Annotated in this window: 49 protein-coding genes (1 of these 49 running past the window's edge); 25 read left to right on the forward strand and 24 right to left on the reverse strand. The window is 68.8% G+C overall.

All coding sequences use genetic code 11. From position 1 onward, the window contains the following. From NXI30_22810 to NXI30_22820, 3 genes are all read right to left on the reverse strand, one after another. A partial coding sequence (locus NXI30_22810) for a TonB-dependent receptor plug domain-containing protein (GenBank protein MCR9097062.1) occupies window positions 1-1,063 on the reverse strand: 1,063 nt, incomplete at its 3' end. A gap of 249 nt (window positions 1,064-1,312) precedes the next feature. Then, window positions 1,313-2,098 (reverse strand): SDR family oxidoreductase, encoded by a 786-nt coding sequence (locus NXI30_22815; GenBank protein ID MCR9097063.1) that lies wholly within the window; start codon window positions 2,096-2,098, stop codon window positions 1,313-1,315. 40 nt (window positions 2,099-2,138) lie between these two features. Further along, a complete protein-coding gene (locus tag NXI30_22820) occupies window positions 2,139-3,326 on the reverse strand; it encodes an acyl-CoA dehydrogenase family protein (protein MCR9097064.1) in 1,188 nt (395 codons plus the stop codon). A gap of 266 nt (window positions 3,327-3,592) precedes the next feature. Between NXI30_22820 and NXI30_22825 the strand changes: the two genes are divergently transcribed. After that, on the forward strand, window positions 3,593-4,585 hold the full coding sequence (locus NXI30_22825) for a GNAT family N-acetyltransferase (protein MCR9097065.1): 993 nt from the start codon (window positions 3,593-3,595) through the stop codon (window positions 4,583-4,585). 6 nt (window positions 4,586-4,591) lie between these two features. Here the strand turns inward: NXI30_22825 and NXI30_22830 are convergent, their stop codons facing one another. Continuing rightward, window positions 4,592-5,236, reverse strand: coding sequence for a TetR/AcrR family transcriptional regulator (locus NXI30_22830; GenBank protein ID MCR9097066.1), 645 nt, complete (start codon window positions 5,234-5,236; stop codon window positions 4,592-4,594). Window positions 5,237-5,579: 343 nt separating this feature from the next. On the opposite strand from NXI30_22830, the gene NXI30_22835 reads away from it, so the two are divergent. From NXI30_22835 to NXI30_22845, 3 genes are read left to right on the forward strand one after another with little or no spacing between them, the layout of a single operon-like run. Beyond that, a complete protein-coding gene (locus tag NXI30_22835; protein MCR9097067.1) occupies window positions 5,580-6,755 on the forward strand; it encodes a cytochrome P450 in 1,176 nt (391 codons plus the stop codon). An 8-nt stretch (window positions 6,756-6,763) separates the two neighbouring features. Next, window positions 6,764-8,404 carry an acyl--CoA ligase gene (locus NXI30_22840; protein ID MCR9097068.1) on the forward strand — a complete coding sequence of 547 codons (1,641 nt, stop codon included), beginning with the start codon at window positions 6,764-6,766 and terminating at the stop codon, window positions 8,402-8,404. Further along, window positions 8,401-9,645, forward strand: coding sequence for an MFS transporter (locus NXI30_22845; protein ID MCR9097069.1), 1,245 nt, complete (start codon window positions 8,401-8,403; stop codon window positions 9,643-9,645). Before NXI30_22840 ends, NXI30_22845 begins: the two co-directional genes overlap by 4 nt. 22 nt (window positions 9,646-9,667) lie before the next feature. On the opposite strand, the gene NXI30_22850 is transcribed toward NXI30_22845, so the two are convergent. Continuing rightward, complete coding sequence (locus NXI30_22850) at window positions 9,668-10,873, reverse strand: FAD-dependent oxidoreductase (GenBank protein ID MCR9097070.1); 1,206 nt, start codon at window positions 10,871-10,873, stop codon at window positions 9,668-9,670. Window positions 10,874-11,061: 188 nt separating this feature from the next. Between NXI30_22850 and NXI30_22855 the strand changes: the two genes are divergently transcribed. Then, window positions 11,062-11,934, forward strand: coding sequence for a TIGR03619 family F420-dependent LLM class oxidoreductase (locus NXI30_22855; protein ID MCR9097071.1), 873 nt, complete (start codon window positions 11,062-11,064; stop codon window positions 11,932-11,934). 8 nt (window positions 11,935-11,942) lie between these two features. On the opposite strand, the gene NXI30_22860 is transcribed toward NXI30_22855, so the two are convergent. Next, complete coding sequence (locus tag NXI30_22860) at window positions 11,943-12,467, reverse strand: nuclear transport factor 2 family protein (protein ID MCR9097072.1); 525 nt, start codon at window positions 12,465-12,467, stop codon at window positions 11,943-11,945. 151 nt (window positions 12,468-12,618) lie between these two features. On the opposite strand from NXI30_22860, the gene NXI30_22865 reads away from it, so the two are divergent. Next, window positions 12,619-13,812 carry a CoA transferase gene (locus tag NXI30_22865; GenBank protein ID MCR9097073.1) on the forward strand — a complete coding sequence of 398 codons (1,194 nt, stop codon included), beginning with the start codon at window positions 12,619-12,621 and terminating at the stop codon, window positions 13,810-13,812. A 31-nt stretch (window positions 13,813-13,843) separates the two neighbouring features. On the opposite strand, the gene NXI30_22870 is transcribed toward NXI30_22865, so the two are convergent. From NXI30_22870 to NXI30_22895, 6 genes are all read right to left on the reverse strand, one after another. Next, entirely contained in the window at window positions 13,844-14,971 is a 1,128-nt protein-coding gene (locus tag NXI30_22870; GenBank protein ID MCR9097074.1) for an acyl-CoA/acyl-ACP dehydrogenase, read from the reverse strand. Between the two features lie 39 nt (window positions 14,972-15,010). Further along, window positions 15,011-15,487 (reverse strand): MaoC/PaaZ C-terminal domain-containing protein, encoded by a 477-nt coding sequence (locus NXI30_22875; GenBank protein MCR9097075.1) that lies wholly within the window; start codon window positions 15,485-15,487, stop codon window positions 15,011-15,013. A 148-nt stretch (window positions 15,488-15,635) separates the two neighbouring features. Further along, window positions 15,636-16,157, reverse strand: a complete 522-nt coding sequence (locus tag NXI30_22880) for a MaoC family dehydratase N-terminal domain-containing protein (GenBank protein MCR9097076.1) — start codon at window positions 16,155-16,157, stop codon at window positions 15,636-15,638. Window positions 16,158-16,230: 73 nt separating this feature from the next. Beyond that, window positions 16,231-17,403, reverse strand: a complete 1,173-nt coding sequence (locus NXI30_22885; GenBank protein MCR9097077.1) for a CoA transferase — start codon at window positions 17,401-17,403, stop codon at window positions 16,231-16,233. A 17-nt stretch (window positions 17,404-17,420) separates the two neighbouring features. Next, complete coding sequence (locus tag NXI30_22890) at window positions 17,421-18,599, reverse strand: acyl-CoA dehydrogenase family protein (GenBank protein MCR9097078.1); 1,179 nt, start codon at window positions 18,597-18,599, stop codon at window positions 17,421-17,423. 218 nt (window positions 18,600-18,817) lie between these two features. After that, entirely contained in the window at window positions 18,818-19,609 is a 792-nt protein-coding gene (locus NXI30_22895; protein MCR9097079.1) for an SDR family NAD(P)-dependent oxidoreductase, read from the reverse strand. 122 nt (window positions 19,610-19,731) lie between these two features. Between NXI30_22895 and NXI30_22900 the strand changes: the two genes are divergently transcribed. Further along, window positions 19,732-21,288, forward strand: coding sequence for a propionyl-CoA carboxylase (locus tag NXI30_22900; GenBank protein MCR9097080.1), 1,557 nt, complete (start codon window positions 19,732-19,734; stop codon window positions 21,286-21,288). 44 nt (window positions 21,289-21,332) lie between these two features. Here the strand turns inward: NXI30_22900 and NXI30_22905 are convergent, their stop codons facing one another. Both NXI30_22905 and NXI30_22910 read right to left on the reverse strand, forming a co-directional pair. Further along, complete coding sequence (locus tag NXI30_22905; protein ID MCR9097081.1) at window positions 21,333-22,145, reverse strand: enoyl-CoA hydratase; 813 nt, start codon at window positions 22,143-22,145, stop codon at window positions 21,333-21,335. Between the two features lie 2 nt (window positions 22,146-22,147). Next, entirely contained in the window at window positions 22,148-22,930 is a 783-nt protein-coding gene (locus NXI30_22910) for an enoyl-CoA hydratase/isomerase family protein (protein ID MCR9097082.1), read from the reverse strand. A 141-nt stretch (window positions 22,931-23,071) separates the two neighbouring features. Between NXI30_22910 and NXI30_22915 the strand changes: the two genes are divergently transcribed. After that, entirely contained in the window at window positions 23,072-23,959 is an 888-nt protein-coding gene (locus NXI30_22915; GenBank protein ID MCR9097083.1) for an SDR family oxidoreductase, read from the forward strand. 34 nt (window positions 23,960-23,993) lie between these two features. After that, entirely contained in the window at window positions 23,994-24,803 is an 810-nt protein-coding gene (locus NXI30_22920) for an enoyl-CoA hydratase/isomerase family protein (protein ID MCR9097084.1), read from the forward strand. Window positions 24,804-24,836: 33 nt separating this feature from the next. Here the strand turns inward: NXI30_22920 and NXI30_22925 are convergent, their stop codons facing one another. Next, window positions 24,837-25,193, reverse strand: coding sequence for a DUF2834 domain-containing protein (locus NXI30_22925; GenBank protein MCR9097085.1), 357 nt, complete (start codon window positions 25,191-25,193; stop codon window positions 24,837-24,839). Window positions 25,194-25,458: 265 nt separating this feature from the next. Between NXI30_22925 and NXI30_22930 the strand changes: the two genes are divergently transcribed. The 3 genes from NXI30_22930 to NXI30_22940 all read left to right on the forward strand — a co-directional run bounded on the left by NXI30_22930 (window position 25,459) and on the right by NXI30_22940 (window position 28,500). Next, a complete protein-coding gene (locus NXI30_22930; GenBank protein ID MCR9097086.1) occupies window positions 25,459-26,466 on the forward strand; it encodes an ATP-binding protein in 1,008 nt (335 codons plus the stop codon). Next, entirely contained in the window at window positions 26,463-27,812 is a 1,350-nt protein-coding gene (locus tag NXI30_22935) for a sigma-54 dependent transcriptional regulator (protein ID MCR9097087.1), read from the forward strand. The genes NXI30_22930 and NXI30_22935 overlap by 4 nt, the downstream gene beginning before the upstream one ends. A 61-nt stretch (window positions 27,813-27,873) precedes the next feature. After that, on the forward strand, window positions 27,874-28,500 hold the full coding sequence (locus tag NXI30_22940) for a cysteine hydrolase (GenBank protein ID MCR9097088.1): 627 nt from the start codon (window positions 27,874-27,876) through the stop codon (window positions 28,498-28,500). A 13-nt stretch (window positions 28,501-28,513) separates the two neighbouring features. Here NXI30_22940 and NXI30_22945 read toward each other — a convergent pair whose 3' ends face one another. Continuing rightward, window positions 28,514-29,392 (reverse strand): TauD/TfdA family dioxygenase, encoded by an 879-nt coding sequence (locus tag NXI30_22945; protein MCR9097089.1) that lies wholly within the window; start codon window positions 29,390-29,392, stop codon window positions 28,514-28,516. Window positions 29,393-29,512: 120 nt separating this feature from the next. Between NXI30_22945 and NXI30_22950 the strand changes: the two genes are divergently transcribed. The 3 genes from NXI30_22950 to NXI30_22960 are packed head-to-tail and all read left to right on the forward strand — an operon-like array spanning window position 29,513 to window position 34,260. Further along, complete coding sequence (locus NXI30_22950; GenBank protein MCR9097090.1) at window positions 29,513-32,236, forward strand: CehA/McbA family metallohydrolase; 2,724 nt, start codon at window positions 29,513-29,515, stop codon at window positions 32,234-32,236. 45 nt (window positions 32,237-32,281) lie between these two features. Continuing rightward, window positions 32,282-32,971, forward strand: a complete 690-nt coding sequence (locus NXI30_22955; GenBank protein MCR9097091.1) for a glutathione S-transferase family protein — start codon at window positions 32,282-32,284, stop codon at window positions 32,969-32,971. Continuing rightward, window positions 32,968-34,260, forward strand: a complete 1,293-nt coding sequence (locus NXI30_22960; GenBank protein ID MCR9097092.1) for a hypothetical protein — start codon at window positions 32,968-32,970, stop codon at window positions 34,258-34,260. Before NXI30_22955 ends, NXI30_22960 begins: the two co-directional genes overlap by 4 nt. 16 nt (window positions 34,261-34,276) lie before the next feature. Here NXI30_22960 and NXI30_22965 read toward each other — a convergent pair whose 3' ends face one another. The 4 genes from NXI30_22965 to NXI30_22980 form a co-directional block, all read right to left on the reverse strand. Beyond that, complete coding sequence (locus NXI30_22965) at window positions 34,277-35,338, reverse strand: methyltransferase domain-containing protein (protein MCR9097093.1); 1,062 nt, start codon at window positions 35,336-35,338, stop codon at window positions 34,277-34,279. A gap of 162 nt (window positions 35,339-35,500) precedes the next feature. Continuing rightward, window positions 35,501-36,739 carry an acetyl-CoA acetyltransferase gene (locus NXI30_22970; GenBank protein MCR9097094.1) on the reverse strand — a complete coding sequence of 413 codons (1,239 nt, stop codon included), beginning with the start codon at window positions 36,737-36,739 and terminating at the stop codon, window positions 35,501-35,503. 89 nt (window positions 36,740-36,828) lie between these two features. Beyond that, window positions 36,829-38,175 (reverse strand): 3-hydroxyacyl-CoA dehydrogenase family protein, encoded by a 1,347-nt coding sequence (locus NXI30_22975; GenBank protein ID MCR9097095.1) that lies wholly within the window; start codon window positions 38,173-38,175, stop codon window positions 36,829-36,831. Window positions 38,176-38,621: 446 nt separating this feature from the next. Continuing rightward, window positions 38,622-42,107, reverse strand: coding sequence for an indolepyruvate ferredoxin oxidoreductase family protein (locus tag NXI30_22980; protein MCR9097096.1), 3,486 nt, complete (start codon window positions 42,105-42,107; stop codon window positions 38,622-38,624). A 212-nt stretch (window positions 42,108-42,319) separates the two neighbouring features. Here NXI30_22980 and NXI30_22985 point away from each other — a divergent pair, with 212 nt between their 5' ends. The 6 genes from NXI30_22985 (at window position 42,320) to NXI30_23010 (ending at window position 49,938) form a co-directional block, all read left to right on the forward strand. Then, window positions 42,320-43,189 (forward strand): LLM class F420-dependent oxidoreductase, encoded by an 870-nt coding sequence (locus NXI30_22985; GenBank protein MCR9097097.1) that lies wholly within the window; start codon window positions 42,320-42,322, stop codon window positions 43,187-43,189. Window positions 43,190-43,331: 142 nt separating this feature from the next. Next, window positions 43,332-44,534, forward strand: coding sequence for an acyl-CoA dehydrogenase family protein (locus tag NXI30_22990; protein MCR9097098.1), 1,203 nt, complete (start codon window positions 43,332-43,334; stop codon window positions 44,532-44,534). A 53-nt stretch (window positions 44,535-44,587) separates the two neighbouring features. Continuing rightward, window positions 44,588-45,571 (forward strand): acyl-CoA/acyl-ACP dehydrogenase, encoded by a 984-nt coding sequence (locus tag NXI30_22995; GenBank protein ID MCR9097099.1) that lies wholly within the window; start codon window positions 44,588-44,590, stop codon window positions 45,569-45,571. A gap of 54 nt (window positions 45,572-45,625) precedes the next feature. After that, window positions 45,626-47,035 carry a zinc ribbon domain-containing protein gene (locus tag NXI30_23000; protein ID MCR9097100.1) on the forward strand — a complete coding sequence of 470 codons (1,410 nt, stop codon included), beginning with the start codon at window positions 45,626-45,628 and terminating at the stop codon, window positions 47,033-47,035. A gap of 65 nt (window positions 47,036-47,100) precedes the next feature. Further along, entirely contained in the window at window positions 47,101-48,267 is a 1,167-nt protein-coding gene (locus tag NXI30_23005) for an acetyl-CoA acetyltransferase (GenBank protein MCR9097101.1), read from the forward strand. 72 nt (window positions 48,268-48,339) lie between these two features. Continuing rightward, a complete protein-coding gene (locus tag NXI30_23010; GenBank protein ID MCR9097102.1) occupies window positions 48,340-49,938 on the forward strand; it encodes a FadD3 family acyl-CoA ligase in 1,599 nt (532 codons plus the stop codon). Window positions 49,939-49,968: 30 nt separating this feature from the next. Here the strand turns inward: NXI30_23010 and NXI30_23015 are convergent, their stop codons facing one another. Continuing rightward, on the reverse strand, window positions 49,969-51,975 hold the full coding sequence (locus NXI30_23015; protein MCR9097103.1) for a pyrroloquinoline quinone-dependent dehydrogenase: 2,007 nt from the start codon (window positions 51,973-51,975) through the stop codon (window positions 49,969-49,971). A gap of 138 nt (window positions 51,976-52,113) precedes the next feature. Between NXI30_23015 and NXI30_23020 the strand changes: the two genes are divergently transcribed. The 3 genes from NXI30_23020 (at window position 52,114) to NXI30_23030 (ending at window position 54,065) form a co-directional block, all read left to right on the forward strand. Then, window positions 52,114-52,779, forward strand: a complete 666-nt coding sequence (locus tag NXI30_23020) for a nitroreductase family protein (protein MCR9097104.1) — start codon at window positions 52,114-52,116, stop codon at window positions 52,777-52,779. Window positions 52,780-52,854: 75 nt separating this feature from the next. Then, a complete protein-coding gene (locus NXI30_23025; GenBank protein ID MCR9097105.1) occupies window positions 52,855-53,613 on the forward strand; it encodes an enoyl-CoA hydratase/isomerase family protein in 759 nt (252 codons plus the stop codon). Beyond that, window positions 53,610-54,065, forward strand: coding sequence for a PaaI family thioesterase (locus tag NXI30_23030; GenBank protein MCR9097106.1), 456 nt, complete (start codon window positions 53,610-53,612; stop codon window positions 54,063-54,065). The genes NXI30_23025 and NXI30_23030 overlap by 4 nt, the downstream gene beginning before the upstream one ends. A gap of 24 nt (window positions 54,066-54,089) precedes the next feature. Here NXI30_23030 and NXI30_23035 read toward each other — a convergent pair whose 3' ends face one another. Further along, complete coding sequence (locus NXI30_23035; protein MCR9097107.1) at window positions 54,090-54,725, reverse strand: CoA pyrophosphatase; 636 nt, start codon at window positions 54,723-54,725, stop codon at window positions 54,090-54,092. Window positions 54,726-54,738: 13 nt separating this feature from the next. Further along, window positions 54,739-56,262, reverse strand: coding sequence for an AMP-binding protein (locus NXI30_23040; protein ID MCR9097108.1), 1,524 nt, complete (start codon window positions 56,260-56,262; stop codon window positions 54,739-54,741). Window positions 56,263-56,411: 149 nt separating this feature from the next. On the opposite strand from NXI30_23040, the gene NXI30_23045 reads away from it, so the two are divergent. Further along, window positions 56,412-57,437, forward strand: coding sequence for an LPP20 family lipoprotein (locus tag NXI30_23045; GenBank protein MCR9097109.1), 1,026 nt, complete (start codon window positions 56,412-56,414; stop codon window positions 57,435-57,437). 13 nt (window positions 57,438-57,450) lie between these two features. Here the strand turns inward: NXI30_23045 and NXI30_23050 are convergent, their stop codons facing one another. Further along, a protein-coding gene (locus NXI30_23050) for a hypothetical protein (protein MCR9097110.1) crosses the window boundary here: on the reverse strand, window positions 57,451-57,671 show its 3' end. The gene runs 856 nt beyond the window's last position; 221 of the gene's 1,077 nt are visible here — the last part of the coding sequence; its start codon lies off the right edge, out of view — the gene reads right to left on this strand; it ends in the stop codon at window positions 57,451-57,453.

The following is a 57,671-nucleotide window of genomic DNA, read 5'->3' on the forward strand; positions in this document are numbered from 1 at the left end:
ACCGGTAGTCGATGCCGGAGACCAGGGACAGGCCGTCGCACCAATCCACCAGGTCGCGGTTGTACTGGGTCGAAGCCTGGAAGGTGTAGCTTCGCTCGTCGAGAGACGCTCGACGGTCGACGAGCTCGCCGAAGGTCATGAACTCGAAGCTGCTCTTCTCGTCGATCTGTCGATCGTAGGTGAGCTGGGCGACCCCGCCGCGGTTGCGCTGCTTCACGTCGTTGAAGGAGACCACGGAGAAGAAGACGTCGCGGACGCCGATTCCACGCTGCGAATCGATGTCCCAGAAGTCGAAATGCGTCTCGAGGGTCGCGTTCTCGTCCACCTGGGTGTCGGACCGGATGCCGACGCGCAGGTTGGTCCACTCGTCGTCGCCGTTGTAGTTCTGGTCGAAGTCGTAGTCCTCGGTCTTCTCGCCCTTCACGGTCACGCGGTAGGTCGTGTCGTCGCCGATCGACCCGCCGTGTCGAGCCATTCCGCCGTATTCCTGGGTCCCGCCCCAGAGCGCCAGCAGTTGCCCCTGGGTGTCCTTCGTGTGGCGGGTCATGATGTTGATCACGCCGTTGACTGCGTTGGCGCCCCAGATCGCGCCGCCGGGACCACGGATCACCTCGATCCGCTCGACGTCCTGCATGGCGAGGTTCTGTTCGGACCACACGGCGCCACCGAAGAGCGGCGTGTAGACCGGGCGGCCGTCGACGAGCACGAGCAGCTTGTTCGAGAATTCCTGGCGGAAGCCGCGAATCGAGATCGCCCAGCGCGACGCGTCGATGCGCGCGACCTGGACACCCGGGACGACACGGAGCGCCTCGGGGATGCTCGTGAAGCCACCGCGGCGGATGTCCTCCGCCGTGATCACCGTGATGGCTGCGGCCGTGTCGTTCTTGCTCTCGGCCTTCTTCGAGACCGAGGTCACCTCGATGTTCATGAGTTCTTCGAGACTCATGTCGAGGAGGTCGCCCTCCGCCATCGCGGACGAGGCCACGAGCGTCAGCCCGAGCGCCCACGCCCCCACGCGCGTACGCGATCCCGTCGAAGCCCATCGACCCTTCGATCGTCCCATGATCCCCTCCTGCGCGACGGGTGCCCGGGGTCGGGCGGCCGTCTCGCTAAGGGAATTCATCGGAGGTCGATCAGGGCGACTTGAGGACCCGAGCGGGCACGAGCACCGGCGCTCACCCGGCCCCCGGCATCAGGGGAGTCCCCCCTCAAGATGAAGGGAACGGCGTGGGTAAATGGCTACGACACGCCGGACGATGCACCACGAGAAGAAGATCACGAGACGCCGCGAGAGCGGATGTCGAAGCGGGTCTCAGGCGCGCTGGCTGGAAACCGAGACGACTTCGCCGGTCATGTAGGAGGCGTAGTCGCTCGCCAGGAAGACCATCACGTTCGACACCTCCCAGGGCGCCGCCCCGCGGCCGAAGGCTTCCTTCGCCTCGAGCTCGTCGAGCAGCTCCTGCGGCGTCGTCTTGACCAGGAAGGGATGGATCGCGATCGAGGGCGCGACGGCATTGATCCGGATCCCGTACTCGGCGGCCTCGATCGCGGAGCAGCGGGTCACGGCCATCACGCCGGCCTTCGCCGCCGCGTAGTGGGCCTGTCCCTTCTGCGCACGCCAGCCCAGGACCGACGCGTTGTTCACGATCGCTCCGCTCCTTCGCTCCATCATGTGGGGGAGCACGGCGCGCGTCATGCGGAAGACGCTGTTGAGCGTGATGTCGAGGACGGAGTCCCACTGGTCGTCGGTCATGTCGACGATGTCGACCTCGCCGCCGAGACCGGCGTTGTTGATCACGACGTCGATGTGGCCCATGTCCTCGATCGCAGCCGCCACGAGCGCGCGGACGTCCGCGTCGTCCCGAACGTTGCAGAGCCGGTGGCCGCAGGGCTTGCCGGAGATCTCCGCCAGCTTCTCGGCCGCGTCGGCGGTCCGCTTCTCGTGGATGTCGCTGATGAAGAGGCGCGCGCCCTCCTCCGCGCAGCGCTGGGCCGTGGCGAATCCGATCCCTGCGCCCGCGGCGGCGGTCATCAGGACCGTCTTGCCGGCGAGCAGGTCGTGGGGCGGGACGTAGTCGGGGGGCGGCAGCTTGGCCATCGGTCGGGCGAGCCTCTCGTCGGACGGCGCGAGCCCGGACCTAACGCGGTTCGCGCGGCAGGCCCAGCGTTCGCTCGGAGATGATGTTGCGCTGGATCTGGTTCGAACCGGCGTAGATGGTGTCGGATCGCGCAAAGAGGAAGAGACGCTGGAGGGCGTTCAAGGCGTAGGGCGCGGCGCCTTCGGCCAGCTCGGCGTCCGGCCCCATCACGTCCATCGCGAGCTTGCCGAGATCCCGGTGCCACGAGGCCCAGAAGATCTTGGTGATCGCCGAGGACGGCGGCGGCTCGGCGCCTTCGTCGACGCCGGCGAGGGTCCTGAGCGCGTGGTAGCGCTGGATGCGCAGGCCGCTCCAGGCATGGGCGATTCGCTGGCGGATCAGCGGATCCTTCGCCTTGCCGTTCTGCTTGGCCAGCTCGATGACGGCGTCGAGCTCGTTCTGGAAGTTCATCTGCTGGCCGAGGGTCGAGGCGCCCCGCTCGAAGCCGAGGGTCCCCATCGCGACGGCCCAACCACCGTTGACTTCGCCGACGATGTTCTCCTTCGCGGTCCGCGCGTCGGAGAAGAAGGTCTCGCTGAACTCGGCATCGCCGGTCATCTGGACGATCGGCCGGATCTCGACGCCGGGCTGATCCATCGGGACCAGGAGGTAGGAGATGCCGCGATGCTTCGGCTGTGCGTCGGGATCCGTCCGGCAGACGACGAAGGACCAGTCGCTCCATTCGGCGCCGGAGGTCCAGACCTTCTGCCCGTTCACGACCCAGTCGTCGCCGTCGAGCTCCGCGCGGGTCTGGACGCTCGCCAGGTCCGAGCCGGCGCCGGGCTCGGAGTAGCCCTGGCACCAGATCTCGCTGCCGTCGAGGATGCCCGGAAGAAAGCGCTGCTTCTGGTCGTCGGTTCCGAAGTGGATCACCGTGGGGGCCAGCAGCCCTTCGCCGATGTGTCCCATCCGGCCGGGGCCGCCCGCGCGGGCGTACTCTTCGTAGAAGATCATCTGCTGGGTCAGCGACAGCTCGCGTCCGCCGACCGACTTGGGCCAGCCGATCCCGATCCAGCCGTGCTCGCCGAGCAGCCGCTCCCAGGCCTTCCGCTCTTCGACCAGGGAATGCTCGTCCCCGGGACCGCCTCGTCCTCGGACGACCTCGAACTCGCCGCGCAGGTTCTCGTCGAGCCAGCGGGCGATCGTGCCCCGGAAGGTTTCGTCTTCTTCGGTGAATCGAGCGTCCATGCGGGGTCGTCCTCGGGGTCTCGGGCGCGGCTCTCGGACGCGGCACCCACCAATACAGGGGCGGCGACCGCGCCGGATGGGCTCTCCGGCCGCCCCGGACATTACGATACGCTGCGGCTCGTATCAACTGGACGAGCCGGATGCCACCGGATGATGCAGGACCGGCCGGAGGCCCGCCCCCGGCGTCTTCGCGCTCGCCGATCGGCTTTCACGCGGAGCGTACCCGCGGCACGATACGCTCCGCCCGCCCCTTCTCGGAGTCCCACGTGCAACCGACGGCCCTCGAGACGCCGCGCTTCCGGCTCCGCCGCTGGCGCACCGCGGACCGTGCTCCCTTCGCGGCGATGAACGCCGACGCCGAGGTGATGCAGTTCTTCCCTCGTCGTCTCTCCGGGACCGAGAGCGACGCGCTGATCGACCGGATCGAGGGGACCTTCGACCGCGACGGCTTCGGGCTGTGGGCCGTGGAGGACCGATCCTCGACCGACTTCCTCGGCTTCGTCGGCCTGAACCCGATCCCGCCCGACGTCCCGCCCGCACCCGGGGTCGAGATCGGGTGGCGTCTGCGGCGCGAGTCCTGGGAGCGAGGCGTCGCAACCGAGACTGGCCGCGTCGTGCTGCGTGACGCGTTCGAGCGGTGCCGGCTCGCCGAGGTCGTGTCGTTCACATCGGCGACGAATCGGCGCTCGCAGGGCGTCATGCGCGCCCTCGGACTCCTGCGACGGGCGAGCCGGGACTTCGACCACCCCCGGGTCGAGAAGACCGACCTGCGCGTCCATGTGCTCCACGCACTCGGCGCCACGACCTGGCGCTGTCAGCAGATCCCGGGCCTTCGCCCCGCGCGGCGCGCCGACCGTCCCTTTCTGGCGGACCTCCGGCGCGCCGCCTATCACGACTTGATGGTCGCCTCGTTCGGCCACTTCGACGAGCGGACCTACGCCAGGCACGACGCGGCCCAGTGGAACCTGGGCGGACTGTGCATCGTGACCGACGGGGCGCACGACATCGGCGTCCTCCAGGTCGGCGAGACCAGCGGTTCGCTCGAGATCCACGAGATCCAGCTCCTTCCGGAGGCGCAGAACGCGGGCCGCGGCACCGCGCTGGTCCGGGCGATCGCTGCGATCGCGCACACTCGGGGGCAGGACGTCACCCTCTCCACACCGCTCCGCAACGACCGCGCACTGCGGCTCTACGAGCGACTCGGCTTCCAGCGCGTCGCGAGCGACACGACGCACCATCACCTGCGCTGGCCGTGTTAGGCCGGATCAGCCCTTCGCGAGGATGCCGCCGAGCGCCAGATCGACGATCGGGCCGACCATCTTCGGGGACGGCGTGCCGCCGCGGAAGAAGAGCGTGACGGAGATGGGGCCGACGACGAGGTCGGCGGCGAGGTCGATGTCGACCTCCTCGGAGATCTCGCCGCGTTCGCGGGCGCGCTCGAAGATCCGCACGAAGGGTTCGCGACGAGCCCGGGCGACCGGCTCGAGCAACTTCGAGAGCTCGGGGTTGTGTGCGCGTTCTCCCGCCAGACTCGGGAAGACGGCGCCCAGTGAACTCGAGTTGAAGTTCAGGAGGTAGGTCTTCAGGGTCTCCTTGAGATCCGTCTCGAGACTCCCCGAATCCACCTCCTCGAAGCCCGGCAGCTGCCCGAACGCCTCGACGACGAGCGGGAGCTTCGACGGCCAGCGCCGGTAGATGGTGGCCTTGCCGACGCCGGCGCGCTGGGCGACGCCTTCGACGGTCAGCGCCGAGAAGCCGACCTCGACCAGCAGCTCGAGGGTCGCGTCGAGGATCGCCTGATGGGCTTCCTCGCTTCGCGGGCGCCCGGTGCTCCCCGCGGCACCTCCGCGGCCGGTCTTCGTCGCTCGCTCGGCTTTCGCAGCGCTCGGGGCGCTCCCGGCCTGGGCCATCGCCCCGCCTCCCATCCACTGCCTGCTCTGCACGGGGCGAAACGCCCCGCCCGACCCCCGACCGGGCCACGGCCGGAGAACGGGGTCACCCGCCCGGAAATCCTGCGCTCGAGGCGCCCTGGCCTCGACAGCGACCCCATTACGATACAATACGTTCCGTTACTGAACACCCGTCCCGAACGCGCCTGGAGCGTCCCTGGGCTGCCCCGCGTGCGCCCGGCGGGGCGCAGACGACGCGCCCCCGGGCGATCATTCCATTTCCTCCTCGATTCCTGGAATCGGGCGGGACCGACGAGATCACACGGCTCGCCCTGCGCCCGGCCCCCGAACGGAGACTCCGACCATGGTCCACTACAACCCCTTCTCCGAAGAGGTCATGAAGGCCGACCCGCTGCCCATCTACAAGCAGCTGCGTGACGAGGCACCCGCCTACTACCTGGAAGAGTTCGACACCTGGGCCCTGTCCCGATTCGAGGACATCTGGAAGGCGTCCGGGGACATGAAGAACCTGACCGCCGCCAAGGGAACGACGTCGGCCCACCTGCTGACCAAGGTCCAGGAGGTCACGCCCATGATCAACAACATGGACCACCCGGACCACACGCGGCTCCGCGCTTCGTTCCGCAAGCCCTTCGCGGCGCCGGAGGTCGCGAAGCTCGAGCCGATGATCCGGAAGATCGCGAAGGAGAAGCTGGCCGAGGCGAAGGACGCGGGGACCCTCGACGTGATCCAGGACATGACCGCCCACGTCGCGGTGACCGTCGCCTGCACGATCAGCGGCCTGCCGCCCGAGGACGGCCCCTACCTGAACGACCTCGTCCAGCGCTTCTTCAAGCGCGAAGAGGGGCAGATGGGCGCCACCGAGGCCGGCCTCCAGGCGATGGGCGAGATGTTCGAGTACTTCAAGAAGCAGATCGCGGTTCGCCGGAACGAAGGCCCCAAGGAGGACGTCCTCCAGACCTTGCTCGAGTTCGAGCAGGACGGGCACAAGCTCGACGACGACTCCCTCGCCTCCCACGTGGCGATGCTCATCATCGGCGGCAGCGAGACCTTCCCGAAGACCTTCGCCTCCCTCGTCCGTCGGCTCTGGGAGCACCCGGACCAGCGTCAGATGTGCATCGACGACCCCTCGCTGATCCCCGACGCCTACAACGAGGGGCTCCGCTATGACATGCCGACGCAGTTCCTGATGCGTCAGGTGAAGCGACCGGTGACCTTCGCGGGGCAGGAGATGACGCCGGGCCAGGGCCTGATGTTCCTCTACCACTCGGGCAACCACGACGAGCGCGAGTTCCCCGATCCCGACAAGTTCGACGTCCTGCGCCGTCCGCCTCGGATCCTGTCCTTCGGCTACGGTCCGCACTCCTGCCTGGGCGTCAACGTGGCGCGGCTCGAGGGGCGCGTCTGCACCGAAGAGCTCCTGCGCCTCCACCCGAACTACGAGGTCGACCTTCCGAATGCCGAGCGCCTCGTGACCGAGTTCGTGCAGGGCTACTGGAAGCTGCCGATCACCTACTGACGGACGGAATGCAACCCTCGGACTTCCCCGCGTCGCTCGCCGCGCGGGTGCGCGAGCTGGCCGGCACGCGCCCCGACGATCCCGCCTATTGGATCGAGGACCGGATCCTCACCTGGCGCGGCTACGACGAGGCTTCCGACCGGCTCGCCCGGGTCTTTCTCGCCCTCGGCCTGCCCCCCGGCGAGTGCGTCGCGGTCTGGCTACCCGATGGCACGGGCTTCCACGTCGCTTTCCAGGCAACGGAGCGCGCGGGGCTGACGTGTCTCGGCCTCGGCGCCCGCTGTGGGGAGCGGGAGCTGGTCCATCTGCTCGGTCTCTCCGGTGCCAGGACCCTCGTCAGCGCGCCGACGATGGGCGGCATCGACGCGACGGAGATGGTGCGCACGCTGCGCGCGAAGGGCGTCGATCTCGAGACGCATCTCCTGATCGAGGGAGACGCCTTCGTCGACGATCCGATCCGGATCGAGGGCGCGGACGCGCCGCTCGCGGACGCCGGCGCGCTCGAGGGCCGCGCGCTCGCCCGCGACGTCGACTGCCTCTACAACACGACGTCGGGGACGACCGGTCTTCCCAAGATCGTGCTGCACGATCAGTTGCGCTGGTTCCATTTCCACCGCTTCGCCGACGACATGGGGAAGTTCCGGGACGACGAGGTCTTCCTGAGCGCCCTGCCCGCGCCCTTCGGTTTCGGGCTCTGGACCCAGCACTTCTCACCGACGCTGCTGGGCGCACCCACGGTCCTGCTGCGAAAATTCGACGCCGCCGCCGCGATCGAGGCGATGCGACGTCACCGCGTGACCGTGCTCGCCGCCGTCTCCACGCAGTTCATCCTGATGCTCGAGTCCGGAGGCTTCGACGGTGACGATCGCCTGGCGCTGCGGAGCCTCTTCACCGGCGGCGAAGCCGTCCCGGAGAAGCGCGCCCGGGCTTTCGAGGAGAAGACCGGCGCCTACGTGCTCCAGTTCTACGGCTCGAACGAGACCGGCGCGGTCAGCGCGACCCGCCCCGAGGACCCGCCCCACAAGCGACTCACCACCGCCGGCAAGCCGATCCCCGAGATGCAGCTCCGCCTCTTCGACGCGGAAGGCCACGACGTGACCGAGACCGGCGTCGGCCAGCCCGCCGTGAAGGGTCCGGTCGTCTCGCGCGGGTACCTCGGCGCGCCGGAGGCGACCGCCGAGCTGATCCGGCCGGACGGATGGGTCATGCTCGGCGATCTCGTCGAGCTCGACGAGGACGGCTACCTCCGCGTCGTCGGCCGCACCGACGACATCATCATCCGCGGCGGCAAGAACCTCTCGGCCGCCGCGATCGAAGATGGCGTGAACGCCCACCCCGACGTCGCCCTCGCCGCTGCGATCGGGATCCCCGACGCCGTCTTCGGCGAGCGGGCCGCCGCCTACGTCGAACTCCGGCCCGGGGCGCAGCTCGACCTCGAGGGACTGAAGGCCTTCCTCGAGGCGTCCCAGATCGCCCGCGAGCTCTGGCCCGAGGCGCTGGTCGTCTTCGATGCCCTCCCGCACAACGTCGGCGGCAAGGTCGCCAAGAGCGCCCTCCGCGACGACGCACGGACCCGCTTCGGAGACGGCCTCGACGAGGACGCGGCGACGCGGGCGCAGGCGGCGCAGCGGCGCGGCGACGGCGCATGAACGAAGCCTCCTTCTTCGCCCGCGCGTTCGGTGAGTTCCGCGGTCGCGCCTTCTTCGTCGCCCTTGGCTGCCTCATCTGTCAGATGGGCCTCGGCCTGACCTACATCCGCACGGGCATGGCCCCGGAGCTGATCGAAGGGCTCGGGCTCTCGGGACGCACCGAGCTGTCCGGCGCCGCGACGCCCCAGCTGATCTTCCAGGCCCTCGCGAGCCCCCTCGTCGGGATCCTCGCCGTCCGCCTCGGCGCTTCCCGCGTGCTCGCGATCTCGGCCGCCCTCTTCGCGTTCGTGTTCTTCGTCTTCTCGGAGATCCAGACCCTCTCCCACCTCTACTTCGTCGCGGCGGGGATCGGCCTCTGCGCCGCCGGCATGGGCGACATCACGGTCGGCCACGTAGTGAGCCAGTGGTTCCATCGAAACCGCGGCCTCGCCCTCGGAGTCGCCTATGCGGGATCGAATCTCGGTGGGTCGGTGATGGTCGCGCTGGTGAGCTCCGTCGCGAGCCAGGCCACCTGGCGCGAGGGCCTTCTCGCGATCGTCCCCGTCGCGCTCTTCGTGCTGCTTCCGACGTCGATCTTCCTGGTGCGCGAGCCCGACGAAGCGATCGACCCCCCGGCGGCCCTCGACGAAGCCTTCGCGTCCGCGGCCGACGATCTCGATCTCGCCCATGCGCTCCGCACCCGGAGCTTCTGGATCCTGACCGCCACGCTCTTCACGTTCTTCTTCTTCTTCACCGGAATCCTGGACGCACTCGTCCTCTTCCTGGTCGACAGTGGCCTGTCGAGCAGCGAAGCCCGAGACTATTTCCGGCAGGCCGTCGGGCTCGGGGTCGTGAGCAAGATCCTGGGCGGATTCTTCGCCGACCGGATTCCGCAGGTCCGTGCCGTCCAGGTGGTCTACGGGATCCTCGCGCTCTCGAGTCTGGTCCTGATCGCGCTTCTCTTCCGCCCCGACCCGCTCCTGATCAGCGCCTTCGTCTTCTCCTGGGGTTTCTCCCAGGCCTGCCGCGACGTGGTCTACCCGCTCGTCCTGAGCCACTGCTTCGGCGATCGGTACCTGGGCGAGATCTACGGCGCGATGACGCTCACGCTCTTCCCGGGAGGCGCGCTCGGCCCGCTCTTCGCCGCCGCGCTCTATGACTGGCGGAGCGACTACCAGATCGCCTTCGCGGTCTTCGCCGTGCTCAACGTCTTCGCGTTCCTGGCGCTGCTCTTCGTCCGCAACGAGCGAGCCGCACGCTGAGCGACGCCAGGTGGAAGCGGACTCAGTCCTCGGGCGCGTGCTCCGCGATCGCGTCGGCGAAGGAGAGACCGCCCGGTTCGGCCATCTTGCGACGCAGGCCGTTCAGCTGGCGCGGCCGCTTGAACCCCACCGCTGCAGCGAGCCGCCCGTCCCGTCCGAAGAGCGCGAGGAACTGGTCGTCCTCGATGTCCCCGAGGCAGACGTGCATCTCGTCTCCCTCCTGGATCTCTCCGGCGATCGCGATTCGCAGGTGGAACTGGTCCGTCCAAACGTAGGGCACCGGCTCGAAGGCCTCGGCCTCGCCGTGGACGATCCGCTTCGCGACCACGTCCGATTGCTCGACGGCGCTGGTCCAGTGCTCGAAGCGCGGACGCTCGGGATAGCGGGCGTTCTCCCAGCGTGCGCAGTCGCCCAGGGCGAAGACGTTCTCCCGCCCCGTGGCGCCGGTCGCGTCGCAGAGCACACCGTTGTCGATCTCGAGTCCCGCGCCTTCGAGCCACTCCGTGGCCGGCGCCGCACCGACACCGACGATCACGAGCTCGGCCGGAATCGTCTCGCCGTCCGAGAGGCGGACGCCCGTGACCGCGCCCTCGCCGTCGAAGCCGTCCACGCCCACGCCGAGACGGAAAGCGACGCCTTCGTCCCGATGGGTCCGCGCCACGCGCTCTCCGAGTACCGGCCCGAGTCCGCGAATCAGCGGTGCAGGCAGCGGCTCGACGACGGTCACGTCGAGTCCCTTCTTGCGACAGCTCGCGGCGACCTCCATTCCGATGAAGCCCGCGCCGACGACGACCGCCCGCGGCGACGTCGCGATCGCGGCGCGCAACTTCCGCGCGTCGTCGAGGGTCCGCAGCTCGAGCACACCATCGAGGTCCTGGCCGAAGGGCAGCCTTCGCGCGCGGGTTCCCGTCGCGAGTACGACCGCGTCCGCCTCCACGGTCGAACCGTCCGCCAGCGTCACGAGGGGCTTGTTCCGGTCGAGACCCGTCGCGGCGACGCCCAGCTTCCACTCGGCGCCGAGCTCCTCCACCCCGTTCCGGGAGAGGGCCAGCTTCTCCTCTTCCCAATCGTCGACGAGGAACTGCTTCGAGAGCGGCGGTCGATCGTAGGGCAGCGCGTCCTCGGCGCCGATCACGGTGATCCGACCCTCGAAGCCCTCGCGGCGAAGGGCCTCCGCGAAACGCAGTCCGGCGAGTGAAGCGCCCACCACGGCGACATGATCCAGCATCTCTCTTCCTCGATTGACGATCCGACGGCGGCCTTCGGGACGCCCGGTCGGACGGGGTCGCGCGCGTTGGGTGCATGCGGCGACGGCGTCGAATCCTAGCCCATCCGGGGATGCACGCGGGCCGTGCGTGTGGCCCGCTCGGGCGCCCTCTGCCATGCTTCTCCGCCCAACACTGGAGTCTCCGACACATGCAGTTCTGGCAAGCCCTCGCCTTCACCCACCCCGACGACATGCTCGAGCTCGCGCCCGTCTGCGAGGAGGCGGGCTTCGAAGGCATCATGCTCGCCGACCATCTCTTCGCGCCGGAGGAGTACGCCTCCCGCTACCCCTACGACGACTCCGGCGAGCCGCCCTTCGACGGCGAGACGCCCTTCCCCGAGTCCTTCGCGACGATCTCCGCTCTCTCTCAGGTGACGACGACCCTCCGCTTCGTGACGAACGTCTACATCCTGCCCCTGCGACACCCGATCGAGATCGCCAAGGACCTCTCGACGGCGGCGATCTTCTCGAAGAACCGGACCGTGCTGGGCCTGGGCGCCGGCTGGCTCCGCGAGGAGTTCGAGATCATGGGCGTACCCTTCGAGCAGCGTGGCAAGCGCATGGACGAGCAGCTGCCGATCATCCAGAAGCTGCTCGCCGGCGAGGTCGTGTCCGCGGACGGCGAGTTCTACCAGTTCGATGCCCTGCGGATGCGGCCGCTCCCGACCGAGAAGGTCCCGATGTGGGTCGGCGGCATGAACAAGGCGGCGCTCCGTCGTGCCGCGCAGTTCGGCGACGGCTGGACCGGCGCCGGAACGACCTTCGAGGAGACGCTCGGGATCCTGCGCGACCTGCGCGCCCAGCGAGAGCGTTTCGGACGCGCAGACGAGCCCTTCGACTGCCTGATCCCGCTCACCGAGGAGCTCCCGCCCGACCAGATGGGACAGCTGATCGAGGCCGGGATGACCGGTACCGTGAGCTGGCCTCTCGAATACCAGCTCCCCCCTGGCTGCACCGTCCAGGACAAGAAGGACAAGCTCCGCGAGCTCGGCGAGACGATGATCAAGCCGGTCAATGGCTAGGACGAGCGCTAGTCGGCCCGCTTCGGCCCCCAGCCCCGGTCGTAGGGCGCCATCAGCTGGCTCTCGAGATGCATCCGCGAGTGGAGCCAGCGCCCGTCCTCGAAGCGATACTCGTCGTGCTCGACGCCGACCATCCACATCGGTCGCGCCTCGGTCGTCGTCATCATCGCGAGCACGTCCCAGGTCCCCTTCGCGACGTCGCCGTCGACGTGGATCTCGGGCTTCACGAAGAAGTGCCAGCTGTACTGGAGCGTCGGCGCGCGGAAGCGCTCCCGCAGTGCAGCATGTCCCTCGGCCGTCCCGAGCGCACCGCCCCCTTCCCAGACGGCGTCCTCGGTGAACAGTCCGACCAGCTGATCGGCGAGCACGTCCAGCTCGGCCTGGGGCTTCGGCCCCTTTCGGGTGTATCGTTCGTCCATCAGGGCGCCGTAGCGGCTCTTCAGGTCGAGGATGGCGGCGCGGCCCTCGAGACCTCGGACACGGGCCTCGAGCGAACGAAGGCGGTCGGCGAGATGCTCGTCGGTCGGACTCATCCTGGGCTCCCTGCGCCGGCCCCGAAGCGGGGACGCGGCTGCTAGCCTCGCGCACTCCGGCGATCTCGCGCAAGCTCGCCCAGGCGATCGCTCGCAAGCTCGCCCAGGCGATCGTTCGCAAGGCGCCGCAACCGCGCAGCCAAGGAAGACCATGCCCGGCCCCCTCGAAGGCGTTCGCATCCTCGACCTCACGACGATGGCCTCCGGCCCGCTCGCCACCTCGATCCTCGCGGATCAGGGCGCGGACGTGATCAAGGTCGAAGGGCCCGGTCGCGGAGACGGGCTGCGGAAGATCGGGCCGAGCCGCGGCGGCATGTCGGCGATCTTCACGAGCTTCAACCGGAGCAAGCGCGCGATCGCGATCGATCTCCGGGACGAGCGCGGCGTCGCCCTCCTCGACCGGCTCGTCGCGGGCGCCGATGTCTTCGTGCAGAACTTCCGACCCGGGGCGGTCGAGCGGATGGGGATCGGGGCGGAGCGCTACCGCGCGATGCATCCCGAGCTGATCTACGTCTCGGTGAGCGGCTTCGGCGAGCGCGGACCGATGGCCCAGAGCGCGGTCTACGACTCGGTGATGCAGGCCTACTCCGGGGTCGCGATGCACCAGGCGGACCTCGAGACCGGAGAACCGACCTTCGTCCGCAGCGTCGTCTGCGACAAGGGCACCGCGATCCAGACTGCGCAGCTGATCACGGCGTCTCTCTTCGCGCGTGCCCAGGGGCGCGGAGGACAACACGTCAAGGTCTCGATGCTCCACGCGAGCCTCGCGTTCCTCTGGCCCGACGGCATGCAGAACCACGCGATCCTCGGCGAAGGCGTGTCGGCGCCGCTCCAGAAGGGCGCGCTCCCGATGATCCGCGCGACCGCGGACGGCCACCTCGCCATCAGCTTCATCCAGGATCGGGAGTTCGAGGCCCTCTGTCGCGCGATCGGTCGCGAAGACCTGCTCGGGAGCGAACGCTTCGCGACCGCCGGGCCGCGTGCTGCCCACGCGCGCGAACTCCAGGCCGCCCTCGATCCGACGCTCCGCACCTTCACCACGCGCGATCTCGTCGAGCGGCTGGTCGAAGCGGACGTCCCCTACGCACCGATCGGCGACCCCGCCACGATCCACGAAGACCCGCAGGTCGTCGCGAACGACCTGATCTTCGAGATGGACCACCCGATCGTCGGACGGCTCCGACAACCGAAGCCCATCGGCGAATTCGAAGGAACGCCGACCCACGTCGAGCGCGGCGCGCCGGGGATCGGCGAACACACCCGCGAGATCGCGCGCGAAGCCGGATACGACGCCGCGGAGATCGAGACGCTCCTCGCGGAGGGCGTATTGGCGGAAGGCGCCTAGCGGCGACGCGATCGCCGCGTGACCGACCCGTCTACGCGTCGAGCTCCTGCGCCGCAACGAGCTCACCGAGGTGGCGATCGTCGTACCAGGACATCTGGAGCTGCTTTGCGCGCCGGAAGTAGAGCTGGATGTCGTATTCGATCGTGAAGCCGACGCCGCCCCAGACCTGCTGACAGGTGGCCGTCACGTCGCGGAAGGCGTGCGCCATGAAGAGCTTCGCCAACGGAGCGTGGAGCGTGGTCTCCTGCCCGACGGATCGCTTCCACGCCGCCTCGTAGACCAGGGTCGAGCCACCTTCCACCTGCGTCGCGGCATCGGCCAAGTAGTGGGAGATCGACTGGAACGCGCCCAGGGGCTTGCCGAATTGCTCGCGAGTCTTCGCGTACTCGACGGTCATCTCGAGCGCCGCCTTCGCCCCGCCCGCCGCCTGGGCCGCTGCGAGGACGATCCCGTCGTTCATCACGGTGGTCCACGTCTCCCACCCGGAGCCCGCGCCGCCGATCCGATCGGAAGCCGCGACCTGGACGCCGGCGAAGTCCACCCGGAAGGTCGTCTCGGAGCCGAGGTTCTCCCGCTGGGAGAGCGTGACGCCCGCGGCCTTCGGATCGACCAGGAAGAGATCGATCGCCTCTTCTTCGTCCCCGGTCCGCGCCACGACGATCAGCCGATCCGCGATCGCCGCATACTGGACGTGCATCTTCGCGCCGTCGATCACGAAGCCGTCACCCTTCGCCTCGGCACGGACCTGGACGCCCTTCGCGCCGTAGCCGTTTCTCGGCTCGAGCCAGGCGGGCGTGACGACGAGGTCGCCACCGGCGATTCCGGGAAGCAGGGCCTTCTTCTGCTCTTCGTTCCCCGCGATCACGAGCGCGCCCGCGGACAGCACGGCGGAGACGAAATGCGGAGAAGGCGCGAGAGCGCGACCGAACTCCTCGTAGACGATCGCCGCCTCGAGGAGGCTCTGCCCCTGCCCGCCGTACTCCTCCGGAACGAGGATCCCGACCAGGCCGAGCTCGACGAGCTGCTTCCACAGCGCTTCGGGCATGCCCCGCTCGTCGTTCTCGAGCTCGCGAACGACCTCGAGCGGCGCGTACTCGGCGCAGACGCCGCGCACCATCTCGCGCAGCATCTCGTGTTCTTCGGTGAAGTCGAGATCCATGGTTCCGTTTCTCCGCTCCCTACCGCCGGACGGGGCGGCTCAGGGCTTCCAGTCGTCGCCCTTGAGCTTCCAGGGATTGGCATCCGCGTTGTCGGGCACGGCGATTCGCGCCTCGCAGCTCACGCAGCTCTTGTCGCCCGCGGTGAGCTCGATCGTGACGCTCACCCAGGAGATCCCGTCCGTCGCCGGCTCGATGCCGGTGACCTTGCCGGCGAAGTTCATCGTGTCGCCGGGAAAGACGGAGTCCTTCATGCGGAACTTGATGCGACCCAGGCGGCCCTTGGGCCCGGTCCAGTCCGTCAGGTAGCGCTCGAACCAGGCGGCCAGGTTCGGCGTGTTCATGAAGATGTCGTCGAGGCCGTTATTCTCGGTCGCGAACTTGTAGTCGTGGTGCTGGGGGCGCCAGTCGCGACTCGCCATCGCGCCGAGCACCACCGTCACCGGCTTCACGTCCTTCTCGAGGACCGGAAGCTCCGCCCCCTCGCTCACCTCACTCGTCAGCAATTCAGCAGCCATCATTCTGCTCCCTCGTCGCGACCCGCGGGCCGCCATTCGATTTGCAGCCAGGGCGCCCGTGCTCGCGGCACGATGGGCGGCCTGTCTGCCCTACAGCGCGCGAAGCGCGCAAAAAAGAGTCCACTACAACCGGGGATGAGCCGAAGGCTCAGTCCCGGTTGTACCCGAAGCCGGTGTAGCGTTCTTCCGCGCAGAGCTCGCCGCGCTGGTTCACGATCTTGACGCCGAAATCCCAGAAGCGACCGGTGCCGACCTTCGTCTTCTTGAGCGGCGAGACCGAGTACAGGACCTGGGTCGTCGTGAGCTCGTCGCCCGGCCGAATCGGTTCGCCGAAGACGATCGTGTTGTCGCTCATCACCGCCTCGGGAAGGCCGAGCCGGTCCTTCAGGTCGAAGTGGAGCTGGAGCGGAACCGCCGGCTCCGTCCGGCCCGGCGACCAGTCGTGGGGCCGGAACCAGACCGACACCATCGTCGGCAGCGTGATCGGTCCGTCGGTCAGGTCGTTCGCGACCTTCTCGTCCCAGTAGAGCGGGTTGCCGTTCTGGGTCGCCGAGCAAGTGGTCAGCACGTAGCCCATCTCGATCGGGAACTCGGTCTTCTCTTCGTATCGCTCCTGCCCGATCCAGCCCTTCACCTCTTCGGGCAGATCGTCGGCCGATGCGTCAGCCATGTCGTTTCCTCCTGGTCCGCGCGGTGCGCGTCCCGTGTTGGTGTAACGGCGCCCCGCGAAGGGCAACCTGTTGCTATTCGACGGCGCCCTCTTCGAAGAGCTTGCCGATTTCGTCGTCCGAGAGTCCTGCTTCGGCGAGGAGCACCCGGGTATCCGTCTCGTCGTCGACACGGACCGTATGCACCGGGTGGTCGCGGTGGCCGCCGGCGAGGATCGGCGAGACCTGGTCGAAGCGACCCTCCTCCGGGTGCTCCGCCTGCATGAACACGCCGCGCGCGCGCCAGTGTTCGTTCTCGACGACCTCGGGAATCGAGAGGACCGGGGCCACGCACGTATCGTTCGCCGCCAGCTCTTCCGTCCACTCGTCGCGCGTCTTCGTCTTGAAAGCCGCCCGGAACGCCTCGCGGATCTCGTCCTGCTTGGCGTCGTCGTACTGGTGGCCCGCGTACTCGGGATGCCCGAGGCGCTCGCAGAGATTCCGATAGAAATGCGGCTCGATCGCGCCCACCGAGACCCAGCCGCCGTCGCTCGCCTCGTAGGTGTCGTAGAACGCGTAGCGACCCGTCAGCAGGACCTTGCGCGGGCCGGCTTCCTCGCCGGTCGCCAGGTACTGGTCGAGGGAGAGCGCCATCAGCGACAGGATCCCCTCGGCGGCGGACACGTCGAGGAAGGTCCCCTCTCCCGTCGTGCCCTTCTTGACGAGAGCGCCCATGATCGAGAGGACGGCGTGCATTCCTCCTCCGGCGCTGTCCGCGACGGTCGCGCCCGGAATCGGGGGGCCGCCGTCCTCGCGCGGCTCCGTGCACGCGAGATAGCCGGACATCGCGAGATAGTTGATGTCGTGTCCCGCCCAGGTCGAAGCGGGGCCGTCCTGGCCGTAGCCCGAGGTCGAGCAGTAGACGATCCCCGGATTGCGGGCGCGCATCGCCTCCCAGCCGATCCCGAGCCGATCGACCACGCCGGGCCGATAGGACTCGATCACGACGTCCGCCTTCTCGGCGAGCTTGAGAAGCGCCTCGACACCGGCTTCGCTCTTCAGGTCCAGCCGCATCTTCTCGAAGCCGCGACCCGCACCATAGGTGTGATAGACGGGCTTCGTCTGGAGCGCGCCCTTCTTCGACACGGGCGCGATCACCACGCCCCGCGCGCCGTAGTCGGCGAGCATGCGGCCGGCGCGCGCGGCCGGGCCGACGGCGCCGAGATTCAGGACGGTGACGCCGTCGAGGAGGTGCGTCTGGGGGGACAAGGGGCGAGGCTCCGCGATTAGAAGTTCTTGGGGAGGCCGAGGCCGCGCCCGGCGATGATGTTCTTCTGGACTTCGCTCGTGCCGCCGCCGATCGTGTCGACGACCGTGTAGCGGTAGGAGCGCTCGTAGCGCCCGTTCACGGGGGCTTCGGGCTGTCCGGGCTTGAGTTGGGCGTCCGGCCCCATCAGGTCGAGGGCGGCGTTCGCGATCCGCTGGCCGAGCTGCGACTGCCACATCTTGTACATCGCGGCCTCGACCGTCGGGACGCGGTCCTTCAACGCCTCGCTGATCACCTTTCGCTGGAGCTTGCGCGCGACCTCGAGATCCGCCCGAAGCTTCGCAATCGTCTGGCGCACGACGGGGTCCTTCGCGAGGGGCTCACCATCGAGGGTCTCGGCCCGGACGTACTCGATCAGACCCTTGAGCTTCATCTCGATCGGCCCGACCGGCAGCATCGCGAAGCGCTCCAGATCGAGCGCCTCGCAGATGTAGGTCCAACCCTTGCCGACCTCGCCCACCACGTGGCTGTCGGGAACGAAGACGTCGTTGAAGAAGACCTCGTTCGTCCGCTCGTCCCCGATCGTGTAGGTCGGATGGATCTCGAAGCCTTCGTGGTTCATCGGGATCAGGAAGAGCGTGATCCCCTTGTGCTTGTGATCGCCGGTCCGCGCCCCGACCCAGTACCAGTCGGCGAAGTGCGCGCTCGTGGTCCAGATCTTGTGACCGTTCAGGACCCAACCGCCGCGCGCGGCGTCGTGCTCCGCCTTGAGCTGCATCGACGCGGCATCGGAGCCGGCCTGCGGCTCCGAATAACCGATCGCGAACTCGATCTCGCCGCGAATGATGCGCGGGAGGAAGTACGTCTTCAGCTCTTCGTTGCCGTGGCGGATGATCGTCTTCCCGACGATCCCGACCCCCTTGCCCGGCTGCGGGCAGCCGAAGCGGGAGAGCGCCTCGGTCAACAGGAAGTCGTAGATCCCCGACTTCTCCTTGCCGTCGTACTCGCTGGGCCAGGACATGCCGAGCCAGCCCTGCTCCGCGAGCTTCGCCATGAAGGCGCGCTTCGGCGGCGTCTCGACCGTCTGCGAGAGGTGCTCCGGATTCGCATCCATCACCTCCTCGTCGTAGTTCGCCTCGAGGAAGGCCACGACCTCCTTCTCGAAGGTCAGCTCGTCGTTGGACAGGTCGAAATCCATGGATCACCTCCAGCGCGTCGATGGGCCGGCGAAGACACGCCGAGGGCCATCCGGAGGAATACGATACGCCGCGTATCGGTATTCGTCCAGCCCCGAAATCCCCATCGAGGACGGAGGCTTGCGGCGCTCCCACCCTGCTCTCGCGAGACGGATCCAGGACGCTCGAAACGCCGATCGGGGCGCCCCGTAGAGGAAGCGCGACGCGGCGGTGACCCGACCTATCGGCCGATCAGCTTCTCCATCTCGGGCAGGAACTGCGCGTTGAGCTTGCGCATGCCCTTGATCCACCGGTCGTAGTCGCCGGCCTTCCGCTGGAAGTAGGTTCGGACCGCTTCGTGGGGCAGGATCAGGAAGGACTCTGCGGCGAGTCCCTGGATCACCGCCTCGGCGATGTCCGCGGGCTCGAGCATGCCGTCGACGCCGGCGACGCCTCCGCTCTCGGTCCCGGCGGTCATGTTCGTGTTGACCGCCTGGGGGCAGAGGGCGAAGACCTTGATCCCCTGGTCGCCGTAGGTGATGGAGAGCCACTCGGCGAAGGCCACGCTGGCGTGTTTGGTGACCGAATAGGGCGCCGAGCCGATCTGGGTGAGGAGCCCCGCCGCCGAGCACGTATTGAGGAAGGCGCCCTCACCCCGCTCGAGCATCCCGGGAAGGACCGCGTGAGCGGCGTGCACGTGGGCCATCACGTTCACGTCCCAGATCTTCTGCCAGGCGTCGACCGGGGCCTCGACGCTCCCGGGCACGAGGATCCCCGCGTTCGACACGAAGAGGTCGATCGGTCCGCGCTCGCCCTCGACCGAACGCACCAGGTCCACGATCGAATCGCGGTCTCCGACGTCGGCGCCGCGGGCCGTGCCCCCGATCGCGTCGGCCACGGAACTGGCGTTCGCCTCGTCGAGGTCGACGACCGTCACGTGACCGGCGCCTGCCTGGGCGAAACGTTCACAGAGCGCGCGTCCGATTCCGTTCCCGCCGCCCGTGACGACGATGTTCTTCCCAGTGACGTCCATGACCGATCCCTCCTCGACCCGCGCGCTCGGCGGGAGGCCCAGCGTACCCCACGGATCGCGGCGAGACGGCGCGCTGGGATGACTCCCGTCCGCCCGTCCCCATTGTGATAGGGTCCGGCGTCATGAGCTGGAAGCCCGAAGTCGACGAGATCGAACGACGACGCGCCCGTGCCCTCGAGATGGGTGGCAAGGAGGCCGTCGCCAAGCACCACGATCGAGGCCGCCTGAACGTCCGCGAGCGGATCTCGGCCCTGGTCGACCGGGACAGCTTTCGGGAGTGGGGCCAGATCGCCGGATCGAGCGAGGCCGAGGACGGTTCGGACTATCAGCCCACGGGCCTGGTCTTCGGGACGGGCAAGGTCGCCGGTCGACCGGTGGTCGTCTGCGGCGATGATTTCACGATTCGCGGAGGGGCCTACACCGATGCGGGCATGAAGAAGGGCGTCTATGCCGAGGACCTCGCGGTCAAGCGCCGAATGCCAATCATCCGGATGCTCGAAGCCGGAGGCGCCTCGATCGCGGGGACCGGAACCGCGACCCGTGGGCGCTCGGGCTACGACTGGACGGCACCGCCGGTCATGAACATCCGCGCCCTCGAGAGCCTCCGGAGCGTACCCGTCGTGTGCATGGCCCTCGGTCCCTGCGCCGGCTTCCCGGCTGGACGCCTCGTCGCGTCCCACCTCTCGATCATGACGAAGGACACTGCCCAGGTCCTGACCGGGGGGCCCGCCGTGGTCGCCCACGCCATGAAGGAGAACGTGACGAAGGAGGAGCTCGGCTCGGCGCAGATCCACGGCCGCAACGGCATGGTGGACAACGTCGCCGAGGACGAAGAGGAAGCGCTCCGCATGGCGCAGAACTTCCTCTCCTATCTCCCGAGCCACTGCGGCGAGGTCCCGCCCTTCTTCGACGTCGGCGACCGACGCGATCGGCGAGAGGAGAAGCTGCTGAGGATCATCCCGCGCGAGCGCCGCCGCGCGTACAAGATGCGCAAGCTGATCGAGCACGTCGTCGACCAGCGCAGCTTCTTCGAGATCGGCCCGCTCTGGGGTCGCAGCCAGATCACCGGTCTGGCCCGGATCGGTGGCTACAGCGTCGGGATCCTCGCCAACGACTGCCACCACGACGGCGGCTCGATGACCGCGGACGGCGCGAACAAGATCCGGCGCTTCGTCGAGATGTGCGACCTCTTCCACGTCCCGATCGTCTCCTTCGTCGACGAGCCGGGCTTCGCGATCGGCTCACAGGCCGAGAAGGACGGCACGATCCGCGCCGGCATGAACGCCATGTTCGCGATCATGCAGACGGGCGTCCCCTGGTTCGCGTGCGTGCTGCGGCGCTCCTACGGCGTCGCCCAGGGCATCCACCTCGGCCCCGGCGCGACGACGGTCGCGTGGCCGTCGGCCATGAGCGGGGCGCTTCCCGTCGAGAGCGGTGTCGCCCTCGCCTTCCGGCGCGAGATCGAGGCGGCGGACGACCCGGACGCGCGTCGCGCCGAGCTCGAAGACGAGATGGCGAAGGCCCAGTCCGTGATGCCGCGCGCGGCGGACTTCGGCGTCCACGACCTGATCGATCCCCGCGACACGCGGCCGATCCTCTGCGACTGGGTCGAGGAGATCCAGGGCGCCCTCGCGGATCACGCGCGTCAGGGCGCGCCGGCCTACACGATCCGCCCCTAGGTCGGCTCGGCGAGCGACGGATTCGGCAGGCGTCGCGCGCGTGCCTACTTGCCCTTGAACGCGGGCTTGCGCTTCTCGGCGAAGGCCGCGACCGCTTCGACGTAGTCGTCGGTCAGCGCGCCGCGGACCATGCGGTCCGCCTCGTAGCGGAGGCACGTCTCCAGGTCCTCGGTCAGCGCCCGATTCAGGTTCGCCTTCATCCAGCGCAGCGCGATCGGCGGGCCGCTCGCGATCTGCGCCGCCAGGGCGAACGTTTCTTCCTGGAGCTGCTCCGCCGGCACGACGCGATTGAAGATCCCGAGCTCGAGTCCCGTCTGCGCGTCGACGCGCTCGGCGGTGAAGTAGATCTCACGCGCCTTTGCCGGACCGACGAGCTGGGTCAGGAACCAGGTTCCGCCGTAGTCCCCGGAGAGCCCGAGCCGGGCGAAGGACGTCAGGATGAAGCCCTTCTCCGAGGCGACTCGGAGGTCGCAGGAGAGCGCGATCGAACAGGCGGCGCCCGCCGCCGCGCCGTGGACCGCGGCGACCGAGGGCTTGCTCGACTGGTGGAGCATGCGCGGCAGCTCGTGCTCCCAGCGGAGCTGGCGCTGTCGCGCCTCCATGACGGGCGGCTTGCCCTCCTGCTTCATGCGCTTCGTGTCGCCGCCGGCGGAGAACGCGTCACCGGCGCCCGTCAGCAGGAAGCAGCCCACCTCCGGATCCGACTCCAGATCCCGAACCAGGACATAGAGCGCCTCCTTCATGTCCATCGTCAGGGCATTCTTCGCGTCGGGCCGGTTCAGCGTGATCTTCGCCACCCGCTCGCGGACCTCGCAGAGGACCTCGTCCGTTCCCGTCTCTCGTCGTCCGTCCGCCACCCTCAGCGCCCCTTGTATTCGGGCTCGCGCCCTTCGGCCCGCGCCGTCTTCATCTCGGCGTAGTCCTCGGTCTCGTAGATCGCGGTCATGCCCATCGACTCTTCCTGCATCGTCCGCTGCACCTCGGGATTGCCGAGTCGCGAGAGCGTCCGTCGGAACATCTTGACCGCGAAGGGCGGGTTCGAAGCGATCTCCTGGCAGAGGGTCATCGCCGCGTCGTCGAGCTCCGCATCGGGTACGACCCGCGACACGACGCCGTGCCGGAACGCCTCCTCGACGTCCATCGTCCGCCCCGTGATCGCCAGATCGGCGACGAGCCCGTGCCCCGCCATCTGGAAGAGCCGCGCCGTCCCCCCCGAGTCCGGGATCACGCCGTGCTTGATCTCCGGGAGCATCATCTTCGTGCTCTCGCCCGCGATCCGCATGTCCGCGAGCAGCGCGCGCTCGAAGGAGCCGCCGATCACCCAGCCCTTCATGGCGACCACGATCGGCGCCGGACACGTGAAGAAGGCCTGGGTCCGGCGGTGCCCGCGCTCGACGAACTCGAAGTTCGTGATGTCCTCCGAACGCACGCCGATCTCGCTCACGTCGCGCCCCGAGGAAAAGGACTTGCCCTCCCCGCGCCAGAGCACGACACGCACGTCCTTCCGGTCGTGGATCTCGTCGAGGGCGTCGAAGAGCTGCCGATCCATCTCGTCGTTGGCGGCGTTGTGCTTCTCCGGGCGGTTGTTCGTGATGACGGCGATGCCGTCCTGGATGTCGAGGGTGGTCAGCGCGTCGGCCATGGTCGGAGGACTCCCGGTTCGCGCGCCGGACACTCCTTGCCGACGCCTCGCGAACCGCCACGGGAGGCTATCATGGCGCGCTCGTTCACGCGGCCCGGGTCGTCCCGGTCCGTTCCTCGATCCTTCCAGGAGAAGTACTGCATGGGCCTCCCCGCTCCCCCCGAAGTCGGCGCGAACGCGCTCCCGCTCGGCACCTTCGACGGCCAGATCGTGGTCGTGACCGGCGGCGGCACCGGTCTCGGCAAGGCGATCGCCGTCGAGTTCGCCCGCGTCGGCGCTTCGGTCGCGATTTTGAGCCGCGGCGAGGAGCATCGCGCGGCGGGCCTCGCGGCCGTGAACGCAGTCGGTGGCAAGCACATCGCCGTTCCCTGCGACATCCGCGACGCCGGCGCAATCGCCGAGGCCTTCGACGCCGTGACCGAGCAGCTCGGCGCACCGGACGTCCTCGTCAACAACGCCGCCGGCAACTTCCCCGTCCCCGCCGAGGACATGAGTCCGAACGCCTGGAAGACGGTCACGGACATCGTCCTGAACGGGACCTTCTACTGCTCCCGCGAGTTCGGTCGCCGGCACATCGAGGCCGGCACGCCCGGCTCGATCATCAACATCGGCGCGGCCTACGCCTGGACCGGCGGCCCCGGATTCGCCCATTCCTCGGCGGCGAAGGCCGGCGTGAAGAACCTGACCGAGACCCTCTCGGTCGAGTGGGGTCCCTACGGCATCCAGGTGAACTGCCTCGTGCCCGGCTTCTTCCCGCACGAGGACATGACCGCGGACATCATGTCGGTGCCCGAGCGCCAGAAGGCCGAAGCGCTGCGGTGCCCGGCCCACCGGGTGGGCCAGCCCCACGAGCTCGGCTGGGCCGCGACCTTCCTCGCGTCCCCCTTCGCGAGCTACATCTCGGGCCACACGATGGTCGTCGACGGGGCGAACTGGCAGCGACGCGCGATGCTCATGCCGGAGTTCGTGCCGATCCGCGACCAGATGGGCAAGGGGCCCTTCGACCCGAACCCACCGAAGAAGAAGTAGACGAAGCCCGAGACGACCGCCGAAGGAGACCCCGATGACCGAACGCCCCGAACTCATGCGCCTCGATCGCGATGGCGAGATCGCCACGATCGTCCTGACCAACCCCGACAAGCTGAATGCCTGGAGCTGGGAGTCGGCCCGCCAGATCTCGGCGCTCGCCGACGAGATCCGCTTCGACGACGGGATTCGCTGCGTGATCATGCGCGCCGAGGGGCGGGCGTTCTGCGCCGGCGTCGACCTCGGCATGCCCGAGGATCGGATCACCGGCCGCAGCCCCGCGGAGAAGGTCCGCAACTACTACGAGAAGTTCCGCTGGGTCCACGAACGCTTCAAGGTCTTCGCCCACCTGCCCCAGCCGGTCCTCGTCGCCGTCCACGGCTACTGCCTGGGCGCGGGGCTCGAGGTCGCCATGATGGGCGACATCCGGATCGCTTCGGACGACGCGAAGTTCGCGCTCCCGGAGCCGAAGGTCGGCGTCTCGATCGACGCGGGGGGCGACCTCCGCCTCTCCCACGAGATCGGCGCCGGAATGACCAAGCTCCTCGCCTTCACCGGGCGCCGGATCGACGCCGAGACGGCGCTGCGCGCCGGGATCGTCCAGGAGGTCGTCCCGAAGGACGCGCTCCAGAGCCACGTTCGGTCCCTCGCGGAGGAGATCTGCAGCAACGCCCCCCTCGCGGTCCAGGGGATCAAGCGGACCATCAACTATCGCGCCGAGCAGGGGCTCCAGGAAGCGATGCAGTTCGAGGCGTCGAGCGCGGCGGTGCTCTTCACGTCCGACGACATGACCCTCGGCTACAAGGCGATGGCCGCCAAGGAAGACGCCGACTTCGAAGGGAAGTAGCGCATCCTCGGCGGCCCTCGGCCTCTTCCTCGCCTAGCGCCCGGCGCTCGCGAGCGCGGTCGTGCCTTCCTCCGTCCAGACCGGCGCGCCCGGTCGCTCGCGGACGAGCAGGTAGAGCAGCGTCCCGACCGAGCCGGTCCCGAGGGTCAGGATCAGAAAGGGCCAGGGCGAAACGCCCCGAGCCTTCGCGTCGGCGTAGACCCAGCCCATCACCATCGACAGGGCGATGAACAGGTCGACCGTCACGAGCGTGCTGACGGGGTTGGCGAAGGCGACGTCGACCCAGCCCATGCCGTACTCGAGCAGGACGTAGCCCGTGAAGGCGGTGAATCCGACGAAGTCGACGAGCAGGGCCCAGAAGAGCCAGGGTCGTGTGTCTTCCAGCTTCATGTGCGTCTCCAGTTGGCCTCTTGCGAGGCGGATTCGGGTGCGTGCCCTCTCGCCGGTGCAACGCGAGTGCCAACGCGCGCACGCGCTCCAACGGCCGGCTCGTGGCGGACGTGTTGCAGCCGCGCAACATCGACGTCGCGCGCCTGCCTCATCCCGACCCGACGACACGCCGACGCGCGCCTGAAGGCCACGCCGTGGGGCACGCGGCTTGCTTAACGAGAAAGGAGCGACCCGGTACCCTTTCCGCCAAGCCTGGAGGACCGCGATGCAAGCGAGCCCGTCCGTCCCGATTTCCGAACGCTTCCGATTGCCCGCGCTGCCGCGGTGGGCGTGGATGACGCTCGGTGCCTCGATCGGTCTCTTCGACTTCGGCGTCCTGGTCCTCCTCGACGCCGACATGCGGATCGGCCAGACGGACGCGACCTGGATCGTCGCCCTCGCCTTCCTGATCCCCTACGCGATCCTCGGCTGGGCGGTCGGCGGACTCGCCGCAGCCCGCGAGCAGGCGGACCGAGACGCGGAGACGATCCGGTCCCAGCTTCGCGCCCTCGAGCGGACGCAGCGCGCCCTCGTTCAGGAAGAGAAGCTCGCCGGCATCGGTCGCCTCGCCGCGGGGGTCGCCCACGAAGTCCGCAACCCGCTCGGGGTGATCCGCGCCTCGGCCTCGATGGCCCGGGAGAGCTTCGACGAAGGCACCGACCCCCACCGCGCCCTCGGCTTCGTCTGCGAGGAGACCGACCGGCTCGACCGCCTGATCGCGTCGCTCTTGACCTTCGCCAAGCCCCAGCCGGTCGAGCGGGTCGAGGTCGACGTGACGAAGGTCCTCGACCGCGCGACGGAGCTCGCTCGGAGCGAGGCCCGCGCGGGCGACGTCGCCCTCGAGATCGAGGTCGAGCCGGGGCTCCCGACGCTCCGCGTGGACCCGGACCGGCTGGCCCGGTCCCTCTACGGGCTGACGCTCAACGCGATCCAGGCGCTCGCGGAGAGCGATGCGACGACCCGCCGCATCCGGATCGTCGCCCGCGGACGGACGAAGGGCGTCGAGCTCCGGGTCGAGGACTCCGGGCCGGGCGTCCTGCCCGAGCTTCACGACTCGATCTTCGAACCCTTCGTGACCTCGAAGGAGACCGGCACCGGGCTGGGGCTGCCGATGGCACTCCGCATGATCGAGGCTCAGGGGGGGCACCTCACCCTGCTCGACGCACCGTCCGGACTCGGCGGCGCCTCGTTCTCGATCGAGCTGCCGTCGGCCTCTGCGGAGGCCATCCCGTGAAGCCGCGCCTGCTCGTCGTCGACGACGAACCGCGCATGGCCGAGATCGTGGGCATGGTCCTGCGCCGCGAGGGCTACGAGGTGGAGACCTTCACGTCGTCCGCCGACGCGGTCCGCCGCCACGAGGAAGACGCATTCGACCTCGTCCTGACCGACCTCCGCATGCCCGCCCCCGACGGCCTCGAGGTGCTCGAGCGCGTTCGCGCCGCGACGCCGGACACGCCCGTGATCCTCTTCACCGCCCACGCCACGATCGCCAATGCGATCGAGGCCCTTCGCGCCGGCGCCTTCGACTACGTCCAGAAGCCCTTCGACAACGACGCTCTGCGCGCCTGCGTCGCCCGCGCCCTCGAGCTGTCACGGCTCGCCCGGGAGAACCGCTATCTGCGCGCAGAGCTCGGCCAGCAGAATACCCTGGGCGAGATCATCGCCGCGAGCGACGCGATGAACGACGTGCTCGACGTGGTCCGCCGCGCCGCGCGCAGCCCCGCGACCGTCCTGATCACGGGCGAGAGCGGCACCGGCAAGGAACGGATCGCCCGGGCGGTCCACTTCCACAGCGACCGCGTCGCCGGCCCCTTCGTAGCGGTCAACTGCAAGGCCTTCGCCGAGGGCCTGCTCGAGAGCGAGCTCTTCGGTCACGAACGCGGCGCCTTCACCGGCGCCGACCGCCTCCGGAAGGGGCTCTTCGAAGAAGCCTCCGGCGGCACGCTCTTCCTCGACGAGATCGGCGAGATCAGCGAGTCGTTCCAGGCGAAGCTGCTCCGCGTCCTGCAGGAGCGTGAGATCCGCCGCGTCGGCGACGACCGCGCCCGTCCCGTCGACGTCCGGGTCGTGGTCGCGACGAACCGCGATCTGCAGCAGGACGTCGCCGAGGGTCGCTTCCGGGAGGATCTCTTCTTCCGGCTCGCCGTGATCCCGATCCGGATCCCGCCGCTCCGCGAGCGCCCCGACGACGTCCTGCCCCTGGCGCGGCACTTCCTCGTCGAGTTCCAGCAGAGCGCAGGGGGTCGGATCGCAGCCCTGGGCGACGAGGTCGAGGCCCTGCTCCTCGGGCACGACTGGCCGGGCAACGTCCGCGAGCTCGAGAACGCGATCGAGCGGGCCATCGTCCTCGGCGACGGCGAGTCCCTCCGCGCGAGCGACCTGCTCTTCGCGGGGCCCGGCCCGGTGGCGGACGGCGTCGCGGACGCGACGCTGCAGAGCCATCTCGATGCCGCCACGCGCAAGGCGATCGGCGAGGCGCTGGCGGCGACGGGCGGCGCGAAGGGGGACGCTGCCACGCGCCTCGGCATCGACCGTACGACCCTCTACCGGTTGATCAAGAAATACGACCTGGAAGCCTGAGTACGCGCGTGCGCGCGCGGCCCGCTCCGGTACGGTCTCCTCGAAACCACGGAGCCCCAGGATGCCCCTCGACCTCGATGCCCTGCTCGCCCCTCGAACCTGCGCACTCGTCACCCAGGAATGCCAGAAGGGCGTCTGCGGCCCGCTGTCCGGCCTGCCCGCACTCGCCGAGGCGGCGCAGGGTGGGATGATCCAGAACGTGGCCGAGCTGACACGGGTCGGGCGGGACGCGGGCGTGCCGATCCTCCACTGCATCGCGGTCCGACGACGCGACGGCCAGGGCGCCAACACGAACGCGCGGCTCTTTCAGTACATGGGCAAGGTCGAACACCCCCTCTTCGAGGGATCCGAAGCCACCGAGCTGATGGACGAGATTCCCGTCGCCGAGAGCGACGTGATCGTGCCGAGGCTCCACGGCCTCTCCCCCTTCCAGGGAACCGAGCTCGATTCGCTCCTGCGGAACCTGGGAATCAAGACGGTGGTCGGCGTCGGTGTCTCGGTGAACGTGGCGATCACGAACCTGGCATTCGATGCGGTGAACGCCGCCTATCAGGTCGTGCTACCGCGGGACGCCGTGGCGGGCTTCCCCGACGACTACGTCGATCAGGTCTTCGAGCATACGCTCGGCGGGATCACGACCGTCCTCGACACGGCGACGGTCCTCGACGTCTGGCGGCGAGCGACCTAGCACCGCGGGTCCGTCAGCGCGGCCGCCAGGCGATCGGCGCCTCGAACCCGGCGACCCGCACGTGGTGCATCACGCGGGGGAAGCGCTCATCGAAGCCCTGGGCACGGTGGAGCATCGAGCGGTTGTCCCAGATCGCGACGTCGCCCACCGACCAGTGGTGGCGATACGTGTTGTCGTCGGCGGTCACGAGGGCGAGCAGCTTCGTACGGATCGACTCGCTCTCCTCCGGCGAGAGACCCTCGATCTCGGACATGTGCTCGCTCATGTAGAGCCCCGGACGGCCGGACTCCGGATGTTCACGCAGGAGTGGATGCCGGAGCGGATCGGAGTCGAAGCCGACGATCCCGCCCTCGTCGTTTCCGCGCGCGCGATACGCGGCGGCGTAGTCGTGGACGCCGGACCGGCCGACCAGGCGCTTCCGCGTCACGTCATCGAGGGCGTCGAAGGGCCGCTGGAGATGCGCCCACATCGTGTCGCCGCCCTCCTCCGGTGCGACGACGCAGCTGAAGACCGAGAAGGAGGCGGGAACCTCACGGAACGAGCTGTCCGTATGCCACCCCTCGTTGATCGTGATCAACTGCATGAAGTGGCTGTCGTTCGCGCGGACGTTCCCGTCGGCGTCGAGGTTGCTGATCTTGACCATCGAGGGCTCTTCGTCCTCACCCCCGACGACGAGCTGTTCGATCGGCCCGAAGCGCTTACCGAGGGCGATCTGGACCTCCGGATCGAGAGGCTGGTCGCGAAAGAGCACGAGCCCCTCCTCGACGACCGTCCTCCGAAGCGCCGCGAAGGTCTCGTCGGACATCTCCGAGCGGAGCTCGAGCCCCTCGATCTCGACGCCGATCGCGCCGAGCGGCCGTGTCTCGAAAGGTCGATCGGATCCGGCACTCATGGTCATCGACTCCTCGCGCACGCGTGGCCCATCGCTTCGCGAATGCTGACAAAGATCCGTAGACTCCTCAACGCATCGTCGCCCCGAACGCTCCGCTGCGCTCCAACCCGAGGAAGTCCGTTGATCGCCGACCCTCTCCGCCTCGCGTCCGTCTCGCTGGTGACGCTCTTCGCCGCGTGCCTCGTCGCCGGCCCGTCCTTCGGCGCACCGGCCTCCGGCCGGATCACCGCGGAGAACTTCGCGACCCGCGCCGTCGGCGGACCCGATGCGGACGCCGGAATCGGCGACTATTTCCTGTCGAACGGAACGCTCTGCGCCGCCGTCTCGGCTCCGGACCACGAGGGCGCCATCTCTCCGACCGGCGGCGTCCTGATCGATCTCGGCCATTGCGGGCGCGACGACGACCAGTTCGTCGTCCTGCAGCCGATGCTCAACTTCTCCCAGAGTGCCGTCGTCCCGGTCACCCACGTGGAGACGGGCGAGGCCCCGGGGCGCGCCTGGATCGAGACGCGCGCCCGCTTCGCCGGCGCCGAGCTCTCGACCACCTACACCCTGACCGACGAAGCGCCCGAGCAGCTCCAGGTCGTCCAGCGGGCGCGACGCGTCGAGGAAGGGGAAGCCCTCTTCTCGATCGGACAGCTGCTGCTGCACACGAGCGGACAGACGCCGGTCTTCTCCTCATCGCAGACCCTTCCGGATCTCTCGGTCGGCTTCGAGTACCCGGAGAGCGACCGGAACTCGATCTTCTCGCTCCTGTCCGCCCTGATCGCGAGCGACCTGACGGTGCTCGTCGGCGCCGAGGGCATGCCGCCGATCAGCTACGGCCTCCACCGCCAACACGCCGTACGGATCGGCGGCGACGCCCGGGAGCCCCTCGCCGCGTTCAGCGTGAGCGGGACCCATTTCACCTTCCTGAACGCGATGACGAATCCGCCCTGGGTCGGCAGCGCCGGCGACGAGCCCGGGGTGGTGGGGCTGGCGCAGCTCCCCTTCATGGATCTCGAAGACGATCAGACCTTCGAGGCGGCCTTCGCTCTGTACGTGGGCCACCGCAACGACGTCGCCTCGATCACCGATCGCGTCTTCGCCGAGGCGCCGCGCCTGCGCGGCCGGATCGACGACCCGACCGCCCGCATCCACGTCCACCGCGCCGACGCCGAGGGCACACCCGGCGCCCCGGTCACCGAGATCCGGCCCGGCGACGACGGACGCTTCACGCTCCGGCTGCCGCCCGGGCGCTATGCGGCCCGTGCGCTTGCCCCGGGTGATCGCGACGTGATCGCGCTCTGGGACGTCCCCGCCGACGCGACCGAGGTCGACCTGGCCCCCCTCGAAGTCGGTCGTCCGGCCTGGGTCCGCCTGCCCGGAGAGTTCGTCGGACGCCTCACCTTCCTTCCGGAAGGCGCTGATTCTCCTCTCGTTTTCGGATCGAATCTCCTGGGCCAGAAGATGGGGACCAAGGCGATTCCCGGCGCCAGCGAATCCCCGTGGCTGAACCTCGCCGCCAGCCCGATCGACCCGAAGCGCGTCGCGGTTCCGGCCGGGCGCCACCGCGTGATCGCGGTCCGCGGCCCGGAGTACACCTCGGCCGAGGTGACGATCGAGGCACGCACAGGAGACGAGGTCACACTCACGCTCCCCTCCCTCGAACGGATCGCCCCGACCCCCGGATGGATCGCCGCCGACTTCCACGTCCACAGCGGGCGGAGCTTCGACTCCGGGCTTCCCCAGGAGAGCCAGATCGCCGCCTTCGCCGCGAGCGGCGCGGAAGTCCTCGTCGCGACCGAGCACGATCGGATCGTCGATCCGCGACCCGCCATTGAACGCGCGGCCCTGGGGCACTCCCTCGTCTCGATCACCGGCGTCGAAGCCACCGCCGGCTACGTCGGCGGAGAGACGCCGAACGGAACGCTGCATCTGAACGCGTTCCCGATGAAGCCCGAGCCGCGCCGCTATCGCGGCGGCGCCGTCCCCCGTATGGAGGGAGTCCGACTCCGCGACGTCCTCGCCGAGCTGCGCGCCGGCCCGACCCGGCCCTTCGTCCAGCTGAACCATCCGCGTCAGCTCCATGCCGACGAGGAAGGCGACGGCTTCTTCGAACATCTGAGCTCTGCAGGACAGCCCTTCGACCCGACCCTCCCCCTCGACGCGACCCCGAACGCGATCCTCCGGCAGGCGAGCCCCGAGCACGGCGGAACCGACCTCGACTATCACGGCGTCGAGCTGATGAACGGCGAGAGTCTCGTCCGCTACCGCCGCGTCCGGGCCGACTGGCTCTCGCTTCTGTTGCAGGGCGAGCGCGTGACGGCGAATGCGAACAGCGACTCCCACACGGCGAGCGTGATCGTCGGCCTCCCGCGCACCTATGTCGCGATGAAGGACGATTCGCTCGCGGGCTTCGACCAGGACCAGCTCCTCGAAGCCCTCCGCGCCGGTCGAGCCTGGGGCTCCACCGGGCCGCTCCTTCACGTGCATCTCGAAGATGCCCAGATCGGCGACCTCCACGCGGGTCGCAAGGGAACGCTGCACGTCGGCGTCGAAGCCGCGCCCTGGGTCCCCGTCTCCGAGTGGCGCGCCTACGTGAACGGCGAGCTGGTCCACCGCGCTCCGATCACGCCCGGCACCTCTGCGGCCCTGCCCCTCGCCTTCGCGCAGGACGCGTTCGTGACCGTCGAAGTCGAGGGCCCGGCCGAAGGTCGCTACGCAGAAGCCCTGCCCGGCTTCACCCCCTTCGCCTTCACCAATCCGATCTTCGTCGACGCCGACGGGAACGGCCGTTTCGACGCACCGGGCCTGACGGAAATCCTCCCGACCTCCATCACGAATCCCGACCGCCCCGACTGAAGGGCGTCGATCCACGAGAGCATCCGAAGAGGGAGGCGCCCAGCGATGGCGAAGACGGAAGGGCCCCTTTCCGAGCTGCGACTCTGGGGCCTCGGCACGGGGCGAACGCTCCGCCCCATCTGGCTGCTGAACGAGCTCGGCGTCGACTTCGAGCTCGAGAGCGTCCTCACGCGAACGCCGACGATGGGCGATCCGGCGTTCGCCGCCCTGTCGGGGCGGAAGAAGATCCCGATCCTCGAACACGGCGAGCTCGTGATGGGTGAGAGCGCTTCGATCTGCCTTTACCTGGCGGACACCTTCCGCGACCGCGGCGTGTTCGTTCCGGCGCCCGGCAGCCTGGACCGTGTCCGCCACGACGAGCTCGTCTTCTTCGCGATGACCGAGATGGACGCGATCCTCTACACGATCCGGCGTCACGAGGGGCTGCCCGAGGTCTACGGCGCCTCCGAAGTCGCCGTCGCGGCCGCGCGCGACTATTTCCTCCGGTCCGCCGGCGAGATCGAGCGGCGCCTTGCCGATGGCCGCCCCCACCTGCTCGGCGATGCGTTCACGGTGGCGGATCTGATCGTGAAGTCCTGCCTGGATTGGGCGAAGCTGGTGCGGGGCGTCGAGCTTCCCCGGATCCTCTCCGACTACTCCGCACGGATCTCCGAACGTCCTGCGTTCGGCCCCTCGATGGCCCGGAACTTCCCCCCTGAAGCGATGGCCGCACGCCAAGGAGGCGCCCCCGAATGAAGACGATCTTCTCGAGCCTGACCGCGCTCGCGCTCACCACCCTCGGCTGTGCCGCAAGCCCCCCGCCTCCCGCGCCCGGTGCGCCAGGCCAGCCGACCGTCGTGATCAGCGGCGGAGACCCGCTCGCATCGGCGTTCGGCGAGCTCGTCGCGACCCTCCGCGCGGTCGAGTCCGACATCCGGAAGTCGCCGGCCTATGGCGACGAGCAGGAGCGGATCGGCGGCTACCGCCACATCCTCCGCTCGATCGCGAAGGGTCTCGAGGCCGAGGTCCGCCAGGATCCCGACTACCCCTACTTCCGGATCCTCGACTGGTGGCTCCGCGAGGGGGGAGACAACCCGGACCAGCGCTACGCGTTCACGCCGATCCGCGGCGGTGAGGCCTACCGCGTCTGGGGCGAGCTCGGCTCTGCCAGCCGCGTCGAGCTCCAGATCTATGCGGGCCGCCCCTGGGACGGCACGGGGAAGAGCGCAGGCTATCTGACCTTCGAAGAGATCGCGCTCGCCCCCGACGGTTCCTTCGAGATCTGGGTGACCCCCGAAGAGCGCGAGGGCAACTGGCTGCGCAACCCGCCGGAGGGCACGACGCTCTTCGCCCGCCACGTCTACGCGAACTGGAACGACCAGCCGACCGGCGACATCCACATCGACCGGGTCGGATTCGAAGGCAAGCGGCGGCCGCCCGAGACCGACGCGGAGCTCGCCGAGAAGATCCGCGCCGCCAGCGTGATGTTCGGCACGACCGCGCGCACCTGGCCGGCCTTCGTCCAGCGCCGCTACGTCCGCGGCGGGCCCAAGAACACCATTCGCCCGCCCTACGACACCTACGCCCTCGGCGGCGCGCGGGGCCGCTGGATGAGCGGCGGCTATTTCGAGCTGGGGGACGGCGAGGCGCTCCTGATCCGGATGCCCGCGTCGGCGGCCGACTACCAGGCGATCCAGCTCGCCGACATGTGGATGGCGTCCCTCGAGCATGGCAACCAGATCTCGAGTCTGACCACCGAACAGTCGGTCCTCTCCGACGACGGGGCGTACTGGTACGTGATCGCCAACGAGGATCCGGGCCACGCCAACTGGCTCGACGCGGGTGCACTCCGGCGCGGCACGATCATGATCCGGTGGGACGGCGTGCAGGGAACGCTCCCGGAAGCGCAGTACCCGTCCTCGGAGCGGGTCCAGCTCGAGCGCCTCGCCGAGCGGATTCCCGGGCTCACCCCCGTCAGCAAGGCGGAACGCGACGCCGCCCGGCGCGCCCGACGAGAACACCTGCAACGCCGGGCGCACCGCTGACGCGTTCCGGTCCCGCCTAGCAGCAGCCGCCGCCGCCCGTCGCGGCGTCGGCCGCGCCCGCTTCCGCGAAGACGTCCGGCGCCTCGCATCCCGGGAAGAGCCCAAGATGCGTCTCCCCGCTTCCGACGACGTCGAAATACGGAGCGAACCGCGTGTCGCGCAACATCGCCAGGGTGTTCCCGCAGACGGGAAAGACCCGCCCCGCCTCGATCGCGTGCTCCGCATCGAGCACGAAGACCCGTTCCATGCCCTCGATCCCGCCGCGGTAGACGACGGCCTGGCCGTAGTCCTCACACGCCGACTCGAGCCCGTCGAGGTTGAAGAGGCGGGTCGTGATCGACGCGAAGCGGATCGGATCGACCTTCGCGGCGAGCTCGGGATCCAGGATGCCCAAACGTCGGTGATCCACGACCCGGGCGTCGGCGAAGCCGGCCGCCGCCGTGAGCCGATGGAAATCCGTCCAGTAGAGGGCGCCAGACAGGCATTCGCCGTAGAGGACGGGGTCCGCGACGAGCGCCTCGGGAACCCGCCGGTCCGCGTAGACGTCCGAGAAGTAGAGCTCGCCACCCGGCTTCAGCAGCCGATGGGCCGATCGGAAGACCGCGGGCTTGTCGGCGCAGAGGTTGATCACGCAGTTCGAGATGATCAGGTCGAAGGACGCCGGCTCCAGGTCGAGCCGGTCGAGGTGTTCGAGCTCGCCTTCGATGAAGCGCGTATTCGGCGCGGCGTAGCCAAACTGCTCGGCATGCCAGCCCTCGTAGCGCCGCGCCACGTCGAGCTGGGCCTTCGTCATGTCCACCCCGACGACTTCGCCTCCGGGCCCCACGAGCTTCGCGAGAGCGAAGACGTCGCGCCCGGTGCCGCAGCCGAGGTCGAGCACCCGGAGCCCGGCGAGCTCCGTCGGAATCGCGAGCCCGCATCCGTAGTAGCGGCTCATGACCTCGTCGTGCACCGCCGAGAGCGCGGCCTTCACGTGTGGGCTCGGCGCCGCGGCCGTCGTGCAGGCGTCGGTCCGCAGATCGGCAGTCGACTGCAGCGTCTCTCCGTAATAGCTCTGGACGTTGGACGTCACATCCATCGTGGCTGGTCCCTCCCTCTCCGCTCCGCCTCGACGGGAGGCGGACGGGTCTCACGGGCAAACGTACGTCGCGCGCGACGATCCGGTTACGGACCCACGAAAGAAAACGGCCGCCTCCTCTTCCGAGGAGACGGCCATCTCGAACGTCGAGCCCGATTCGGCTCAGTCGACACCGACCACGAACGAGACGCTCGTGGTGCCGGAGCCGCCGATGTTCAGGGTCTGGAAGTTCTTGGCGCCCTCGACCTGGTAGGCACCGGCCTGTCCGGTCACCTGCAGGTAGGAGTCGAGGACCTGGCGGCAGCCGGTCGCGCCGACCGGATGGCCCGCGCCGATCAGGCCGCCCGACGGGTTGATCGGGTGCTTGCCGTCGATCTCGAGCCAGCCTTCTTCGACCGCCTTCCAGGACTCGCCGGGGGCGGTGATCCCGAAATGGTCGATCGCCATGTACTCGGAAGTCGTGAAGCAGTCGTGGGTCTCGATCCCGTCGACGCCGTCGACGCCCTCGATTCCCGCGCGCTTCATCGCGCTGGTGACCGTGCTCCGAACGTGCGGAAGCACGTATTGGTCATTGGCGCTCTCCGCGACCTTGTCGTCGAACTTGAGGCGCGCCGTGTTGTGGCCCCAGCCCTTGATGCGCGGGATCTCGGAGAGCTTCTTGCCCGTGCCCTTCGCCCACTTCTCGGCGTATTCGCGGGAGGCCAGGAAGAGCGTGACGGCGCCGTCGGTCACCTGGGAGCAGTCCGAGATCCGGATGCGTCCACCGATCGCCGCGTTGTCGTCCGTCCGGACGAGCGCGTGGTCCTTGTTCATGTACCAGGTCCGCGTCTGGGCGTTCGGGTTGAGCTTGGCGTTCGCGTAGTTGATCTTCGAGATCTCCGCGAGGTGCTCGTCCTTCAGGCCGTAGCGCTTGTCGTACTCGTCACCGAGGCGACCGAAGAGCTTCGGGAACGGAGCATCGATCCCCTCCGCCTCTTCCTCGAACCAGGCCGCGGTTCCGAGGTAGGTCCCGCCCTTGCCCGAGTCGACCGTCTTCATCTGCTCGATGCCGACGACGGCCTGGAGGTCGTAGCGTCCGGCCTCGATCTCGGCCGAAGCGGCGAGGAGCGCGATCGAGCCCGAGGCGCAGGCGGCCTCGTGGCGGCCGGTCGGGAGACCCGAGAAGGCCGGGTCGACCTCCGTGAAGAAGGCGCCGAGGTGGCCCTGCATGCAGTAGAGCTCCGCGGCGAAATTGCCGACGTGGGCGCTCTCGACCTCTTCCGGCGCGATCTCGCACGCTTCGAGGGCGCCGACGACGCTCTCACGCATCAGGGCGGAGAAATGCTTGTTCTCCTTGGTCCAGTTGCGCGCGAAATCCGTCTGGTAGCCACCGAGCACGTAGACTTCGGATCCAGCAGCCATGTCATTTCCTCCTGGAGCGTCCGAGACCCATGATCGTCCGGATCGCTTCGTGTGCAAGGGTCCGCCCGCAAGGGCGGATCCGGAAAGGGTTACTCGGCGACGAAGAACTTGCCGACGTTGATGCGGGTGTGGTTGAAGAAGCGCTTCGGTTCGCCGGTCTTCGCGGCCTCGGCCAGCGCGGCCGGAACCTCGAGACCGGCTTCGGCGATCATGTCGACCGTCGCCTGAGCACCGAGGGCGTCGACCAGCACCGAGGGCGGCGCCACGTTGAAGCCCATGCCCATGATCCGATCGATCCCGTCGATCGACTCCGTGACCTCACCGACGCGTTGGAACGCGTAGGCGACGTAGCCGGCGATGACCTTGCGGGCGATCTTGGCGTGCTCGCCGGAGGCTGAGGCGAAGACCGCCATGCCTTCCTTGTAGCGACCGTCGCGGTGGAGCGCGGCGACCTCGTCGATGTAGCCGAGCTCGGGGAGCTTGATCTCGTCGGCGGGCGTGTAGTCTCCACTCGCCGGATCGAGGATCAGCCGCGTCTTGCCGTCCTTCTTGAAGAAGCCGCCGCCGGATTTGTTGCCGAGGACGCCCTTCTCCATCAGGGTCGCCATGTAGGCGGGGAGCTTGTTGGTTTCGCGGGCCTCGTCGTGAGCCTCCGTGGTATTGGCGTAGACGTTGTCGACGATCGCGCGGTGGATGTCCCAACCGACCAGGTCGACCGTCGCGAGCGGGGTCATCGCGCGCCCCGTGTAGGGCCCGACCAGCTTGTCGGTCAGCGCGACCCCGATCTCCTCGGCGAGCTGGCAGACCTCGTTCATGACCTTGAAGCCGACGCGGTTGCCCGCGAAGGCCGGCGTGTCGGCCGTGCGGACCATCTCGCGACCGAGGAGCACCGTCGAGTACGCATCGATGAAATCGACGAGCTCGGGATCCGTTTCGTCCCCGGCGATCAACTCGGTCCCGACGATCACGTTCGGCGGGTTGAAGAAGTGGAGCCCGAGGAAGTTCTTGCGGAACGAGTCGGAGCGCCCTTCGCAGAGCTTGTTGATCGACAGGCCCGAGGTCACCGTGGCGACGATCGAGTCGTCCCGACGAGAAGCCTCGACCTTGTCGAAGATGTCCTTCTTCAGGTCGAAGTCTTCGGTCAGCGCCTCGAAGATCAGGTCGGCGCCGGCGCAGGCGGCCGCGAGATCGTCGTCGTAGCTCCCCGTCTTCGCGCGGTTCGCGACGGTGGGGGAGCGGACCTGCTTGATCGCTGCGGCGAGGCCGTCCTCGGCCTTCTCCTTCGTGCGGGCCAGGAACGTCACTTCGGGCACGGCCTGGGTGAAGAGCGCAGCGCTCCCGTATCCCATCGTTCCGTTCGCGCCGAGCACGACGACGCGCTCGATCTTGCGGCTCGCGACGAGCTGCCGCATTTCCTTCGGGCTCAAGGTAGACATCGGGGGTCTCTCTCTAGGACGAGCCGATCTGGGGCTCGGTTGTCGGCGGATGCACGCTTCCGGCTGTGAAGCGCGGATCCTCGTTCGTCAGCGTGTCGGCCCGGATCTCCACCGGGTCCGATCGTGTTCGTTTCCAGGCCACGAGCTCCCTCCGTCCCGACCGAAGCGCCGTCCGGAGCGCCCGTCCGGAGAGCCATCGGTCGGCGGAAGAGAGAGTCGTAGACCCAGGAAGCGGGACGAGCGCGAGGCTCGGGCAGCGGTCGCGGACCGGTCCTTCGCGGGGGCACAGCTTCCTCTATAACGAGTGGCCGCGCCAGAGGCCCAGGAGTCACCCGGAGTCAGTCTCCTGCCGCCGGAATTCCCTCTCAGGACGGGGAGTTGCGCGAGAGCTGCAGGTCGCCCGGGGGCCTGGCCGGCCCGGGGGCCCGCTGCGCCTCGAACGCGCCTCAGGCGCGCCGGAAGGCCTCGAGGAGCGCCACTTCCTTCTCCTTCGCCGCCTCGGCCTGGGCATCCTTCACCGTATCGAAGCCCCGGATGTGCTCCGGAATGCTCGCGATCTCGACGGCGATCTCCCGGTTGCCCGTCGTCAGCTCGCGCAGGAGCTCGTCGAGGGTCGTCTCGTACTCGGCGAGCAGGGCCCACTCGCGCTTGCGGTGCGCCGTCCGGTTGAAGATGTCCAGGAAGGAGTGGCGCAGGAACTTGAAGTGCCGGAGGACCTTCAGGACGGCGAAGACCCGTCGATCGATGTTCAGCTTCCGGACCCGACCGGTGTTCGGGTCGCGCGGAAAGAAGAGCTGCGGCGCCAGATGGAACTGGAGCTTGTAGTTGCCCTCGAACTCGGCGTCGAGCTGTCGCTGGAACGCCTCGCTCGCCCACAGGCGCATGACCTCGAACTCGTCCTTCACGGCCATCAGCTTGAAGAGGTAGCGCGCGACCGCTTCCGCGAGCGGATGGTCCTCGGCGCCGATCGCACGCTCGGCGGCGATCACCTGCTCGACCCGCTCGGCGTAGCGCCGCGCGTACTTCTCGTCCTGGTAGTCGGTCAGGAAGCGCACCCGGCGCGCGATCAGGTCTTCGAGGGTCTCGGCCTTCGGCGTGGTCTGGGAGTCGCGGACCCGAGAGGCCGCGAGCTCGCGCACGCGCTCGGGATCGTGGGCCGCCAGTCGGCCCCACGACAGCGCGCGCTTGTTCATCTCGATCGACCGGCCGTTCAGCTCGATCGCGCGCTCGAGCGCCGGCAATCCGACCGGAATCAGCCCCTTCTGGAGCGCATAGCCCACCAGGAAGAGGTTCGCGCCGATCGCATCACCGAGCAGGGCCGTCGCGAGCTTCGTCGCCGCGACGAAGTCCGCCCGTTCCGCACCGACCGCGGCGGTGATCCGGGACTCCATTCCCGCCGAGGACATGTCGAGATCCGCATTGGTGGCGAAGTCGGCGGTCGGAGCCACGTGGGTGTTCACGATCGCGGTCGTCCGGGACGGCGACAGCTTCTGCATGCCGTCCTGGCCGGTGGCGACCACGATGTCGCAGCCGAGGGCGAGATCCGCACCGCCCGCCGGAATGCGCGTCGAGTGCAGCTCCTCGGGCGTGTTCGCGACGCGAACGTGGCTCGCGACGGCCCCGTTCTTCTGGGCGAGCCCTGTCACGTCGAGGAGCGACACGCCCTTGCCTTCGAGGTGGGCCGCCATCCCGACGAGGGCGCCGATCGTGATCACGCCCGTACCGCCGATTCCGGCGACGAAGATGTTGAAGGGCTGGTCGAGGGACGCGACCGGCGCGTCCGGCAATCCGGAGAAGAGCGAGTCGGCCCCCTCCCCCGCGTCGACCGCGGTCGCCTCGACCTTGCGGATCCTTCCGCCGATCACCGAGGCGAAGCTCGGGCAGTAGCCCTCGAGGCAGGAGTAGTCCTTGTTGCAGGACGACTGGTTGATCGTTCGCTTGCGACCGAACTCGGTCTCGACCGGCTCGATCGAGATGCAGTTGCTCTGGACCGAGCAGTCTCCGCAGCCCTCGCACACCGATTCGTTGATCACGATCCGCCGATCGGGATCCGGGAAATCGCCGCGCTTGCGGAGGCGGCGCGCCTCGGCGGCGCAGGTCTGGTCGTAGAGGATCGCCGTCACGCCGGGGATTTCGCGCAGCTCCTTCTGGACGGCGTCGAGCTCCTTGCGGTCATGGACGGTCACGCCGGTCGGGAACGTGCCCGGGGCGTATTTCTGGATGTCGTTCGAGAGGACGGCGATCCGCTCGATGCCCTCGCCAGCGAGCTGGCGGGCGATCTCCGGCGTCGTGATCTCGCCGGCCATCTCCTCGCCCTCGATCGGCTGCCCGCCGGTCATGGCGACCGCCCCGTTCACGAGGATCTTGTACGTGATGTTCACGTCGGCGGCGACGGCCGCCCGGATCGCGAGCAGGCCCGAGTGGAAGTAGGTGCCGTCGCCCATGTTCTGGAAGATGTGGTCGACTTCGGTGTACGGCGCCTGACCGATCCAGTTGACGCCCTCGGCCCCCATCTGGTTGACCGCGAGGGTCCGGCGCTCGGGCAGGAAGACGGCCATGCCGTGGCAGCCGATCCCGCCGAGGGCGATCGAGCCCTCGGGCACGACGGTCGAGCGGTTGTGGGGGCAGCCCGAACAGAACGAAGGCAGGCGCGTGAGCCCGCCCTGAGCGACCTGGAGACCCGGCGCTTCGGGGTCCGGCGTCAGCCGCGCGGCCCACTCCGGCGCCTCGCGGGCGATCCAGCGACGCAGCACGCCGGCCACGACACCGGGCGTGAGCTCGCCGATCTGGGGCACGAGCGGGCTTCCGTCGAGGTCCTGCTTGCCGAGCAGCCGCGGCCGCTCGGAGAGGTTGTAGAGCAGGCTCGCGAGCTGCTCCTCGAGGATCGGCTTCTTCTCCTCGATCACGAGCAGGTCGTCGTGGCCCTGCGCGAAGGCCCGAGCGCCCTCGCCCTCGATCGGCCACGTCAGGCCGATCTTGTAGATCGAGATCCCGAGGTCCCTGGCCTTCTCGTCGTCGAGCCCGAGGTCCTCGAGGGCCTGACGAAGATCCCCGTAGGCCTTCCCCGTCGTCACGATCCCCAACCGCCGCTTCGGCGACTCGAGCGCGACGCGATCGATCGGGTTCGCGCGAAGGAAGGCCTGCAGGGCGACGAGGCGCTGCTCGAAGAGACGCTCTTCGACCATCTGGGGGATGTTCGCCCAGCCGATGTGGATGCCGCCGGGCGGCGGCTCCCAGTCGGTCGGCTCGACGAGTCGGACACGGTCCGGCGAGACCGCGACCGAGCCGCTGCTCTCGATCGTGTCGGTCAGACACTTGAAGCCGATCCAGCAGCCCGAATAGCGCGAGAGTGCCCAGCCGTAGATCCCGAAGTCGACGTAGTCCTGAACGCTCGACGGGTTCAGCACCGGGATGCCGCAGTGGATCATCGCCGGCTCGCTCTGGTGCGCGATCGAGGAGCTCTTGGCGCCGGGATCGTCGCCCATGAGCGCGAGGACGCCGCCGTACTTCGACGTCCCCGCGTAGTTCGCGTGCTTGAGCGCATCGCACGCACGATCCACGCCGGGTCCCTTGCCGTACCACATGCCGAACACGCCATCGACCTTCGGCCCGTCCATCAGGACCGCCTGCTGCGTTCCGAAGATCGTCGTCGCGGCGAGGTCTTCGTTCAGCCCGGGCTCGAAGTGGATCGCATGCTCTTCGAGCTCGCGCTTCGCCTGCCACAGGTTCATGTCGAAGATGCCGAGCGGCGATCCCCGGTAGCCGGAGATGAAGCCCGCCGTGTTCAGCCCGGCGGCGAGATCGCGCTGGCGCTGCATCAAGGGCAGGCGAACGAGCGCCTGGTTGCCGGTCAGGAAGACGCGGCCGTCCTGGATGCGGTAGCGATCGGCGAGCTCGTAGCTCGCGTCGAAGTCGGGGGCGGCAGTGGCCAAGAGGGCTCCTGGTCTCGGGCGGGGACGGGGGTTCGTCGAAGGGGTCCGGGGATTCGTGCTGGACCGACACTTCGTATCGTAAGTCAGCGTCCCGGCACCGCAATCCAACCGTCCGACCCATCGCCGATCGGGCACCGGCATTCGACGCGCGCCGGCATTCGATCTATACGAACGCTCGGCGTGTTCGTGCCTCGAGCGATCAGGAGGAAGCGATGAGTGAGTTCCCGGCGGATGGCCCCATGAAGATCGGCGTGGCCTTCCACTCGACGGACGTCGCGATGCACCCCGTCGAGGTGGCCCGTGAGGTGGAGGCCCGAGGCTTCCACTCGCTCTACATCCCCGAGCACACCCACATCCCCACGAGCCGCCGCACGCCCGCGCCGACCGGGACCCCGGAGCTCGGCGAGGAGTACAAGCGCAGCCCCGATCCCTACATCGCCCTCGCCGCGGCCGCCTCGGTCACGGAGAAGATCCTCCTCGGGACCGGCATCGGTCTCCCCGCCCAACACGACCCCATCACCTTCGCCAAGGAGCTCGCCACCCTCGACTGGATGTGTGAGGGTCGCTTCGTCTTCGGGATCGGCTACGGCTGGAACCATGAAGAAATGGAGAACCACGGGATCGACGTGAAGCGGCGACGGGAGCACGCCCGCGAGGTCATGTTGGCGATGCAGGCGCTCTGGACGAAGGACGTCGCGGCCTTCTCGGGAGAGTTCGTCGATTTCGAGCCCTCCTGGCAGTGGCCGAAGCCGGTGCAGGCGGGCGGGCCGCGCGTCCTGATCGGCGGCGGCGCCGGGCCGAAGATCTTCGCGCAGATCGCCGAGTACGCGCACGGCTGGATGCCGATCGGGGGCGCGGGCATGGCGGCCGAGCTCGAGAAGCTGCGCGGCCTCCTCGAGGAGCGCGGACGGGACCCGCGCGCGCTCCACGTCGTCCCGATGGGCGTCTTCCCGACCGACGAGAAGCTCGGGTACTACAAGACGTCGGGCGTCACCGAGTGCGTCCTGCGGATCCCCTCGGCGCCCCGCGACGAGGTGCTGCCCGTGCTCGACGACTACGTCCAGTATCTCGACCGGTTCTGAGACCGCAGAACCGTCGCTATCGCCCGCTTTCGATGGGCCCAGGGGCCTTTGACGCCCCTCCGGGGTTTCGATACGCTCCGGCTCGTAATTCGCGCGAGCCGCGATCCGCACGCCGCGGGATCGAACGCGCGGAGGCCCCGCCTTGGATCTCCGAACCACCCCCGAAGAGCAGAAGTTCCGCGACGACCTCGCCGCCTGGCTCGCGAGCGAAGTCCCGGCCTACGGGCCGCCGCCGTCGACCCACGACTGGGACGCGCGCCGGGCCTACGACACGGGCTGGCAGCGGAAGCTCTTCGAGGCGGGCTACGCGGGCATCAACTGGCCGAAAGAGTACGGCGGCCTCGACGCGAGCGGCGTCGAGCAGCTGATCTACTTCGAGGAGATCGCGAAGGCGAACGCGCCCTACATCGGCGTGAACTTCGTCGGCATGCTCCACGGCGGCCCGACGATCATGGTCGAGGGCACCGAGGCTCAGAAGGCCGCCCACATCCCGCGGATCATCTCCGGCGAGGAGGTGTGGTGCCAGGGCTTCTCCGAGCCGGTCGCCGGATCGGATCTCGCGAACCTGCAGACCCGCGCCGAACGCGACGGCGACCACTACGTCGTCAACGGCCACAAGATCTGGACCTCGTTCGCTCACGTCGCCGACTACTGCGAGATGCTCGTCCGAACGGACCCGGACTCGTCGAAGCACGGCGGGATCTCGTGGCTCATCATGCCGATGGACCTCGACGGGATCGACATCCGCCCCCTCCCCACCCTCGAAGGCGAAGGCGAGTTCTCGGAGGTCTTCCTCGAAGACGTCCGGATCCCGGTCTCGAATCTCGTCGGCAAGGAGAACGACGGCTGGCGCGTCACGAACGTGACGCTCCGCTTCGAGCGCGGCACCGCCTTCGCCAGCGACATGATCCAGCTCCAGGCCTTCGTCGCGAAGATGGTCGAGACGGCCAAGAAGATCACGAGCGACGGCGCGACCGCCTGGGACGACAAGGCCCTGCGCCGCGAGATCGGTCATCTCTCGGGGGAGCTCGAGAGTCTCTGGGCCATGGTGAAGCTCTCGGTCTGCGAAGCGAAGGAGACCGGCGTCCCCGGCGTCGGCGCCTCGGCCGTCAAGCTCTACTACACCGACATCTTCCAGCGGACGACGGAGCTCGCCGTGCGTCTCCTCGGGCGTGCCGGCATCTCGCGCTCGGACGTGATGGACCTCCCGGCCCAGCATTTCTTCGCCCGCCACTTCAACGCGATCTCGACCGCGATCGCGGCGGGCACGAGCCAGATCCAGAAGAACATCATCGGCGAGCGCATCCTGGGCCAGGTGAAGGAACCGAAGCCGAACCCGGCCTAGGCTTCTTCGCCCGGCTCTCGCCCCCTCATCGCCCCTCACGAGCGGAGACCGAAGTGGACTTCCAACCGACCGAAGATCAGAAGGCGCTGCGCGAAGGCATCCGCTCCTTCGTGGAGGGCCAGCTGCCCTTCGACCGGATCCCCGAGATCGAGAAGGCGGGCGGCTTCGACCGCGACCTGTGGAACGAGGTCGCCGAGATGGGCGTCTTCGCCCTCCGCCTCTCCGAGAACGAGGGAGGCGTGGGCCTCGGCTTCTCGGACGCGGTGCTCGTCTTCGCGGAGCTCGGCCGTCGTCTCGTCCCCGGCCCGGTCGTCTGGACCCATCTCGCAGCCGGTCTCGTCGACGGCGCGGCCACCGGCGAGACCGTCGTCGGCGGCGTCGATCTGATGGGACCGACGCCCGAGCCCGTCGTCGTCGAGTACTTCGATACCCTGGACGTGCTCCTCGTGCTCCGAAGCGACGGTGTCTACCGCGTCGACCCGGCGACCTGCGAGGCGAAGCCGGTCGATGTTCCCCTCGACCCGCTCACGCCGATCCACCATGTCACCGCGCTGCCGGAAGGCGACAAGATCGGGGACGCCGACGCCGCGGCTCGGCTCCGCCTCGAAGGCGCGGCGATCATCTCGGGCGTTCAGCTCGGTCTCTCGGAAGGCGCCCTCGAGCTCGCCAACGACTACGCCAAGGAGCGCCAGCAGTTCGGACGACCGATCGGCGGGTTCCAGGCGGTCAAGCACATGCTCGCGGAGATGTTCGTGAAGCAGGAGGCCGCGCGCGCCGGGGCCTACAACGCCGGCGCGACCCTCGATGCGCCCGAGGTCGCCGACGTGCAGAAGGCGGTCTCCGCCGCGAAGGTCACCGCCGGCGAGAGCGCGATCCGCAACGCCCGGACCGGCATCCAGGTCCACGGCGGCATGGGCTTCACCTGGGAGGTGATGGCCCACTACTACCTGAAGCGCGCCTGGGTCTGCGAGAACATGTTCGGCACCCAGGACGAACACGCCGAGAAGATCGCGACGATCCTCGAGGCGGCGAACTAGCACCTCCCCTCACCGCGCCGTCGCGGAACGGGCACCTGCCCGATCGGAGTTTCGATGATCGGAATCACTTCCTACGGGGCCTACGTCCCGCGCACGCGCCTGCCCTTCGCCGTGATCGGCGGACGCCCTCCGAAGGAAGGCGGCCCCGAGCGCTCGGTCGCGTGGAACGACGAAGATGCGATCACGCAGGGCGTGACGGCAGCGATCCACTGCCTCGAGGGCCTCGACCGCAGCCAGGTCGACCTGCTGCTCTTCGCCTCGACGACCCTGCCCTTCCAGGAGAAGCAGGCCGCGGCGCTCGTCGCCCGCGTCCTCGATCTCGGGCGCGACGTGCAGACCGCCGACCATGCGGGCTCGACCCGCGCCGGGACCGCCGCCCTTCGCGCAGCGACCGACGCAGTCAAGGCGGGCTCCGCGCGGTGCGCCCTCGTGATCGCGAGCGACGCCCGGATGGCCGCCCCGAAGAGCGGGATGGAAGCCAACTTCGGCGACGGCGCCGCCGCCTTCCTGATCACCGACGGCGATGCGATCGCCAGCGTCGACGACTTCCACGCCGTGACCGACGAAGTGACCGACGTCTGGCGTCCTGCCGGCCACGAATTCGTCCACACCTGGGAGGACCGCTTCGTCATCCAGGAGTCCTACACGCCGAACATGGCCGCAGCCCTCTCGGGCTTCTTCGAGAAGACGGGGACCGGGATCGGCGACTACGACCGGGTCGCCTTCTACGGACCCGACGCGCGCTCCCACGGCGGCGCGCTCAAGGCCGCCGGCGTCACCGGCGACGCGATCCAGTCCCCGCTCTTCGGGCGGCTGGGCAACGCCGGCGCCGCGTTCGCGCCACTCCAGCTGATCGCGGCCCTCGAAGCCGCCACGCCCGGGCAGAAGATCCTGCTCGCCAACTTCGGCAACGGTGCCGACGTGACGTCCTTCTCGACCACGGACCAGATCGAGAAGCTCGCTCCGCGCCGCGGCGTCGAGTGGAACCTCGCCCGCCGCCGGGTGGTCACGAGCTATGACGACTACGTGAAGGCCAAGGGGCTCGCGGCGACCGAGTGGGACGCGGGCACCAATCCGGGTCTGTCCGCCACGATCCTCTTCCGGGAGCGCGACGACGACCTTTCCCTCCTGGGCCAGCAATGCAACGCCTGCGGCGCCATCCAGTTCCCGGCCCAGCGGATCTGCGAGTCCTGCTTCGCCAAGGACGACTACTCGAAGGTCCGGCTCTCCGACCGGACCGGCAAGGTCGTGACCTACACCTTCGACTTCTTCTTCCCCACGCCGAACCCGCCGACGGTCGTGACCGTGACCGACGTCGACGGCGCGCGGATCCACCTCCAGGTGGTCGAGATCGCGCCCGAGGACATGAAGATCGGCCAGGAGGTCGAGTTCGTGTTCCGGCGGATCCACGAGTCCGGCGGTCGCCCCAACTACTACTGGAAGGGCATCCCGAAGCCCGAGTAGGCCGCCGTCGGCCCTCCCCACCCTCTCTTCATCCGGGTCACGCACCCGTACCAAGGAAACGAGTCATGGCGAACAAGGAATCGATCCGCGACAAGGTCTCGATCGTCGGCGTCGGCTGCTGCCAGTTCGGCGAGAACTGGGACCAGTCCCCGTCGGACATGATCGTCGACGCGGCCTACGAGGCCTATGCCGACGCGGGGATCGAGAAGCCCCAGGAGCAGATCGACGCCGTCTTCACCGGCTCGATCTACTCGAACAAGGGCCCGCACGAGTGCGGGGACGCCCTCAAGCTCTTCAACAAGCCGATCAGCTTCGCGACGAACTACTGCGCGACGGGCACCGACCTCGTGCGACTCGGTGTCATGTCGATCGCCGCCGGCCTCTACGACACCGTGCTGGTCGTCGGCTACGACAAGCCGAAGGATCGCGGCGTCTCGGGCCCGTCCGTCGTCGTCGACCGGGTCCGCGACCTGCCCCAGACGCCCGCGGGCTGGTTCTCCCTCGCTGCCGCGACCTACTTCGACAAGTTCGGCGCGAGCCGCGAGGACCTCGCCAAGATCGCGATCAAGAACCACGCGAACGGCTGCCTCGCCCCGAAGAGCTTCCTCAAGCGGCAGATCACGGAGGAGGACTACTTCAAGGCCCGGATCATCTCCTGGCCCTTCGGCCTCTACGACTCCGCCGCCCAGACCGACGGCGCCGCGGCCTGCGTCCTCACGCGAAGCGATCTCGCGAGCTCCTTCTCGAGCGACCCGATCCTCGTGAAGGGCGTCACGGTTCGGGCGGGACCGAACCCGCAGAAGGACCCGGGCAACGACTTCCTCTCCTGGAAGCCCACCGCCTGGGCCCGCGACGACGTCTACGAGATGGCCGGGATCACCGACCCGAGGGGCGAGATCGGCGTCGCCCAGGTCCACGACTGCTTCTCCCTGACGGAGCTACTGACCTACGAAGACCTTGGCTTCTGCGAGAAGGGATCGGCGAAGGAGCACATCGCCGACGGAGCCTTCGAGCTCGGCGGCGACCTGCCGGTCAACACCGACGGCGGCCTCAAGACCTTCGGCCATCCGACCGGCGCCACCGGCGTCCGTATGGTCTACGAGAACGTGCTGCAGCTGCGCGGCCAGGCCGGCGATCGCCAGGTCGCGGGAGTCGATGGCAAGTTCGCCGTCTCCCACAACATCGGCGGTCACCCGACGGCCTGCGGCATCGCCGTCCTCGGTCGCCAGTAGTCGCCTACCCGCCCACTCGCCCACCTCCACCCGATCCCGACGCGAACGACGAGCACGAGGAGAACACCCGCCATGGCCGATCTGCCGACCGACCAGGTCCAGTGGGACACGATGACCATCCCGTCCACCCTCGCCCGCGCGGCGCGGATGTGGCCGGACGTGTCCGCCCTCGAGGACGATGGAAAGACCTTCACCTTCACGGAGCTCGAAGCCGCGGCGCAGGAAGCCTGTCGCGCCTTCATCGCCTCCGGTGTCGAGCGTGGCGACCGCGTCGCCATCTGGGCCCCGAACGGCTGGCGCTGGGAGATCGCCGCGCTCGGCCTGCAGAGTGCGGGCGCCGTGCTCGTCACCCTGAACACCCGCTTCAAGGCGAGCGAGGCGGCGTACGTGCTCGAGAAGAGTGGCGCCAAGCTGCTCTTCACGGTGGGCGACTTCCTCGGGATGAACTACGCCGACGCGATCGCCTCCCAGGACCTGCCCGACCTCGAAGGCACGATCCTGATCGAAGGCGAGAGCAGCCACGCCGCTCCCTGGGAAGACTTCCTCGCTCGAGGCGTCTCCGTCGAACCGGGCGCAGCCCGCGAGCGCGCGGATTCCGTCGAGCCGGACGACCTCTCGGACTTCATCTTCACGTCGGGTACGACCGGCAACCCCAAGGCCGTGACGACCGCCCACGGCCAGAACCTGAAGGTGTTCGACGTCTGGGGCCGCTCGGTCGGTCTCTCCCCGGGCGACCGGTACCTGATCGTGATGCCCTTCTTCCATTCGTTCGGCTACAAGAGCGGATGGCTCGCCTGCATCATCCATGGCGCCACCGCGATGCCGGAAGCCGTCTTCGACGTCGAGCCCGCCCTCGCACGCATCGAGCGCGACAAGGTCACGGTCATGCCGGGCACGCCTACGATCTATCAGTCCCTGCTGACCTTCCCCGATCGGGACAAGTACGACACCTCCTCGCTCCGTCTGGCCGTCACCGGCGGCGCCGCCGTCCCCGTCGAGCTCGTCCGGCAGATGCGGAGCGAGCTCGGCTTCCGCGAAGTGATCACCGCGTACGGGCTGACCGAGAGCTCGGGAACGGTGACCGCCTGCCGGCTCGGCGACGACGACGAGACGATCGCCACCACCTGCGGTCGACCGATCCCCGACACCGAGACGAAGATCGTCGACCCGGATGGCAAGGAGGTCCCCGCCGGCGAGCCCGGTGAGATCTGGACGCGGGGCTACCACGTCATGAAGGGCTACTGGAACGATCCCGCCGAGACGGCGAAGGCGATCGACGCCGACGGCTGGCTCCACACCGGCGACATCGGCGTCATGGACGAGCGCGGCTACCTCCGGATCACCGACCGGATCAAGGACATGTTCATCATGGGCGGGTTCAACGTCTACCCGGCCGAGGTCGAGAACCTGCTGTTCCAGCACGAGGGAATCGCCGCCGCGGCGGTGATCGGCGTCCCCGACGACCGCATGGGCGAGGTCGGCATGGCCTTCGTCGTTCCGACGCCGGGCACGACCCTAGACGCCGAGGCGCTGGTGGCCTGGAGCCGCGACAACATGGCCAACTACAAGGTCCCGCGCTTCTTCGAGGTCGTCGACGAGCTGCCGGCGAACGCCTCCGGCAAGGTGCTCAAGAACGATCTTCGAGATCGTGCGAAGGCGATCCTCGCCTAGCGCGACCTCGCGGGTGCAGGCGAGCCCGACCTACTCGGGAAGCGCGAACGCGATGATCGCGTCGCCCATGTCGCCGAGCGGATTGCCGCCCGCCGCCATCACGACGAACTGACGGCCATCCTTGCCGAGCCGGTAGGACATGGGGACCGCGTGCCCGGCGAAGGGCATGCGGTGGCTCCAGAGCTCGTCGCCCGTCTCCACGTCGAAGGCCCGCATGAACTTGTCCGAGGCCGCGCCCGTGAAGTAGAGGCCGCTGTCGGTCGAGATCCCGCCCCCGAAGGCCGGCGCGCCGTAGCGATCGCCGTAGAGCCACCAGACCGGCCACGGAGCGACCTCACGCATCGTCCCGAGCGGACGGTTCCAGAGCACCTCGCCACTCTTCAGATCGACGGCCGTGAGGCTCGCCCAGGGCGGCGGATTGCAGGGGGCACCGAAGGGCGAAGCCAGCATGTAGCGATGCACCGCATAGGGCGTGCCCTTCATGGCGTAGAACTCGTTCGGATAGACGAAGCTCGACTCGTCCAGCAGATCCGCCTCGGCGCGCGGGATCATGAAGTTGACGATCGCCAGGTGGATCTGGCTCACGATCATGACGCCCGTGGAGGGGTTGATCGCCACACCGCCCCAGTTCATGCCGCCCGTGGTGTGGGGGTACTGGATCGACCCTTCGATCGTCGGCGGCGTGTAGATCCCGTCGTAGCGGTACTTCTCGATCTCGCTCCGGCACATCGCCCGGTCGAGCGGCGTGAAGCCGAAGGCATCGTCGGGCGAGAGGTCGAGGGGATGGAGCGGCGCTGGATGGGTCGGGAAGGGCTGGGTCGCGGACAGCGTCTCCTCCGGCACGCCCCCCTGCGGCACCCGCCGCTCCTCCACCGGATAGAGCGGCTCCCCCGTCTCGCGGTCGAGCAGGTACACGTGCCCCATCTTCGTCGTCTGGAGCAGACCGGGCCGCCCATCGCCCACGCCATCGACCTGGAAGAGCGTGGGCGGACTCGGCGTGTCGAAGTCCCAGACGTCGTTGTGGACGTACTGGTAGTTCCACACGACCTCGCCGGTCTCCGCGTCGAGGGCGACGGTCGAGCTGCCGTAGTGGTCGAGCCCGTTTCGCATGCCGCCGAAGAGATCCGGGGACGGGTTCCCGGTCGGAACGTAGATCAGGCCCCGCTCGGCATCGCCGGTCATGATCGACCAGATGTTCGGCGTCCCGCTCGTGAAGCGGCGTCCGGTCTCGGGGTCCGGCTCCGTCGGGTAGCCGGGCGGCACGGGATCCCACGCCCACTCGAGCTCGCCGGTCCGCGCATCGAACGCGCGCACCACCCCGCCCGGGGCGTCGACCCGGACGTTGTCCGCCACGAGCGCCCCGATCACGACGCGATCCCGGATCACCTGCGGCGGCGACGTCGGGTGGTACTCCCAGGGCGGCGCGTCCCCGATTCCTTCGCGGAGCGCCACGCGCCCGTTCTCGCCGAATCCTTCACAGGGCTTGCCCGTGTCCGCGTCGAGGGCGTGGAGCTCGGAGTCGGCGGTCCCGTAGAAGATCCGCTTCTTGCACACGGTCCCGGGGGCGACGTCCGTGTCCTCCCAGTAGGAGACGCCCCGACAGATGAGCGGGTACGGCCCTTCCCCGTGACGCTCCTCGAACTCGGGGTCGAACTGCCAGACTTCTTCGCCGGTCTCCGGGTCGAGCGCGAAGACCCGCATGAAGGGCGTGCAGTAGTAGAGGAGATCGTTCACGACGAGCGGCGTCGTCTGGAGCGCCGTGACCTTCGAGTAGCCGGAGGCGTCGAAGAAGTCGCCGCTGCGATGCATCCAGGCGACCTCGAGCTCGCCGACGTTCTCCTTCGTGATCTGCGTGAGCCGCGAGTGGTGGTCGGCACCACGGGTCCCGCCCCAGTGCCGCCACTCGGCGACCGGCCCCGACGTGTCGAGCTCGTTCTCTCCACCACAGGCGATCAGCCCGGCCACGGAAAGCGCGCTCGCGAGGAGCAGAAGAAGACGGACACGCGAGCGATGGTTGCGCGGCATCGGAATGGACAAGACTCGAACTCCCTCCCAAAGGTCGCGATCGACGATACCGCCCCCCTTGTGAGGGCACACCCCGCCGTGGGAGAATCCGAAGCGCGCGCACGGAGGCTCCGGCGCGAGAGAATCCGCCACGAATCCACGGAGCGCCCCATGAGCGAATCGCCTTCGCCGCCTCTCTCCGAGGCCGGCTTCGACCTCGAAACCGTCGATCGTCTGCTCTCGACCACCCGCGCGGTCCGACGCCGACTCGACTTCGACCGACCGGTCCCGCGAGCCGTCCTCCTCGACTGCATCCGCCTCTCCCAGCAGGCCCCGACCGGCACCAACGCGCAACACTGGCGCTGGATCGTCGTCGACGAGCCCGGGAAGAAGAAGGCCCTCGGCGAGATCTACGCCCGCGGCCTGCCGCTCCTCGACGAGTCCGCGAAGACGGCGAACGACGCGCAGACCGCCGACGTCTACCGCCACGCGCGAACCCTCGCCGAGCGCATGGGCGACGTGCCGGCGCTCGTCATTCCCTGCCTCGAGGGCCGGCTCGTCGATCCCGAGTCCCTCGTGCTCGCGACGACGTACTACGGCTCGATCTATCCCGCGGTCTGGAGCTTCCAGCTCGCCCTGCGCAGCCGTGGACTCGGATCGACGTTCACGACCATGCACCTGGCCTTCGAGGAGGACGCGCGGGCCGTGCTCGGGCTCCCGGAAGACGTGGTGCAGATGGCGCTGCTCCCGGTCGCCTACACGCTCGGGACCGACTTCAAGCCAACCGAGCGACCGGCCCCCGAGACGATCACCCACTGGAACGGCTGGGGCGCCTGAGCGGCCCGGATGCTAGACCCTGCACCGCCTTCCGCGGTGCGGACCCCCTTCCCCCTTGCGACCAGGAACGAATTCATGAGCTACGACGACATCCTCCTCGATCTCGACGACGGCATCGCCACGATCACGATGAACCGTCCCGACAAGCTGAACGCGTACACCGCAGACATGGGAGAGGAGATCACCCAGGCCTTCCGCGCGCTCCAGCGCGACGACGCGGTCCGCGCGGTGGTGCTGACCGGCGCCGGCAAGGCCTTCTGTGCCGGGGTCGACCTCGAGCATCTGAAGGCCCACGAGGCGGGTCAGAGCAAGTCGAAGGGCGTGCGCCTCGGCGAGGAGGATTTCCTCCGCAAGCTGCCCCTCGAGATCTGCGATTTCCCGAAGCCCGTGATCGCGGCGATGAACGGCCATGCGGTCGGCGTCGGGATCACGATGGCGATGCCCTGCGACATCCGGATCGCCGCGGACGACGCGAAGATCGGCTTCGTGTTCGGCAAGCTCGGGATCCTGCCGGGCCTGGGCTCCACCCACCTGCTCCCGCAGATCGTGGGCATGGCGAAGGCCCAGGAGCTCGTGCTGACCGCGAAGAAGATCCTCGGCCCGGAGGCCGAGCAGATCGGCCTCGTGAACAGGTCGGTCCCCAAGGAGGAGGTCCTCCCGACGGCCCAGGCGATGGCCCGCGAGATGGCGGAGATCAATCCAATCGTGCTGCGCCACGCGAAGGCTGCGCTCTACTACGGCGGCGCCCACTCGATGGCCGAAGCCATGAAGAACGAGCAGAAGCAGAGCGCCGTCATGAAATCCGAACGCGAAGCGGCGAAGGTCGGGAAGTGAGCGAGACCCCCACGTTCGCGAACGTCCCGGAAGCGGACCGCTGGGCGACCTACCTCGGAATCGAGGTCGTCGAGATCTCGCCGGGCCGGGTCCGCATGCGCCTCGAGACGAGCGAGAAGCACCATCAGCCGATGGGCATCCTCCACGGGGGCGTCTGGGCCTCGATCGTCGAGACCGCGGCGAGCTACGGCGCGGGATTTCTGGCGCGCGAGAAAGGCGCCGTCGGTGTCGTCGGCGTCTCCAACCAGACCGACTTCCTGCGGAGCCACTCGGAAGGCCTGCTCGAGATCGAAGCCGAGCCGCTCCACGCGGGCCGCCGCCAGCACGTCTGGGAGGTCCGCATCCAGCGCCCCTCCGACGACGTCCTCGTCGCCCGCGGCCAGGTCCGATTCCAGGTCCTGGACGAGCTGCCCCGCGATCGCGACAGCGCGAACGCGCCGAAACCGGTCTGACCCGAGCGCCGAGGTCGATGGCCCCTACCGATCCCCCATCGACGCGCCCTGGTCGCCCTCTTCCCAGGGCATGAACGGGATCGGCCGACCGATGGCGCCCATGAAGTCGTCCATGAACTTGTACGTGATGCCCCACAGTACGGGCGCGCGGGGATCGTCCAGCAGCCGGATCGTGGGCATCGCCGCGGTCTGATCCATGTAGGTGAAGTCGCGCATCTCCTGACGCGCCGGGTCGTCGCTGTGGGAGAGCGGGGACCAGAAAGCCTCCCGGATCTCGTAGTTCGGCACGAGCGGCGGATCGCCCTGGATCGCATACACGTAGGCCGAGACCCGGATCGACTCGGCGAAGCCGAGGACGTCGCTGATCCGGCCGATCGGGCGCCCGGAGGAGAGGTCGAGGGAGAGCTCCTCCAACGTCTCCCGAACCGCCGCGGCGCGTCCGTCCGCATCTCCCGGATCGATCCGGCCGCCGGGGAACGCCAGATCTCCCGACCAGGGATCGTCTTCGTGCTCGGCGCGACGGATGAAGAGCGCCTCGAGGTCGTCCTCGACTTCCCGCAGCACCAGGGCGACGGCCGCCTCCACCTTCACAGGGTTCGGATCGAACCACGGGGACGCCACCGCGAGACGAGCTTCGACTTCATCGATCGTACGCGCCACGGGCTCCTCCGTTCTAGATGTTGCGGCCCTGATCGGCCCAGTAGCGGTCGCGCAGACGACGGATGTAGAGCTTGCCGCTCGGGTGACGCGGCAGCTCGTCCTCGAAATCGATCGACCGGGGCACCTTGTAGCCGGCGAGGTGTTCTCGGGCGAAGGCGAGGATCTCGGTCTCCAGATCGCCGCTCGCCTCGAATCCCGCACGCAGCTCCACGGCGGCCTTCACCTGTTCGCCCCACTCGTCGTCCGGAATCCCGAAGACGCCGACGTCGCCGATGGCCGGATGCTCCTGGAGGACTTGCTCGATCTCCATCGGGTAGATGTTCACGCCGCCCGAGATGATCATGTTCGACTTCCGATCGGCCAGATGGACGTAGCCCTCCTCGTCGAGGTAGCCCACGTCGCCGATCGTGAAGACCCCCGGCTCGAGGTAGGCCGACTCGGTCTTCTCGTCATCGCCGTGATACTCGAAGGGACGATCCGACGAACGGTTGCGACAATAGAGGTCGCCGACCTCGCCGGGGGGAAGCCGCGCGCCCGCGTCGTCGACGGCGAAGACATCGAAGTTCGGGAGCGCGCGGCCGACCGTGCCGGGATGCGCGAGCCACTCCTCCGAGTCGATCAGGGTGTTGACCCCGCCCTCGGTCCCGCCCCAGTACTCGCGCAGGATCGGGCCCCACCATTCGATCATCCGCCGCTTGACCGGTGCCGAGATCGGCGCGGCTCCGTGGAGCGCGAGCGTCAGCTTCGGCGCCGAGAAGGCGGCGCGTTCCTCGTCGGGCAGCCGCAGCAGGCGGACGAACATCGTCGGGACGAGATGAACGTGGGCGACCTCCCGGCGCATGATCCAGTCGAGGCAGGCGGACTCGTCCCAGCGCTGCATGATGTGGATGGGCGCACCGTTCGCGTTGTCGTAGATCGAGAACATGAGCGGCGCCGCGTGGTACATCGGTCCCGTGATCAGATGCGGACCGGAGCCGTCGAGCCCGACCGGCGCCCCGATCCCGCCGAGGCCGACCAACGCTTCGCCCACGGTCGGAGGGGCCGCCCGCTTCACGCCTTTCGGCCGACCCGTCGTCCCGCTCGTGTAGATCATGTTCCCGCCGCCGGGCGCTTCGAGATCGAGCGACCCGGGCGAGACCGCATCGAGCAGTCCATCGAGCTCGTCACCGACCTCGATCACGCGAAGACCCGGGCGCGTCGAGGCGATCCGTCGGGCGGACTCCGCGTAGCGGGCGTCGGTGAAGAGCAGCCGCGACTGCGAATCGTCGACGACGTACTCGATCTCCTCTTCGGCGAGGTGCCAGTTGATCGGCGTCACCCACTGACTCGAGGCGATCCCGCCGAGGATCAGCTCGGCGGCCTCGAGACAGTTGCCCATCAGGAGCGAATAGTGCTCGCGCGGTCCGAGGCCCACGTCGTGACGCAGAAAATGCGCAAAACGGAGCACGCGATCCGCGAGCTCGCCGAAAGTGCGCGTCCGCCCGCCCTCGTCGATCGCGACGTCGTCTCTCCGTTCCCGGGCCAGCTCGAGCAGCATCGTCTTCCTTCATCAGGCGTCTTCGTTCGGTGGCGCCGTCGGCGGCGCCCCGCGGCGCGCGAGTATAGAGGCCCGGTCGCGGGATCGCGGCGCCCTGCGTCCGTAACGCGACCCGCTCTCCCGGGCACTGAGTTGCTAAGCTGGAACCGATGTTGCCCCTCACCCCCCGGATCGTCGCGACGGCCTGCCTCGCGGGCCTGCTGGTGGCCTGCGCGAGCACGCCGACGGTGCCCCGCCTGCCCGCCGTCGCTGCCGCGCCACCGCCGACGCTCTCGAGCGTCCCCGAGTGGGCGCTGGCGGACCCGAGCCGGGAGACGCAGATCGAGATCGGCGTCGGCTCGGGGGCGAGCCTGGAGGAGGCCACACGACACGCCCTCCAGGACGTGGCCTCCCGGCTCTCCGTCTCGGTCGAGAGCGCCCTCACGGATCGCTACGAGGAGACCGACGGCCGCACGATCGAATCCCTCGAGCAGGTGATCGAGACGCGCGTGGCCGGCACGCGCTTCACGGGCTGGCGACGAACCCGCTCCGCCGAAAGCAACGGGACGTACTGGGCGGAGGTCCGCATCGACCGCCGACGCCTGGCCTCCGAGACCCGCGCCGAGCTCGTCCGGACCGCCGACGAGATCGACCTCGAGCTCGAGACCGCGAAGGGCTCGGCCCTCCGCCGCTTGATCGCCCTCGAGCACACGGCGGTGCGCCGCGAACGGGTGAGCCATCTCGTCTCCCTCGTCGATGTCCTGGTCGTCGATTTCGATCGCGGCGCCTGGGAAGCGCGCCGCGCAGACTGGCGCGCCGTCGACGAGGCCGCGCGCCGGGCCCTGGTCTTCGAGGTCCGGGCCGATCCCGCCTCTCGTGAGATCGCGAGCTGGGTCGAGTCGCGGCTCGTCGCCGACCGTCTCCGCACGCGGAACGGCGAGTGCCGAAGCCCCGACGCCGTCTGCATCGACATCCGCTCCGAGCTGACCGAAGCCGACGTCGCGAGCCGTCACGTCGCCAAGATACGCTCGACCTTCGCGGTCCTCGAGCCCGGCGGGACGGTGGTCCGGGAGAGCGAGCGTGTGGGACGCGGCCACTCGAAGTCCGACCCGGATCGCGCGCGTCGCCAGGCCCTCAACGATCTACGCGAGACCCTCGCCGCCTTCAGCGTCCTCGACGAGGCCGCCGGCCGCTAGTCGCGCGGCACGCCTAGCGCTCGGTCAGGATCTCGTCACAGTCCGGTCCGGTCATCCGCGAGAGCAACCCCTCGGAGAAGACCGGCCGCACGAGATCACCATCGAGGATCGAGTCCGACGCCTTCGACGGATCGATCGCGACCCACGACTGCTGGGGCCGCACCTGGTCGGTGACTTCCCCGGTCGCGATCACCCGCTCCTCCCGCGTCTCCGCGCCGGTCGGGCTCATCGATC

Source organism: bacterium (assembly GCA_024742285.1).
GTDB lineage: Bacteria > Myxococcota_A > UBA9160 > UBA9160 > UBA4427 > UBA4427.

Bases quoted from the DNA above. Each gene is read 5' to 3' on its own strand.
- NXI30_22815 (MCR9097063.1), bottom strand. From the start codon at position 2,098: ATGGCCAAGCTGCCGCCCCCCGACTACGTCCCGCCCCACGACCTGCTC.
- NXI30_22820 (MCR9097064.1), bottom strand. From the start codon at position 3,326: ATGGACGCTCGATTCACCGAAGAAGACGAAACCTTCCGGGGCACGATC.
- NXI30_22830 (MCR9097066.1), bottom strand. From the start codon at position 5,236: ATGGCCCAGGCCGGGAGCGCCCCGAGCGCTGCGAAAGCCGAGCGAGCG.
- NXI30_22835 (MCR9097067.1), top strand. From the start codon at position 5,580: ATGGTCCACTACAACCCCTTCTCCGAAGAGGTCATGAAGGCCGACCCG.
- NXI30_22840 (MCR9097068.1), top strand. From the start codon at position 6,764: ATGCAACCCTCGGACTTCCCCGCGTCGCTCGCCGCGCGGGTGCGCGAG.
- NXI30_22845 (MCR9097069.1), top strand. From the start codon at position 8,401: ATGAACGAAGCCTCCTTCTTCGCCCGCGCGTTCGGTGAGTTCCGCGGT.
- NXI30_22850 (MCR9097070.1), bottom strand. From the start codon at position 10,873: ATGCTGGATCATGTCGCCGTGGTGGGCGCTTCACTCGCCGGACTGCGT.
- NXI30_22855 (MCR9097071.1), top strand. From the start codon at position 11,062: ATGCAGTTCTGGCAAGCCCTCGCCTTCACCCACCCCGACGACATGCTC.
- NXI30_22860 (MCR9097072.1), bottom strand. From the start codon at position 12,467: ATGAGTCCGACCGACGAGCATCTCGCCGACCGCCTTCGTTCGCTCGAG.
- NXI30_22865 (MCR9097073.1), top strand. From the start codon at position 12,619: ATGCCCGGCCCCCTCGAAGGCGTTCGCATCCTCGACCTCACGACGATG.
- NXI30_22870 (MCR9097074.1), bottom strand. From the start codon at position 14,971: ATGGATCTCGACTTCACCGAAGAACACGAGATGCTGCGCGAGATGGTG.
- NXI30_22875 (MCR9097075.1), bottom strand. From the start codon at position 15,487: ATGGCTGCTGAATTGCTGACGAGTGAGGTGAGCGAGGGGGCGGAGCTT.
- NXI30_22880 (MCR9097076.1), bottom strand. From the start codon at position 16,157: ATGGCTGACGCATCGGCCGACGATCTGCCCGAAGAGGTGAAGGGCTGG.
- NXI30_22890 (MCR9097078.1), bottom strand. From the start codon at position 18,599: ATGGATTTCGACCTGTCCAACGACGAGCTGACCTTCGAGAAGGAGGTC.
- NXI30_22895 (MCR9097079.1), bottom strand. From the start codon at position 19,609: ATGGACGTCACTGGGAAGAACATCGTCGTCACGGGCGGCGGGAACGGA.
- NXI30_22900 (MCR9097080.1), top strand. From the start codon at position 19,732: ATGAGCTGGAAGCCCGAAGTCGACGAGATCGAACGACGACGCGCCCGT.
- NXI30_22910 (MCR9097082.1), bottom strand. From the start codon at position 22,930: ATGGCCGACGCGCTGACCACCCTCGACATCCAGGACGGCATCGCCGTC.
- NXI30_22915 (MCR9097083.1), top strand. From the start codon at position 23,072: ATGGGCCTCCCCGCTCCCCCCGAAGTCGGCGCGAACGCGCTCCCGCTC.
- NXI30_22920 (MCR9097084.1), top strand. From the start codon at position 23,994: ATGACCGAACGCCCCGAACTCATGCGCCTCGATCGCGATGGCGAGATC.
- NXI30_22925 (MCR9097085.1), bottom strand. From the start codon at position 25,193: ATGAAGCTGGAAGACACACGACCCTGGCTCTTCTGGGCCCTGCTCGTC.
- NXI30_22930 (MCR9097086.1), top strand. From the start codon at position 25,459: ATGCAAGCGAGCCCGTCCGTCCCGATTTCCGAACGCTTCCGATTGCCC.
- NXI30_22940 (MCR9097088.1), top strand. From the start codon at position 27,874: ATGCCCCTCGACCTCGATGCCCTGCTCGCCCCTCGAACCTGCGCACTC.
- NXI30_22945 (MCR9097089.1), bottom strand. From the start codon at position 29,392: ATGAGTGCCGGATCCGATCGACCTTTCGAGACACGGCCGCTCGGCGCG.
- NXI30_22955 (MCR9097091.1), top strand. From the start codon at position 32,282: ATGGCGAAGACGGAAGGGCCCCTTTCCGAGCTGCGACTCTGGGGCCTC.
- NXI30_22960 (MCR9097092.1), top strand. From the start codon at position 32,968: ATGAAGACGATCTTCTCGAGCCTGACCGCGCTCGCGCTCACCACCCTC.
- NXI30_22965 (MCR9097093.1), bottom strand. From the start codon at position 35,338: ATGGATGTGACGTCCAACGTCCAGAGCTATTACGGAGAGACGCTGCAG.
- NXI30_22970 (MCR9097094.1), bottom strand. From the start codon at position 36,739: ATGGCTGCTGGATCCGAAGTCTACGTGCTCGGTGGCTACCAGACGGAT.
- NXI30_22975 (MCR9097095.1), bottom strand. From the start codon at position 38,175: ATGTCTACCTTGAGCCCGAAGGAAATGCGGCAGCTCGTCGCGAGCCGC.
- NXI30_22985 (MCR9097097.1), top strand. From the start codon at position 42,320: ATGAGTGAGTTCCCGGCGGATGGCCCCATGAAGATCGGCGTGGCCTTC.
- NXI30_23000 (MCR9097100.1), top strand. From the start codon at position 45,626: ATGATCGGAATCACTTCCTACGGGGCCTACGTCCCGCGCACGCGCCTG.
- NXI30_23005 (MCR9097101.1), top strand. From the start codon at position 47,101: ATGGCGAACAAGGAATCGATCCGCGACAAGGTCTCGATCGTCGGCGTC.
- NXI30_23010 (MCR9097102.1), top strand. From the start codon at position 48,340: ATGGCCGATCTGCCGACCGACCAGGTCCAGTGGGACACGATGACCATC.
- NXI30_23020 (MCR9097104.1), top strand. From the start codon at position 52,114: ATGAGCGAATCGCCTTCGCCGCCTCTCTCCGAGGCCGGCTTCGACCTC.
- NXI30_23025 (MCR9097105.1), top strand. From the start codon at position 52,855: ATGAGCTACGACGACATCCTCCTCGATCTCGACGACGGCATCGCCACG.
- NXI30_23040 (MCR9097108.1), bottom strand. From the start codon at position 56,262: ATGCTGCTCGAGCTGGCCCGGGAACGGAGAGACGACGTCGCGATCGAC.
- NXI30_23045 (MCR9097109.1), top strand. From the start codon at position 56,412: ATGTTGCCCCTCACCCCCCGGATCGTCGCGACGGCCTGCCTCGCGGGC.